This window comes from Hymenobacter sp. FMD4 (assembly GCF_058932745.1).
The window spans coordinates 1-57,671 of sequence record NZ_JBZYWH010000022.1 but is presented as its reverse complement, the minus strand read 5'-3'; the positions used below and the strand labels follow the sequence as shown (position 1 = coordinate 57,671).

Here is a 57,671-nt window from a genome sequence, read left to right as displayed (position 1 = left end):
CACGTTCACCTGCCGCAGCAGGTCGACATCCTGTGGGGCATACGACACCAAACCAGCACAGTGAAAAACGTGCGTCACCCCAGCAAGTGCCTCACGCAACACGCCTGAATCGCGCACGTCGCCTTCTATCCATTCCACTTGGCCCGCCCCCGGCACAAACCCTGGCACCTGTTTGCGGTAGAGTGCCCGTACTGCTAATCCACGCGCCAGCAACGCGGGAATTAAGTAAGACCCTATCAGTCCGCTGCTGCCCGTTACGAAAATCATGCGCCGAGAAGTGGAAAGGTGGTCTGCTGCATTACTACCTAATAACTACTATCGAGTCGAAGCCATGGCTGCCGACTTACAATCCTTGGTTAAGCAAGGGCAGGCGTAGCAATTTCGGCAAGTATTGACTTTGGAGCACTCGCTGTAATGAAGCCGTGTGCCGGCCATTGTGTGCGTCTGAACCCGCAAAATCAACCAGCTCTGCGTCGATCAGCTTCTCCGCCACGCGCTTTGCCCCCGATGAGTAATAGCCCACCAAAGAATTCAGGTTGACTTGCAGCAGCACTCCGTTTGCACGAATCTTCTCCAGCTCCGAAAAACGCCCGTACAGGTACGTGTATCGCTCTGGGTGGGCCATCACCGGTTGATACCCGTGCGACAACAACTCAAATACTACTTCCTGTAGATTGAAAGGCTCGTTGATGTACGACGTCTCGAATAGCAGGTAGCGCTTATCTCCTCCAAAGCTGAGCAATTGTTGTCCCTGCTCCAGTTTACGCGTCAACGACTCGTCCAGGTAGTATTCAGCGGCGCACTCCAGTTCCACGGCAATACCGGCTTCAGTAGCCGCTGATCGAAGTTGTGCCAAGGCAGCGTGTACTCCCTCGGGCGTATTACGGTAGAAGTCGCCCATGATGTGGGGCGTCATTACTAGTTTTCGGTAGCCGAGGTCCTGCATCTCCCGCAACAACTGCAGCGACTGCTCAACGGATTCTGAACCGTCATCGAGCCCGGGCAATACATGCGAGTGCATATCTACTACCAGCTCGGCCAGTGAAGAATCCGCCTCACTAGCGCGTCGACCAAAAAGTTTTTGAAGGAAAGATGCCATACGAAGACGCGCAACTTACGAAAAGCGGCGGCGCAATCTTGCTAGCAGGCCGGTAGGGGCTTTAGTCTCCTCGTAGTAGCCGTAACCGGTGCCGTAGCCATACCCGTAGCCATAGCCGTAGCCGTAGCCGTAGCCGTACATCCCGCCAGCTCGGGCATCGTTAAGAATGGTGGTGAGCTTATTAAAACCACTACCCCGAACCAACTTATTGATATTCTTGAGGAAGGCTTTCTTCGAATACCCGGCACGTACAATGTAGATCGGAATATCCACTTTACGCATGATCAATACTCCGTCGGTTACAAGACCTACCGGCGGCGTATCGATGATGATGACGTCATAAGTCTGCTTCAACTCCTCCAACATCCTATCGAACTGCGCGTGCAGAATCAATTCCGATGGGTTAGGCGGAGTAGGTCCGGCCGAGATGAAGTCCAGCGTTGGGATACTGGTATGCTGAATGCACTCACTAACGGTGTGTCGCTCGATCAGAATTGTGCTTACACCACGCGTGTTTTCCGCATCGAAAGCCAAATTTACCTTAGGCTTGCGCATATCCAAGTCGATGATAACTACCCGCTGATCGGACAAGGCAATGATACCGCCAAGGTTTACCGCTACGAAAGTCTTACCCTCGCCGGAAATAGTCGACGTAACAGAAATTAAGCGTTTTTGCTTCGACGAGGCGACAAACTCAAGGTTAGTACGAATGGAGCGGATGGCCTCAGAAATTGCCGATTTTGGATTCTTATCCACAATCAGCTTTGATACCGCCAGCTTCTCCTTGTCGTACGACGGCACTACTCCAAGCACAGGCGCTACAGTATTGCGTTCTAACTCGCGAATATTGGTAACTGTGTTGTGCAGCAAGTAACGTCCAGCCACCAGGCCCAGGCCCAACACAATACCAGCAGCCAGCCCAATGGCAAAGACCATCAGGCGCACTGGAGCAATGGGCGTGCTGGGTAGGCTCGCTGGCGACAGTATCTGAAAGTCGGCGGTAGTGCCAGCTTTTTGGATTCCGAAATCCACCTTTTTCTGCATCAGCATCATGTAGGTGTTCACGTACAGCTCCAAGGGCCGGCGCAGGCGAGCCAATTCAGTTTCCTTTTCGGGCAAGGACTGCAATTCTGTCACAAAACGGCTCTGCTGACGCCCCAAAGCACTTAGCTCGTCATTAACGAGTTTGAGGCTTTGCTCCAGCAAGCGACGAATGCTGCGACGCGTAAAGTCAAGCTGATTTTCGCGGATGCGTACCGCCGTAGTTGTGGGTTGGTATGATTGCAACACTTGGCGCAACTCCTGCTGCTGCTCGTTGAGTAACGTGAGTTGTTGGGTGATTTGCGGGTCCTGCAAAACAGCCAAGCCAGGAATACTTTCTTCCACGGTCAACTGGTCGCTGTTTACCACGCGCTCCTGCTCAATCAAACGCGCCAAATCCCGTAGTATCGCCTGCCGACGCTGCAACTCCTCGCGTTCCTTAGCTAGGGTCTGCAACTGGGCGGTGATGTTGCCCAGGTCCGACTTGGCATCGTACGTACGGTTGCGCTTTACCGAGGCTTGAAAAGCATCTTCGGCACGCTGCAGCGAATCACTATTTCCTCTCAGTTGGCTATCCAGAAAGGCCATTGACTGTTGCGTGCTCTGGGAGTTACGCGCCAGCTTCACCTGCAGGTATACCGAGTCTATTTTGTTGACTATATCTCGGGCCTTTACGGGATTGAAGTCAGTGAATGATACGCCGATGGTATTCGCATCCGGATTAATAATACTAACCGTCAGGTTTTGAGCCAGGTAGCCATTGATGGCTCCAACATCATTTATGACGAAGAAGTACTTTGTTTCCGGGGTTTGCTCGTTGAAATAGTTCGTACGCGTCAACTGAAGCGTGAACCCAGGAGTAATTACAGGCTGACCAAAACGGTACTCGGCACTTTGCTCCTGCTCACCCTTGCCGTAGGCCAGCCGAAAGCGCTGAGCATCCAAAAATTCAACGTTGAATTTTTGTCCGTACTGAATTGGCTCACGCACCGTGTAAGTCACCAAAAAAGGTGAAGTACGATAGAGCTCTGTTTCCAGCACTGTGCCTTCGGCGTAGTAGTTTACGTCGAGTGCTAAAGAGTCGCGCAAACGGGTGTAAATCAGATCTGACTTAATCAGTTCTACCTCGCCGGAGAGCTTGCTTGTACTCTGCATCTGCTCACCCTGCCCACCCATAGGCGACAGACCCAACTGCCCAGCTTGCGTACGCTCGTCGATTTTTATAGTTGATGAAGACTGATATACAGGCTTTGTATAACGCAAATACGTCCAGCTGGCGGCTAGTCCTAGCAGGATCAACAGCAGCATCCATGGCAAACTCCGCCGAGTGACAGAGAGCAGCAAAGGCAGATCTATCCCGCCACCGACGGAGTCATCTTCTGGTTCGGCAACCGGAGCCGGAGTGGCGCCACTGTTAGTAGCATTTCGGATGAGTTCTTCCAGTTCGGCGTTTTCGTTTCGGGCCATCTACTATTGGAAATGACAATCGGCCTCTGAAGCACGGTCTGATAATGCCAGACCATGCGTGGGGCAATTAATTGTTGCGAATGGTGAGGATGATCGAAAACACGATGGTTACAGCATTCAGGGCAATACCAGCTAACCCGATTGCCGGACCAGCATCTACCAACGCATCGAGGAAGGGACGTCGTACGGGCTCGATGTAGATAATGTCGTTTGGCTCAACCTGCAGATTAGCCCGACGCATTCCTTCAATGGTGGTAAGATCAACCATTTCGACCTTTGGGCTGCGCAAATTCCCCCGGATGATTCGAATATTGGAGGCCTTTCCCCCAGAACGGTACAAGGAACCCGCGCCCGCGCCTGCGCCGTCAATTCCACCAGCAGCGGCTAGAACTTCAAGTAAGTTCATGTTGTCGTTGACCAGCGGGATTATTTTGCCTCCTGGCGACCCCAGCACGACAACGCGGTTGTTGGTCACACGTGTCGTTACGAACACTTCTTTATAAAACTCTGTGTAACGACGCTGCAGCAGGCTGTCCGTTTGCAATAGCGTCAGGCCTTGCACCCGTACCCGCCCGATCAGCGGCAGCTTCACATTACCGTCCGTTTGCACCAGAAACTCCGAGTCACCAGCTTGGTTACTGTTTGTAGCTCCCGCCGTAGTAGCAAGCGTACGGCTTCCATTAGCTCCTGTTGACAACTGCCCAGCTGGATTGCCAAACCGCAGCTCCCCGTTAGGGTCGATAATTCGCTCACCGCTATTGGTATACACCCTCACGGCTAGTAAATCATTGACTTGTATCGTATAGTTCCGCTTAATCCGGTTTACTGCGCGCTGAACTAGCGTGGTATCCATCATCTCCTTCTCGTTCATGCGAAACATGACGCGCTGCTTGTAAACGCGATGAGAGCAGGAACTAAAAACCAGCGCAACTAGCGTACACAGCAACAAAAGGCCATTTAGGCGTCGGAATACGGGGGGATGCATGCAGGCTTGGAGAGCCAAAAAAGTGATAGAACGGGCTCTGGCGAAGCCACGCTCAATGGTATCAAAGTCCTTGAAAAACCGTCAAAGTAACTCAATCTGTGCGCCCTTTCAAAATCCCCCCTCTTGCGCCATTGGCTCGGGGCAGGTAATTTGCGTACCTTCGTTCGACCCGAACGAGCGTTTGTTCTTCCTGATCCACATCCCATCATTCCCACCTTTTCTTTTTATCCATGGAACTGGTAGCTACCGAAAACCAGACAATGATTGCCCAGATGGTGCGCGACTTTGGCGCCACCCACATCAAGCCGTTTATGCGGCAGTGGGATGACACCCAGGAGTTCCCCGTTGATGTATTCCACAAGCTCGGTGAACTGGGCCTGATGGGCGTATTGGTGCCTCAGGAATACGGTGGCGCAGGCTTTGGCTACACCGAATATGTAACGGCTATTGCCGAGCTGTCGAAAATTGACCCGAGCATCGGTCTGTCAATGGCGGCGCACAACTCACTGTGTACGGGCCATATTCTGCAGCACGCTTCGGAAGAGCAAAAGCACAAGTACCTGCCGAAGCTGGCCACCGGTGAATGGATTGGGGCTTGGGGCCTGACGGAGCCAAACACGGGTTCTGACGCCGGCAACATGCGCACCACAGCTGTACTCGACGGCGACCATTACGTGCTTAATGGCGCAAAAAACTTTATCACCCACGGCAAAAGCGGTAACGTAGCCGTAGTAATTGCCCGCACCGGGGAAGTAGGCGACTCACACGGCATGACGGCTTTCATCGTGGAGCGCGGCACGCCGGGCTTTGAAGCCGGCCGTAAGGAAGATAAGCTGGGCATGCGCGCCTCCGAGACTACGGAGCTGATTTTTACTGACTGCCGCGTACCAGTGGAAAATGTAATCGGCAAAGTAGGTGACGGTTTCGTGCAGTCGCTGAAGGTGCTGGACGGTGGCCGCATTAGCATTGCGGCGCTGAGCTTGGGCATTGCACAGGGTGCTTTCGAAGCAGCTCTGCAATACTCGAAGGAGCGTCATCAGTTCAATCAGCCAATCAGCAACTTCCAGGGTATCAGCTTTAAGCTGGCCGATATGGCGACCGAAATCGAAGCCGCTTCGCTGCTGACGTATCGCGCCGCTGATATGAAAGATCAGGGCCTGAACGTGAACCGCGAATCGGCCATGGCCAAGCTCTATGCTTCGGAAGTGTGCGTACGCACCTCTAACGAGGCCGTACAGATCTTCGGGGGCTACGGCTACACCAAAGATTACCCCGCTGAGAAGTTCTACCGCGACTCCAAGCTGTGCACCATTGGTGAAGGAACCTCTGAGATTCAGAAGCTCGTCATTGCCCGTACCATCCTCAAATAGTCCCGGATTGGGCTGTTTGCAGCAGTAAACGTTGATTTAAGGCTAACTAACTTTTTGCTCTGCTTTACCTCGTTAGGGGCTTCAAAGCAGTCCGTCAAGCTTTTGCGGCAAAAAATCAGCGACATCAGTATAATCATCTGAAATCAGTGATTATCTTTGCAGCCCTCAAACTCTGAAACTCACGCTTTCTTTTTTTATGCTCATCGTCCAGATCAAGGAAAACGAGTCGGTTGACCGCGCGCTGAAGCGTTTCAAGAAAAAATTCGAACGCACTGGTGTGCTGAAAGAGCTCCGTCGCCGGACGTTTTTCCAAAAGCCGTCGGTGACCAAGCGTAAGCAGCGCGAGAAGGCTGCCTACAAGCAGCAGATGTACGGTACGCAAGACTAACTTGCCTGTACCGCCTCGCTTTCGGCTTGGCATCTGACTACAGCTTCACAGCCGGCTGGCTCCGCACTGCGCGGAGCCAGCCGGCTGTTTTTTTATGTTTTGATTTTCGGTCGGGTTTCCTACATTGGCTATCCGCCTGCTGCCGCCCCCGCGGCTTCCCGTATGTATGGAAGCATTTTTCGATTACTTACGCTTTGAACGTCGTTACTCCCCGCATACGGTGCTATCGTACCAAACCGATTTACGACAGTTCCACGACTTCCTGCAGCACACCTACGACCTTTCCGACGCCAGCGCAGCCGACCACACCCTGATTCGTTCGTGGATCGTGACCTTGATGGAGCAGAAGCGCGACCCGCGCACGGTGAACCGGAAGATTGCCTGCCTCCGCTCCTACTACAAGTTTCTGCTGCGCGCGGGCCATATTGTCCGCAATCCGATGCTGCGCATTACGCCGCCCAAGACAAGCAAGAAGCTACCGGATTTCGTACCGGAGGAGCCTCTGAATGTGATGCTCAACTCCTTTCAGTTCGAAGACAGCTTTGCCGGGGTGCGCGACCAGCTGATGCTGGAAATGCTTTATGGTACCGGTATTCGCTTATCCGAGCTGATTGGCATCGGCCATCACGATGTGAGCATATCGGCCCGAACGGTACGCGTAACGGGCAAGGGCAACAAGCAGCGGATCGTGCCGCTGAACCCTTCGCTGATTGCAGTAGTGGAAAACTATATAGTGCGCAAGAACAGCGAATTCGAGGCGGCCAACAACGCCGACGGGCCGCTCATCGTTACTGACAAAGGCAAGCCACTCTACCCGCAGCTAGTGTATCGTACTGTTAAGCACTACTTAAGCCAAATCACCTCGGCGCCCGGGCAGCAACACCCACACGTGTTACGCCATTCCTTTGCCACGCACCTGCTGGGCAAAGGCGCCGATCTGAATGCCATTAAGGAACTGCTTGGGCACGCGAACCTGGCGGCTACGCAGGTGTACACGCACCTGAACATCGACAAACTGAAGGCAGTATTTGAAAAGGCCCACCCAAAGGCCTGAGGTTCATTTTCTCAATCAAAACCCCATACCAGATGAAAGTACAGATGCAATCGGTGCACTTCACCGCCGATCAAAAGTTGCTCGACTTCATCCAGAAGCGCCTCGATAAACTTGAAACGTTTTACGACCGCGTTACCGAAGGCGAAGTGATTATGCGCCTTAATAACAACGACGGCGTTAACAACAAGACAGTTGAAATCAAGCTATTCGTCCCGGGCACTACTCTGTTCAGCCAAGAAAACGCGGCCAGCTTTGAAGCAGCAGCCGACTCAGCAGCCGAACAGCTTAAAAAACAGCTTATTCGTCACAAGGAAAAACAAGTAGCTCACTGAGTTACTACTGCTTACAAAGGAAACGCCCGGCCTGCAAATGCAGGCCGGGCGTTTCCTTTGTAAGCAGGCTGAGTAACAGACTAGAGGCTGAAGGCCTGCTTGATCTGATCTACGTAATCGAGCTTCTCCCAGGTGAAAGTTTCCACCGTGCGGGTTTCGCCGTTGGTCAGCGTCACTTGCTTGGTTTGTGGCTCGCGGCCCATGTGGCCATAAGCAGCCGTTTCACCGAAGATGGGGTTCTGCAGGCCGAAGCGCTGAACAATGGCGTACGGACGCATGTCGAACAGCTGGTCAACTTTCTCGGAGATCTGACCGTCGGTGAGCTTTTGCCCGCTGGCATCGGTAGCTTTGGTGGTGCCGTAGGTGGTCACGTACAGGCCTACCGGCTTGGCTACGCCGATGGCGTAAGCTACTTGCACCAACACCTGATCGGCTACACCAGCAGCCACGAGGTTTTTGGCGATGTGACGGGCGGCGTAGGCAGCCGAGCGGTCAACCTTCGACGAGTCCTTGCCTGAGAAAGCGCCGCCGCCGTGGGCACCTTTGCCGCCATAAGTATCCACGATGATCTTGCGGCCGGTGAGGCCGGAGTCACCGTGCGGGCCGCCGATTACGAACTTGCCCGTGGGGTTGATGTGGTAGGTGATTTCGTCGGTGAAGAGGGCCTGTACCTCGGCGCTCAGCTGAGCTTTCACGCGCGGAATCAGGATGCCTTTTACATCGTCCGAAATGCGACGCAGCATGGTTTCTTCGGAAGCATCGAAGTCGTCGTGCTGGGTAGACACCACGATGGTATCGATGGCCTCGGGCGTGTTGTCGTCAGAGTAGCGGATGGTTACCTGCGACTTTGCGTCGGGGCGCAGGTAGGTCATCTGCCGGCCTTCTTTGCGGATAGCCGACAGCTCGCGCAGCAGGCGGTGCGACAAATCGAGGGCCAGCGGCATGTAGTTGTCGGTTTCGCGGGTAGCGTAGCCGAACATCATGCCTTGGTCGCCAGCGCCCTGATCTTCGGGGTTCTGACGCTCCACGCCTTGGTTGATATCGGGCGACTGCTCGTGCAGGGCCGACAGGATACCGCAGGACTCAGCTTCGAATTTGTATTCGGCCTTGGTGTAGCCAATGCGCTTGATGACCTCGCGGGCCACGCCCTGCACGTCAACGTAGGCTTTGGATTTTACTTCCCCCGCTACGACTACGAGGCCCGTGGTGACGAGCGTTTCGCAAGCTACTTTGGAAGCGGGGTCCTGCCGCAGAAATTCGTCAAGAATGGCGTCAGAGATTTGGTCGGCTACTTTGTCGGGATGGCCTTCCGAGACTGATTCAGAGGTAAACAGATAAGGCATTGCGCTGGTATGGTGCCGGCTTCGGTGAAACCTGAAACTCCTTGAGCGCCCCGGCAGAGCGGCAGGGAGTGGGTCGCAAAGCTACCGAAATTCAGGTAAGTCCGATGGGGGCTCAACAATTCTCTTGCGCCCGCTACAGCCGTTGACCAGACTCGCCGACCTCTCTCTGGTGTATCATGCCGAAGCACTTGCGGCTAAAAAAGCTTACCGGAACACTCCTACCAAGTATCAACCGGCACTGTCGGGCTAACCTTGCGCTTACGGAAGGCGTTTGAGCCAACATCTCCCCTTCTTTCGACCTTCTCATGAAAACGCTTTTCAATTGGCTGCTGCTCGCAACGGCCGCTTTCACTGCCCTCCCTGCCCAGAGCCAAGTACGCTCCCCCTACCAAACCAGCCTTGCCGTGGACGGCCCCGTTACAGGTGGCCTGATGCTGGTTACAGGCATAGCTTTCAATCAAAGCCGCAAAGACAAAGGCCTGACCGAAGCGGAAGTAGCAGCGCTGCGCAAGGAAGATGTCAACGGCTTCGACCGATTTTCGGCAGGCTATTACAACGACAACATCAAGCGCATCAGCGACTACCCCTTCTACGGTTCCTTCGCGGCTCCTTTGGCGCTTATCGCCGCCGATCCAGCCGTGCGCTCCAAGGCTGGCCAGGTAGGCGTGCTTTACCTGCAGTCAATTTCGCTGACGGGCGCCTTGTTTACGGTAGCCATTTCCTCAGTGGAGCGCAGCCGCCCGCTGGCCTACAGCACCGACCCCAACGTAAGCCTTCGCGACCGAAGCAACAACAATTCGAACAACTCGTTTTTTGCGGGCCACACGGCCGCTACAGCGACCAACACCTTTTTCGTGGCTAAGATCTTCCACGATTTCCATCCCGATTCGCCGGCCCGGCCTTACGTGTGGGCTGCAGCAGCGGCCGTGCCAGCGGCGGTAGGTTACATGCGCCTGAAGGCTGGCAAGCACTTCCTATCCGATAACATTATTGGGTACACCGTGGGCGCCGCTTCGGGCATTCTGATTCCGCAACTGCACAAAAAATCTGGCAGCTACTCCATGACGCCGGTACAAGGCTTCAACGCCAACGGCTACGCTTACGGCGGCCTGATGCTGACGAAGCGACTGTAGAAACCAAAACTCTGATTTAACTAACAACAAGCCCCTAATGCGCTGCAGTAGGGGCTTGTTGTTGGTGTAGCTTGGCGTGAGTCGGCAGGCCTTGATTAAGCACCGGCCATTACGGCTGCAGGCTCGGGCAAGGGGCTGGTGAACTGGTCGCGTAGCTTCTCGTAGGCCGTCGGGCTTAAGGCTAAGTACTCCAGCAAATCAGTGGTTTTTTCAGAAGTTTTGCCTTTATCATCGGTTTCGATGATGACCTGCTCCAGAGAAGCATAGCAGCAGGTAGAGTCGCTAGGGGCAGCATAGAGCTTCAGCCGACAAAACACAGGGTCCGCGTTGTCGGCTAGCGGAGCCAGCTCGCCGGCTTGAAGCGCCGTTTGAGCTTCGGCCGCGCTGGTAAACAGTTGTGCCCGTCGGGTCATGGTTTCTTCTTGTGCCCACTCACCGGCCAATTCCGAATAGGGAGCCTTGGCAGCGGCACGGGCCGTAAGCACGGGCAGCAGCACGATTATCCCGGCTTCGATCAGCCATACCAGCCACAGAATTATACCGCTTATTTGGATTCCGAAGATAGACCAGGTTCCATTCTGCGCCACTTGGCTCATGAACTCCGCCATGTTGGCGGGCTGAGTCAGGATAGCCACAAACAATTCGGGATTGAAGGAGGTGCTGGCAATCGACATTTTGCGAATACCGCTACCAAAGGTGTCCACATCGGTGGTATTGACCAGCAGGGTGATATAGACGCCCCACTGCAAGTATTCGGCAGCCAGTCCTACCAGCAGCCCCAAGCCGCTGGCCAGATTAGGATTGCGCAGCTTTCCGAGCCGCACCAGGCGCATCAGGGCCATGCCCAGCACCAAGCCGAACCCCGCAGTGGCTACTGCATTGACATATATCAGCGGGATATACCAGATGGCGTATACATACACCAGCGCCAATACGGCAGCAGCGGACACACCGCCTAGCACGTAAAGCAAGGTACCGCCGATAGAGAATCGATTGGATGGTTGGTAGAAGTCGGTCATAGAAACTAGGTTATTTGCACCCTAAATAGCCTAATTGCATTCTGCTATGCAAGGCCTAATGAGTGGTTTTTAGCGTTATGAGTTTAAAGAGGCTCGGCCAATTCGAGGTATTAGCCCTCTGACAGCCATAGCACAAACCAGCAAAGGCTAACAGGCCGCTTCTCCCGGGGAGAAGCGGCCTGTTAGCCTTTGCTGAGCGTATAAAGTCGCAGTTATCGACTCCCCGTGGCGCCTCCGGTAGCTGGAGTGCCGTTGGCACCCTGCCCGCGCAGGGTGGTTTCGAACAGCTTCAGGATGCGCTTGTACTCATCGGTCCAGGATGAGGGCTCTACGAAGCCGTGGTCTTCCACAGGGTAGACGGCCAGCTCCCAGTTATCTTTTTGCAGCTCGATGAGGCGCTGGGTGAGGCGTACGATATCCTGGAAATGCACATTGGTATCTACCATGCCATGGCACATCAGCAAGTGCCCTTTCAGGCCTTCGGCGTAGTTGATGGGCGACGAGCGGGCATAGGCGATGGAGTCGTTGTAGGGCTCGTTGAGGATATTGTCGGTGTAGCCGTGGTTATAATGGGCCCAGTCGGTGACGGAGCGCAGGGCGGCGCCAGACTTAAACGCATCGGGCTGGGTAAACATGGCCATCAGGGTGATGAAGCCGCCGTACGAGCCGCCATAGATGCCAATGCGCTGCGGATCGACGTTGTACTTGTCGACCAGCAGCTTAGCGCCGTCGATCTGATCTGACAAGTCCTTGCCGCCCATGTAACGGTAGATGCCGGTACGCCAGTCGCGGCCGTAGCCGGCGGAGCCGCGGTAATCCACATCGAGCACGGTGTAGCCGCGGTCGGCCAGCAGGTTGTGGAACATATATTCGCGGAAGTAGGTGCTCCACCATTTGTGCGCGTTCTGCAGGTAGCCGGCGCCGTGCACAAATACCACGGCCGGCCGCGTGGGGTCTTGCTGGGCCGGGCGGTACAGGCGGGCGTACACCGTGGCGCCGTCCTGGGCCTTGAAGGTCACGATTTCGGGTTCGCGCCACTTGTAGCTTTCAAACTCGGCGGTGGTGGAGTGCGTGAGCGGCCGCATTTTGGCGCCGGGCTTGTTGTCCATCACGTACAGCTCCCAAGGCTTGTTGGCGTAGCTGTAGCGCACGGCCAAGGTCTTCTCATCGGGCGACAAGGAAACTTCGTGGGCGCCGGGTTGGGTAGTGATTTGCGTGAGGGCACCACCCTCCACGGGCATGCGGTAGAAGTGCTGCTCGCCGGGGTGGGACTTATTGGCTGTGAGGTACCAGGTTTTCTTATCTCGGCTGAGGCGGGCCTGTTGCACCTCAAAGTTGCCGCTGGTCAGGGCTTTCTTCTGCGCCGAGGTTACGTCCACCGTGTAGAGGTGCGAGTAGCCGGTTTCCTCGCTCTGAAACCACACGCGCTTGCCGTCGGGCATCCAGCCCACGTTCCCGGCTTCGTAGCCGATGCCCGGGCCGTTGATCCAGGCTTCGTCGCGCTGGCGTTCGAGCAGGCTGATTTTCTGCGTGGTGGGGTCGAGGGCTACAATCCACCGATCCTTGTTGTCGGTGGAGCGCACCACCAGGAAAGCGCGTTGGCCGTTCTCGTTCCAGTACGGGCCGTAGGGCGCTACGCGGCGCACTTCGGTGGCCGGTTTGTCTTTGGCCGTTTTGTCGCTTTCGGCGGGCATGGGCGCCTTTGCTTTAAGCTGATACTCTTTCCGGTAAGCGGGCAGCTCGTCGAGGCCTTTCAGCTCTTTGTAGCCCAATACGAAGGTGGTGTCGCGGCCGACGTCGTACAGGCCCAGCTCCTGCGCCGTTTGAGGGGCACCTACCTTATTGCGGGTGTTAATGTCCTCGGTGAAGCCGGAGGCCGTGACGAAGTTGGGCACGATGGCCACCTTGTCGTTGGTCGGGGCTTGCACCAGCGTGTAGGTGACGTAGCGGCCATCGGGCGACAGGCGCAGGTTTTCTACGGTCTGATTGCCGAGGTAGATGGCCTTAGGCCGCAGCTTGGCCAAGGCTTTTTGCACCCGCTCCCGCGCCAGGCGGTCCTGGTCGCGCAGACGAATTACTTCAAACAGCGCCAGCTGCTGGGCGCGCAGGTACTTTTCGGATTTGTCGTTGCTGGGGCCGGCCGGGCGCGGACCGCGGCGGAAGTCGGTTCGCTGCACGGTTTCGCCGGTGGCGGGGTCCCAAGTGAAGAGGTTGCCGCCGCGGGTGTAGCTCACCACGCGGTCCAGCAAAGCAAATGCGGCGTCTGTTTCGCGCTCGGCGGTATTGGTTACGCGCCGCGCTTTGCCCGATTTGAGGTCGAGCAAGTAGATGTCGCCGTCTTTCTCATACACCTTACGGGTGAAGGCGGCATTGTAGTCGCCGCGGGCGGCGGGCAGTTGGCGCTGCTCCGCGAGGCTTACTTTGCGCGGCGCCTTGCCGTCGGGCGTAGTGACGTAGAGCGAGTCACGACGGGCTTTTTCAGGGTTCCACTGGAAATAGATGCGCTTGCCGTCTTCGCTCCAGTAGGCGTTGGAAGGCAAACCGCCCAGCCACTGCGCCGGCTCGCGCATGATCTTTTCTACCGACAGCGGGGCCAGCGCCGTAGTCGAGGTGGGGGAATTTTGAGCCACGGCGACCAGCGGCGACAAAGCCAGCAGCCGCAGCGCAGATGAAAAACGCATAGCGAAAGGGTATTCTGGGAAAAGGCGCAAACCACGCCTGCCAAAGACAAAGCGCCAAGGTAGGCGTTGCAAGGTGCCGAAGCGAAGATTCGGCTGTCCGGCAGAAATGGCCACGCTAACCGATATAGTTCGTGGCGCGGGATTGGCGTAGCGGCCAACGGCAAGCCGATTAGCCGACTGTCAGCTCTTTCAGCTTCGCCCCACTCTCCCACACCTGCAGCTCGGCCTGCAGGTTACGCCGGGCAGCAACTTCCCTCTGCTCACGAGCGTAAGGCGTGCGGTACAAAGGCGAATCAAGCAGCTGACGCAGAACTTTGGCCCGGCCGGGGCGGTAAAGCAGCTCGGGCACCATCCGGTACTCCTGGCGCACTTGGTGGGCGTATTCGGCATACGCGGCGGGTTCAGCACCGAGAATCCAGAGGTCGGCATCAAGCAGTAGGGCCGTGTCTTGGGCGTCTTCGGACTCGGTGGCAGCGTGGTGCTGCGTACGGCGGATGAGGTAGTCGACGCGGGCCAGCTGCTCGGCCGTCAGCTGGCTGCCCTGCAGGTGCCGACGCGCGGCTTCGGCGCTGCGCGCCTCGTTGTCGTGGCGGAGTGGATTGTACACTATATCGTGAAACCAGATGGCCAGCTCGACTACCGCCGAATCGGGCGCATGCTCAGGATGGGTATCGAGCACGCCAAACATGGTGGCGAGGTGCGGCAGCGCGTGGTAATGTCGATCGGAGCCGGAGTAGGCTTTTCGGAGGTAGTCGAACGCAGCTGCGCTGGCAGCCCCCGGCAGCAATGGCGCTACCTTGCGCTGCCAGCGGGCCGCCAACGCTTCCGAAACGGATGCGGTTTGGTCACGCACAGGTTAGAAATTTAGCGGCGGGTGCTTTTCGTCATGCTCCGTAGCGTCCTGGAAAGCTTTGGCCAAAGCCAACAGCTTGCCTTCCTGGTACAGCTGGCCGGTAAAGGTGATGGTGCTCGGCAGCCCATTGGGACGGAAGCCGTTGGGAACCACCACGGCTGGGTGGCCAGTCAGGTTGGTGATGACCAAGTTGCTGCTGAACGACGGCGCGATGTAGGCGTCCAGGTTTTTGATGCGTGCATCGAGGTCTTCGATAAGTAGGCGGCGGGCCCGCTGGGCTTGGATGTATTCCACCGCCGGTACAAAGCGCGAGGCGCGGAACAGGCTGGGCCAAGCGTTGCGGTCCTGCTTCACCATCTGCGCATCGCGGCCCGAGCGCGTCAGGTCGTCGAAGGCAGCGGCGCCCTCGGCGGTCAGCAAGAAGGTCATGTCGCCCGCAGGCAGCTTGGGCAACCCCAGCTCTACCAGTTGCACCCCAAGCTTGCGCAGGGCATCCAGCACCGCCTGATCGTTGGCTTTGGTGGGGTAATTGCGGTCGAAGTCGGCCTTGACGTAGCCTACGCGGAGCTGCTTCAGGTCGGTATCGAAAGCGTAACGGAAGGCAGGCACGGAGCCCGGTACTGTGAGCGTCGCGGCGTCGCGGGGGTCGAGGCCTTCCAAAGCGGCGAATACCACCGCGCAATCCTCGGCCGAGCGGGTGATGGGACCGGCTTTGTCCATGCTCCAGCTCAGGGCCATGGCGCCGGCCCGGCTTATGCGCCCGTAGGTCGGGCGCAGGCCGGTGGTGCCGCAGGCGGTGCTGGGGCTCACGATGGAGCCCAGCGTCTCGGTACCGATGGCGTAAGGCACCAGGCCCGCCGCTACCGCCGATGCCGAACCGGCCGAGGAGCCGCTGCTGCCCTGCTTAAGGTCCCATGGGCTGCGCGTCATGCCGCCGTACCACACGTCGCCCATGGCTAGCTCGCCCAAGGTAAACTTGGCCACCAGCACGCCGCCCGCGTTGCGCAGGCGCTCCACCACGGCGGCGTCTTCGTCCAAGACCTGATCCTTATAAGGCACCGAGCCCCAGGTCGTTTTGTAACCCTTGGTGCTGAACAAGTCTTTTACCCCGAACGGCACGCCGTGCAGCGGCCCGCGGTAGCGCCCGGCCTTGATTTCGGCGTCGGCTTCGCGGGCCTGCTTGAGGGCCAGCTCCTCGGTAAGCGAGGTTACGCACAGCAGCTTGGGGTCGTATTTTTTAAGGCGAGCCAGAAAGAACTGAGTCAGCTCTTCGGAGCTAATCTGCTTGGTGCGCAGCAGTTCGCCTAGCTGCCGCACGGAGTAAAAGGCCAGGTCGTCGCGGTTGGCGGGCACCGTCACTTTGGCCATTTTGGGCAGTTTACCCCGGTCCACGCGCGCCTTCTGTGCGTCGACGGTCCGCAAGCGCAGCGGCACTGGGTCAAAGACCATCGTAGGTGCAACACTGTTGGGCATATTCAGCTTGCGCAATGCCTCGTAGCTGGCGCGCGATTCGCTTACCTCGCGGCGGGCCGAGTCGAGTTGGGCATCGGAGAAGCGCAGGCCCAGCAGTTCCTGCGCGGCGCGCAGCATGGGCACGGTAACGGGGGCAGGAGTTTCGGCGGTGTGCGTGGTGAGGGCGCCCGCGCCGAAGCACGCTAGGCCACCCACCAAGTAAAGAGCGTATCGTTTCATGAACGTAACAACAAGAGAATCGGCAGCTAGTGCCAGGGGAAAGATCGGAAATAACGTCAATCCAAGTAGCTCACAAAACCGTTATGCAATAGAAGCTTTGGATTATCTGATCATCAACCCGTTAAAGCTTGGTCTATGAAACGTTTTGCCGCACTCGTTTTACTTATTTGTACTGCGCTGGCTTTAAGCCCGACCCACCTCAGTGCCCAACCAAGCACTTATCAGGTCGGTAACACGACGTTGTCGATTTCTACGCTGACTACCGGGCTCGACACTCCCTGGGAAGTGCTGTGGGGGCCCGACAACCGGCTGTACGTGACCGAACGAGGCGGACGCATCAGTCGCATTGATCCGAATACCGGACAAGCCACGGTGCTGGCGACGATTTCGGACGTGACGGAAACCGGTGAAAGCGGCCTGCTGGGCATGGTGCTAGCGCCTGCCGGGGCGAGCAATCAGTACAATGTGTTTGTGGTGTACAACTACACCGCCAACGGGCAGCTTAGGGAAAAGCTGGTGCGGTACCAGTACGCACTCGGCGGAAACACGCTGACGAACCCACAGGTCATTCTGGGCGACATTCCGGCCCAGACCACGCACAGCGGCTCGCGCCTGCTGCTGCTACCCGACAACACCTTGCTCATGACCACCGGCGACGCACAAAATCTCTCGTCGGCTCAGAATCCGCAGAGCCTTACGGGCAAAATCCTGCGGCTCAACCAAGATGGCAGTGCTCCCGCTAATAATCCTACGCCCGGCTCACTGGTATACTCGCTGGGCCACCGCAATCCGCAGGGCTTGGTACGGGCACCCTCAGGCCGCATTTACAGCTCGGAGCATGGCCCCGGCAACGACGACGAGTTGAACCTCATCGAAGCTGGCCGCAACTACGGCTGGCCCACGGTGGAAGGCTTCTGCAACCTGCCGGCCGAACAAACCTTCTGCCAAGCTAACAACGTGCGTGAGCCGCTGGCGGCCTGGACGCCCACGCTGGCCGTGGCAGGCCTCACCTACTACGACCACCCGGCCATTCCGGAATGGCGCAATGCGCTGTTGATGGTAACCTTGCGCACGGGCTTGCTTAAGTCTCTCATGCTTTCTACTGATGGCCTGCAAGTACAGCAGCAAGCCGACTTGTGGAGCGGTACTTACGGACGCCTGCGGGCCATTTGCGTCTCGCCGCAGGGCCGCGTGTACGTGGCCACTTCCAACCGCGACGGCCGCGGTAATCCAGCTGCCAACGACGACCGCATTCTGGTGCTTGAAAACCGCGCCTTCTCCCCCACTGCCGCTCGCAACCGCAGCAGCGCCAGCCTGGCCTTGTACCCCAACCCCGTAGCCGCCGGCGCCCCCGCCACGGTACAACTGCCAGCCCTAACTACCACAGCCGCCGTCACGCTTACCGATCTGCAGGGCCGCGAGGTGTGGCAGGGCCAACTGGCGGCGGGGCAGCGCGCAATAACGGTGCCCGCTACCGCCGCGGGCTTGTACCTATTGCGCGTACGTCAGCCCGATGGCCAGGAACTGCTGGGCCGGCTCCTACGGCAGTAAACCCAGGACCTCATCCGCAATAAAAAAGCGGCGTCTCAGTTGAGACGCCGCTTTTTTATTGCGGATGAGGCAACCTGATTAGTTGACCATCACTTTGCGCGTCAAGGCATTGCCCTCGATCACCACCCGCAGGGTGTAGAGGCCGTGGCTAAGACCTTGCGTGGCAAGCTGCTGCTCGGCAGCACCGTTGCGCACGTTTACCTGCTTTTCAAGCACTACCTGACCCAGCGCGTTGAGCAGCTGTACCTGGGCAGCCGAGGCACTTCCGACACCGGTAAGACGCACCGTCAGCTCGCTACCGTGCACGGGATTCGGGAACACGCCCAGCTCACCGGCAGCCAGCGCGTTGCGGCTGGAAGTGATGGTGCCCAGCGTGAAGGCACCTTGGGTATCTCCCGAGTTGTAGCCCGAAACGGCCATGTAGTAGGTGGTACCAGCCGTCAGACCCGCGAACTGCTGGCGTCCTACGCTCACGTTGGAACCAGTAGAAGCGCGGCAAGCCACCATGGCAAAGCCCGTGGTGCAGTTGCTGGCCGTGAACAGGCGGAGCATACCAGCCGCCGAGCCGGTGATGTTTACGTCAAGCGACGTAACGCCGGTGGGCAGCGTCACGCGGTACCATACGTCTTTAGGCGCCAGCGCGGGCGTGCAAGCCGGCAACATACCGCTTAAACCGCCTACGGTGCTAGTGGTAGCGCCTGAGTTAGTACCGGATACGGCCGTTACCTGGCCGGTGCTGTTAGCCGCTAGTGCCACAGCGCCGCAGGGCTCGTCGTTATTCGGAATAGCAATGGCCGTACGGAAGCAGGCTTCTACCGAAGTGTTGCTGACGCCAACTTGCGAGCCGCAATTTTTAGTCACGTAGAAGCAGTACTCCGTGTTCGGCTGCAGGGTGGTCAGGGTCGTTGTGGGCGTAGTGAGGTTGTTTATGGTCGTACCCTGGCTCGGGGTGAAACCACGCGGGCCGTACGTTACGCTGTAGGTTTCGCCCGCGGCCAGCGTGCCAGCCCAAGTCAATACAGCGCCATTGGCCGTTACGCTGCCAGCTGCTGGTACAGTGGGCGTAGCGCAGGCGCCGGGAGGCGTAAAGGAACGCACGCAGATGTTGGCGACACCGGTGGGGGTGGCATTGCCATACACCCACACGCGAATGTACACCGTGCTGCCGGGCGTCAGGCCCGTGCGGCTGATCGAGGAGTAGTTGAGGTTGCCGTCGTCGTCGTCGCACTCAATGGCCGTGAGATTGGCACAGGTTCCCGAGTAGATTTCCATTCCCGTGTCGATGGTGGGAGCTCCACCCACAGAGTCAGTTTCAAATACCAAAGAGCCGTTGGCGGGCACCGTTATTTGGAACCATACATCACCACCCGAGTAGCTGGCGCAGCTGGGAGTAGGGGCCCCAGTCGACGAAGATGCGCCGGTCAGGTTAAAGCGGGTGCGGGTGGTACAGGCATTGCCAGTGGCTACCTGCAGCGTCTGGGCGGAGGCGCAGTCGTTGTTGGTAGGAGGCGGCAGATTGGTAGTGAAGCTGGCGGGGCCCGTGCGGGGGCTATTGCCGGTCGTACCGCCGCAGTTCTGCGTCACGTAGAACTGGTAGCCAGTGTTAGGCGTAAGGCCCGTCAGCACCACATTGGTAGCCGTAAGGCCCGTGCGTACTGTGCCCGAACCAGGCGTAAAGCCCGTGGGTCCATATTCTACGGTAAATGTTCCACCGCCGCTAGCGGCCCAGGAGAGCGTAGCACCCGTGCTGCTAAGGGCAGTAACCGCCAGCGTACGCGGCGCCGGGCAACCCGTAACGGGTGCGGGCGTGAAACCATAAACCTGACCCGTGGCAGGCTTGGTGCTGATATTGTTGGTTTCAGTGGTTGAGCTGGTGGTGGGAGTTGCTGTAGCGCTGCTCAACGACAGGAACGAGCCCGAGCCGGTGCCCACACCCGCCAAGCCAATGGAAGCTGAAGGCGTATCCAACGCTCCAGTCTCCTGCTGGTAAACGAACTCAACGCGGTTGGTACCCTCGTAGAGCTTCACCTGAAAGGAAATGTTTGGACTGGCAGCCGTATAGCGCCAGCGCCAGTTCCGCCATTCCATTGTAAACACCCGGTTTGGGGCTGTGCCTGTGGTTGCATAGCTAGCCGTGCCCGCACCGCCGTGCAGATCGTCCCACAGCGGAGCCACCAAAGGCCGAATACTAGCGGCACCGGTACTAAGATTGTTGCTTAGGTCGCTCGAGCTTGCAGTAGCATTAAACGTAAGCCAGCCGTTTGAAGAGGCCTTCACCTGGGTAAACGATACCCCGTCGTAGGTAAATGTGAAGCCGATGGGCAGGCTAGCCGACAAGGCGTCGTCCACCTGAATGGAGGCGACAGCAGTACCGCCGGTTACGGGTGTGTACGTACCCTGCGTCGCTGCAAACGTGTAGGTGTCTACTTGAGCTTGTGCTGTACTAAGGCCAAGCGCCATTGCCACTCCCAGCAGAGCGGCTCGGCGCCAAGCTTTCCATGACTGCCAAACGCGTAAAGATTTTACCATAGGATAATGGGTGAAGGTGAGGAGAGAAAAATGGATGGTTTCAAATCCCAAGAAGCAAAAAAAAAGACAGCAACGCTGCTGCGTTGCTGTCTTTATTGATGAGCCTGGAATCTTTACTCCACTACCACCTTGCGCACCACCGTTTCGTTGCCGATGGTGAGACGCACTTGATAGAGGCCGGTAGCCAGCCCATTGGTTTTCAGCGTTTCGCTCAGCACGCCGTTGCGTAGGTGGGCGGTCTGCTTCAGCACCACCTGGCCCAGAGCGTTCAGCACTTCGCACTGTACGCTGCCAGCAGCTTTGGCGCCGCTTACGCGCACGTTCAGCAACGAGCCGTCGTTCACCGGGTTCGGGAACACTGTTACTTGACCGCCGGCTAGCTCGCCACGTACCGAAGTCACATCACCGATGGTGAAGGCTCCCTGCGGGTCGTTCGAGTTGTAGCCCGAAACGGCCATGTAGTAGGTGGTGCCAGCCGTGAGGCTGCCGAACGACACGCGGCCCATTGCCTGACCGGTACCTGTAGCGGCTTGGCAAGCTACCATGGCAAAGCCTGTGGTGCAGTTGCTAGCTGTGTACAGGCGTACCATGCCGGCCGTCGTGCCATTCACGTTGAAGGCCAAGGTGGTTTGCCCTGCGGGCAGCGTCACCCGGAACCATACATCCTTCGGCGCCAGTGCAGGTGAGCAGGCCGGCAAGAGCCCGGCAATACCCCCTACGGTAGTGGTAGTAGCGCCCAGGGTCGTGCCCGAGGTTACCACCATACTGCCTGCGCTGTTGAAGGTCAACGGCGTAGCCGTGCAAGGTTCGTCGTTGGTAGCAGCTGCGAGGCCGGTCCGGAAGCAGAATGGGCCTGCCCAAGCGCTTTGACCGTTGGTAGCGCCGCAGTCCTGCCGCACGTAGAAGCAGTACTCCCGATCGGGCGTCAGCGCGCTGAGCGTGGTGCTTTGGCTGGTGATACCCGATACCGTGGTGCCCTGGCCTTGGGTAAAGCCTTGCGGCCCGTACTCTACTATATAAGTGGAGCCCGCGGACTGAGTACCGCCCCACGACAAGGAAGCCGTGGTGCTGGTGACTACCGGAGCTGCCGGTGTCAGCGGTGCCGGGCAATTCGGGAGCAGCGAAGCGCAGATGGTGAACGGTCCCTGCGCATCGGTAGCACTGTAGCCTGATACCCGTACGTAGTAGGTCGTAGAGGGCGTCAGGTTCTGCAGGTCGAGGTTCGGAGCTGCTACTGAGCTGCTGGTGGCAGCGCAGCCAATCTGCGTAAACGGTCCGCTGGCGCCGCTTGCCGACGAGAAGGCGCGCAGCTGGCTAGCTGGCACCCCGGTTACGCTCACGCGCACGGCCGTGCTGGTGGGACCAGTAGCGGCAGTGGTGAATCGGAACCATACGTCCTTTGGCGTGGTGCCGGTACCGCAGTTATTCGGTGACGTACCGGGGTTAGCGTAGCCGTTGGCGGTGGTCGTAGTGGCCCCTACGTTTGTAGCAGCTAGCGGCGAGCAGGTCGTACCTACCGTGAGCATAATGGCACCAGCCGGGTCATCGTTGGTAATCTGCGTATTGAACACTACCGGGCCACCTGCCGCGGAATTGGCAGTGCCGCAGTTTTGCGTTACGTAGAACTGGTAAGGCGTACCTGGCGTCAGGCCGGTTACGGAGTAGGTAGTGCCCGTGATATTCGGTACCGACGTGCCTTGACCCTGGGTAAAGCCGATGGGACCGTACTCCACCGTGTAAGTGCCCGTGCCGCCAGCTACCCAGTTCAGCACAGCCGAAGTAGAGGTAATGTTGGTGACCGTGAGGCCAGCTGGCGAGAGGCAGCCCGTAGCCGACTCCACGCGCACGTTGTCCAAACCGATGTCAGTAGAACCGAAGTCCGAACGACCCCGGAAACGGATAACAGCCGTGGCCGATGTTGAGGTCAGCGGCAGCGCCTGGTTAGTCCAGCTAGCAGCTTGATTAAAGCGTAGCAGGGCCGGGCCGAAGGTTTGGCCACCGTCCGTCGACAGGTGCACCGTCAGCGAATCGGTGCCCGAAGTATTGAGGAAGTCAAAGGTCAGACGCTTATTGCCGGCCTGGCTCAAGTTCACGTACAGATCTAACGTGCCTACGGTACCCGAGGTGCCATACGAGCTGTGGAAGCGAGCGGAGTTGGTGCCTTGGCTGCTGGCGGGCGTATAAGCGCCGAACGTCGGGCTGGTCCAGAAGCCAGCACCGTCATCGTTGCGACGCCACGAAGCGTCTGCATCGGTCGATGCGGGCGTGCTGCGCCAGCTGTTCGAAGGTACGTCGCGCGTGGTGCAGGCGTCTACCCAAGTGTTGTCGAAGCCTTCGATTACGGGCAGCGTAGCGTAGGCCGGAGCGTTCAGCGTTACCTGCACCGGCGTGGAGTTAGCTGACTGGCCCGAGCACGTCAGCACCGCGCGGAAGGAAGTCGTAGCCGTCACCGGAGCCGTGGTGTACGTAGAGTTCGTAGCGCCGGTGATGTCGGTGTAAGTGGTGCCGTTGGTTGAGCTCTGCCACTGATAGGTCATGCCCGTACCGAACGAAGCGCCTTGCAAACCCAGCGTAACGGCTGTGGGCGCGCAGATGCTGGTGGTGCTAGCAGTAGCGGCCCCGGCCGTGGGCGGTGCTGTGCACGGAGCAGCAGGCGCAATGCTCACAATATAGTCCTCTGTTTCGCCGGTAGCCATGTTGGCGCAGGCGTCACTAGCTGCGTTGGGATTGCCACTCAGGCGGCTGCGCACGCGCATACCAGTCTGCCCCACGGCCGCGCCGGTTGGGATGGTGATTGATACCGTCGAAGGCTGGTTGGCCGTTGAAGCAGTGGCTACTTGCGTCCACTCTGAAGCCTCAAAGGTGCCGTTCTGATTGAAGTCAAACCACACCGAGATAATGGCGGCTTCCGGGGTAGTTACGCTCACCTGGTAAGTCACACCTGGGTTCAGCACGGCGGTGGTGCTGCCGCTAGCGGGCCAAGCGGTGTAAGCACCGCCGTTTACCACGTTGCAGCTTGTATTGGGGTTATTCAGCGCAGTGTTGGCAATGGCTACGCCCGAAATGTTGGCATTGCCGGAACCGCAGGACGAACCCAGGTTAGTGTTGCAGTACGTAAAGGTGTTGCTGGTCGTGAATTTGTTCACGGCGCAGCCGGTGGCCGGACCGTTCGCGTTGCGCGGTACTACTTGATAGTAGTAGTCCGTATTACCTGCCAGGCTCATCGTGGGCACGTAGCTTGTGCCCGTTTGGTTGCTGCTTACCAAGGTCATGGTAGTCGCACTCGTACCAAAGTACACGTCGTAGCCCGTGGCGACACCGCCGCCGCTGCTCCAGTTAATGGTTACGGGGCGCAATACGCCGGTTGCGTTATTGGCAGGCGATAGGTTGGTGGCGCAGTTCGGCACACCACTCAGCACATCCAGCGCTACGTTATCGAGGCCGATATCGGTAGTACCGAAATCGGAGCGCGCCCGAAAGCGAATAACAGCCGTCGACGAGGTCGAAGTCAACGAAACGTTCCGTGGCGTCCAGGCAGCAGCTTGGTTGAGGCGCAGCAAGGCCGGACCGAAGGTCTGGCCACCGTCCGTCGAAAGGTGTATTGTCAACGAGTCGGTGCCGGTGGTGTTGATGTAGTCAAATGACAGCACTTTGTTGCCGGTCTGGCTCAGGTTCACGTAAAGATCCAGCGTTCCTACCGTCCCGGAGGAGCTATTATAGGTGTGGAAGCGGGCCGAGTTGGTGCCTTGGCTGAAGGCCGGCGTGTATGCACCCGAAGTCGAGGTCCAGCCAGCAGCCGTACCGTCGTCGTTGCGGCGCCACGAGTTGTTGCCCGACGAAGGCGTGGTGCGCCAGCTGTTGCTAGGGGCGTCGCGGGTGTTGCAAACGTCAATCCAGGCCGCATCGAAGGTCTGGGTTACGGGCAGAGTTGCGTAGGTAGGCGCATTCACCGTCACCTGCACCGGCGTGGAGTTAGCCGATTGGCCCGAGCAGGTCAGTACGGCCCGGAAGTAAGTCGAAGCCGTTAGCACCGGCGTCGTGTAGTTGGCGTTGGTAGCGCCGGTGATGTTGGTGTAAGTGGTGCCGTTGGTCGAGCTCTGCCACTGATAGGTCATGCCCGTGCCGAACGAAGCACCCTGCAATGACAACCCAACTGTGGAGCCGCCGCATACACTAGTAGTAGTAGCAACGGTAGTGCCCGCTGTGGGAGGCGCGGTGCAAGCTGAGCCAGGCGTATAAGAAATCCGCACCGTCGGCCGACGGTTACCGTACGAAGCAGCCGTCAGGTTGGTCGTGTTGGTGAGAGCCGAGCTATTGGCGTACCCTAGGCCCAGATCCGTGGCGGGGTTGGTCACAAAGTTGATGACACCCGTAGCGGTACCCTGCTTCTCATGGTCGGCCAGAATCAGCAGGCTGCCTCCGGTGTACGTAAACGGCTGCTGCAGCGCCACCGAAAAATAGGTACCAGCTGCTCCGGTTACCTGCTGCGTAGTGGAGGTGTAGACCTGCGTAGTGCCGGTGTTCAGCGTGCCCCAAGGTTGGGTGGTGCCTAGCGAGGTCTGCGCGGTATTGTTCAACCACACCGTGAAAGTGTTGTTGCCGGTCAGTTCACCAGCATCCGATTTCAGCCACTCCAGTTGGGTGATAACTGCACCCGTCGGTATGTTCAGCTCTGCCGCCGTGTAAAGGTGTGCGTAGCGCGAGTAGTTGAAGGTGGAAGTAGCCGAGGAGCGGTAGATTGGGCCATACAGGTAGGAACTGGTAGCCGGCGCTACTACGGGCACCGTGGTGGAGCCGATAGTTACCGTTTGAGCCCATGCGCTGGCAGCAGCTAACCATAAGGCCATGGTTAGCCACCACGAACGCAGACTATGCCGGGGTGACGGCGTAGGCCACATACGTAAAGGTTTGTGCATGTAAGAGGGTTTAGGAAGGGTGGAAAACAACTGTAGCCTGCTTGAATCCAACGACTACTGACTGCTAAAACTAAGCTCATCTGCTGGATATAAAAATATTATTGTGTGGAATTGAAACTTTTTTTCAACCAGATTAAAGTATAAATAAAGCCGGCAAAATATTTGCTAAGTACAATCCAATGAATTGCTCAGCTTGCTTGCGTTGTAAGGGATAAATCTCATTATCTTACCGCAGCAAAATCGGTCACCCACCCAGGTCCCTTGTTTTCCATCCAAAACCATCGTTCATGAAGCAACTCTTACGCGCTTCTCTCTTGCTGTTATCCACCTTCTGTCTGTACCTAACAGGCATGCAGCACGCGTTTGCCTCGCACGCCCAAGGCGGACAGTTGACCTACGAAGCCCTTGGTAACAACCGTTACCGCGTAACGGCGCGTTACTTCCGCGACTGCGGCGGTATTGCGGCCGAGACTTCCCTGACGCTGAATTGCCGTGTGGGTTCACCCTCCACCTCGTGCAATAGCAACGACTCCCGCAACTTCACCGCTACGCTCAACCGTGGTACGCTCACGCCCGGCAGCCCGTACTGTGCCAACGTACCCGGCGGCCCCAGCCAATGCTCTTCCAGCGGCCGTACCAATTACGAAACTGCCCTTTACACGGCGGAGGTAACGCTGCCGCCGGCGCCGGAGTGGACGCTGAGCGTACAGATCAATGCTCGTCCCTCGCTGTCGAACATCCCCGGCAACACGGACCTGCGCTTTGAAGCTACGCTCAACAACCAGTTGGCACTCAACGGAGGCTCTACTCAGGTGGTACAAAACACCTCGCCCCAGTACCAGCTGCAGGATATTCCGATTCCGTTTGTTTGCGTGGGCCAGCGCACTACCCTCACCTTCTCGACCTTTGAGCCCGATGGTGACTCGCTGGTATACTCGCTGGACCGTCCGCTCGATGGCTGCAACCAGCCTTCCGCTTATAGCTCCCTGACTACTACGGGTGGCGTAATTCTGGACCCCAGCAACTCTCCTACCAATCCCTGCGTGGTTACGCTGCCCGGTGGTACCCAGACTTACTCGCCCATCTTCCCGATTTCGTCCTTCAACTTCACCGGCAACTGCCCGGTAAAGACGGCCACGCCTTACTTCAACTTCAACGCCCAACTCGGCAGCTTCACGTTCACGCCCGGGTTCTACGACGGAGCCAACCTGGCCAAAAACAAGTATGCTGTAGTTGGTAAAGTAACCGAGTACCGCCTCATCAACGGCCGTTACTACAAAATCGGCTCGGTGCGCCGCGACATGCTGGTGGTAATCATTGACTGCGGCGGCAACATTGTACCAACCGCTCCGGTAGCTCAGCCAGTGGTAGTTGGCAACAACACGGTAGTTACCAACACCGACTCTACGCTCATCACGGCCCAGGCCTGTGAATACACCGAGGTAAACGTAAACTTCCGCGACCCAAACCCCGGCGACAACCTGACGGTAACCTTCAGCGAGCCTTCCAACCCGGATTACCTCGACCTGTACACCGACCTGGCTAACCAGACAGTTCGGCCCTTCATGATGCAGTCCAACGGCAGCAATGCACCTATCGGCCGCGTGCGTCTGCGCCCCGACCCCAGCCAGGTAGGCCACGTGTACCGCATCCCGGTTCGGATTGAAGACGATGCCTGCCCGATCAAAGCTGTACAGAACCGCATCATTGTTATTCGGGTAGTACGCCGCAGTGTAGCCGACGTGGCCATCACGGGCACGAACCCCACACGTGGCACGGCTTTCCGTCGCGACTCCCTGATCACCAAAGGCGATGCTATTTCGCTGACGGCTCGCCCGAACCGCCCGGCTGTTATCGGCAACTCGCCGGTGACTTACCGTTACAGCTGGCGCGCCAGCACGCCCGCTGACGTTAGTGGCCTGAGTGCTGCCCAGTCGACAACAGAGGCCATCACAGTTTCGCCCACAAAGACCACTCGTTACTCCGTAGAAATTGCTCCGAGCGGTTTCCGCCAGGGCGTCTGCACCGATACGGCTTCGTTTGTTATCCGTGTGGTGCCCCAGGTTCCAAACGTGTTTACGCCCAACGGCGACGGCCGCAACGACTTCTTTGTCATCAAGGACCTCAATCAAGCTGCTCGTCGCTTGGAGATTTACAACCGCTGGGGCCGCAAGGTGGCTGAATGGGCCGACTACCAAAACAACTGGGACGGCAAAGGCCAGCCCGACGGCGTGTACTACTACCAGATTACGCTGACGGATGGCAGCAAGCGCAAAGGCTGGGTAGAAATTGTCCGCTAAGCTTGCTTACCGCTTCATGAAAAAGGCGCTGCTCTCCGCAGCGCCTTTTTTGTTGCCCTTGCTCTTGCCCATAAGCTAGTAGACTGACCGGGATGAAGAAGTTGGTCTCATCCAACCGCCTCTGCGGCTAGCGTCTCTAATGCTCAAGCTGGTGCCGCTCGTTTTTGACCACGTTATCCATGGTCCACGGCACTAGCCGGGCGAAGGCGTGCTGACGCACCGGGCAGTCGGGCATGGAGCAGTGCGGGCAGGCGCTGAACGTGCATGGATCGGCATGGACAAACATTTCCACCTCCACTTCAAAACGGCTGGCAATGAGGGCCTCCATCCGGTTTACCTCGGTATGTGCCTCTTCTAGGCTGAAGTAATAGGGAATGGTCACGTGGCAGTCGATGTGCAGGTTCGCCCCGTACCGCACGATGCGGAGGTTGTGCACATCAATCCACGCCGGCTGCCGGTGCTGCTGCAGTTCCTCTATGACGCGCTTTACCGTTTCTACATCCGACTCATCCATCAGCCCCGACACCGAGCGGCGTACCATGCGGTAACCGTTCACCACGATGACCACGCCCAATAGCAGCGCAGCCGCGGTATCGAAAATAACCAACCCGGTAAAGTACACCAGGCCCAGCGCCGCGCACGACACAAGCGTACTTACGGCATCCAGATACAGATGCTGACCGTCGCCCACGAGAGCAGGCGAGTGCAGCTTGTGCCCTTGCCGCACTAGCACAAAACCCACCAACAGATTTACGACAGCAGTACCGCCGAGCAGTAGTACGCCCCAGTCCAATTGCTGCACCGTGTGCGGGTGAAGCAAAGCCTGAATGGCACTCGAAAACACGTATACGCCGGCCCCAAGGATCAGCGCCCCTTCAAAGCCAACCGACAAGTATTCAATCTTGCCGTGGCCGTACGGGTGGTTCTGGTCTTTGGGTAAGCCGGAGAGGTAAATGCTATACAGCGCAAACCCGCTGGTAAATACATTGATGATGGATTCGAGCGCGTCGGTCAGGGCCGCTTGGGAATGCGTCAGCCCCCAGGCGTAAAATTTCGTAAGCACCAACACGACGCTTACAACTAAAGAAAGCAGGCCGTACCGGTTGCGCTTGAGGGCAAGCATCATGGGTTTGGAGATGAGAGGGGCACAAACTTCCACCTCAAACGCGGGCTAGCCGCACGAAGTCGCAACTTTTTCACGGGTTAACAGTATTTAAGTCAGCTTAAAAAAACTTTTAGGCTCGTCTAAAAATTGTTTTCCTTTGTTAAAAGATTCCCAGCCTATATAAATGCTTACTGTAAATACTCCGCCCGAAACGCCGCCCGTGGTAAACGCTACTCCGGCAGCTGATCCGGGCTGGCGCAAGCCTCGCCACGCGCCGTCGCTCAGCGAGGTATATGCTTCTATCCGGGTACCGCACCGCAGCGCTTCCTTCTGGCGTAAGATGCTGGCTTTTTGGGGCCCTGGTCTCATGGTAGCAGTGGGTTATATGGACCCTGGAAACTGGGCCACCGACATTGCTGGCGGGGCCCGTTATGGCTACACACTGCTTTCCGTTATTTTGATATCCAACTTGTTTGCCATGCTACTGCAGCACCTGGCGGCCAAGCTTGGCATAGTAACCGGCCGCGACCTAGCGCAGGCCTGTCGTGACCACTACTCCCGACCGGTGGGCATGGCGCTGTGGGTGCTCTGCGAAATAGCTATTGCGGCCTGTGACCTAGCCGAAGTTATCGGCTCGGCCATTGCGTTGAATTTGCTGTTCGGCCTGCCGCTGGCTTGGGGCGTAGTGCTTACCATTTTGGATGTGCTAGTGGTACTGGCTTTTCAAAGCCGGGGCTTCCGGGTTATCGAGTCAATCGTGGCGGGGTTGATTGTGGTCATTTTCGGCTGCTTCCTTTACGAAATCATCGTTTCCAACCCAGATTACTTTGGAATCCTAGCCGGGCTGGTTCCACAGAAAGAAGTGGTGACGAACCCGCAAATGCTCTACATAGCCATTGGCATCCTGGGAGCTACCGTGATGCCCCACAACCTTTACCTGCATTCCAGCATCGTACAGACGCGCGCTTTTGAGCAGGATGAAGAGGGCAAGCGCATGGCTATCAAGTTCTCGACCATCGACTCGACGGTGGCCTTGTTCCTCGCCTTTTTCGTGAATGCCGCCATTTTGGTAACGGCTGCTGCGGCCTTCCACCCCAATCCTGCCTACCGGAGCGTAGCCGACATCAACGACGCCCACCGCCTGCTTACACCGGTGCTGGGTGCCGGCGCAGCCAGTGTGCTGTTTGCGGTGGCGCTGCTAGCCGCGGGCCAAAACTCCACCCTCACGGGCACGTTGGCCGGCCAGATAGTAATGGAAGGCTTCCTGAACATCAAGCTCAAACCTTGGCTGCGGCGCATTATTACGCGCAGCATTGCCGTGGTTCCAGCCCTGATCGTGACTTTGCTTTACGGAGAGAAAGGAACCGGCGAGCTGCTGGTGCTGAGTCAAGTGATTTTGTCACTGCAGCTCAGCTTCGCGGTGGTGCCGTTGGTGCTGTTCACGAGCAGCAAAGCCAAGATGGGCGTATTTGTAAACCGTCCGCTGATAAAGACCGTGGCGTGGATTGTGTCGGGCATCATTATGGTGCTCAACCTGTATCTGCTTTTTCAGACCTTCTTCGGATAATCATGTGGGTGAGGCTGCGGAATGCGCGGACTCACCTTTTTTACGGTCGAGCTTTTAGACTCATCTAAATATTTTTCGTAGCCGACCCAAACTCCGCTCGCACCTACCAATGAAAACCAGCCTATACTTCTTGCTTATTACGCTCCTATCATTCGCTGCTCAGGCGCAGACTGCCACCCTGCGTGGTACAGTTCGTGACCATGACGGCCGGGGTGTTCCGTTTGCCAGCGTGGCTATAAAGGGTACTACGTTAGGCAATACGGCTGGTGAAGCCGGCGAGTTTGTACTGCGCGAAGTACCTGCCGGGTCGGTAGTGTTGGTGGCTTCGGCAGTGGGATACCAGCCCACCGAACGCGCCCTAACGACCATTGCAGACCAAACTACCACGGTCACGCTCACGCTTAAAACCGGGCAAGAGTTAGGCGAGGTGGTGGTATCGGGTACTATGCAGCCGGTAACGCGGCTGGAATCGGCGGTGCCAGTGGAGGTGTACAATCCGACCTACTTTAAGAAGAATCCTACTCCCTCAGTATTTGAGGCCCTACAGACGGTAAATGGCGTGCGGCCGCAGCTGAACTGCAACGTGTGCAACACCGGCGACATCCACATCAACGGGCTGGAAGGCCCTTACACCATGGTGCTGCTCGATGGCATGCCCATCGTGAGCGGCCTATCCACCGTGTACGGCCTCACAGGCATTCCCAACAGCCTCGTGGAGCGGATTGAAATCGTGAAGGGGCCGGCCTCCACGCTTTACGGTTCCGAAGCGGTGGGCGGCCTCATCAACATCATTACCCGCAACCCCGCCAAGGCCACCGATGTAACGGCTGATGCCTTTACCACCAGCTGGGGCGAAGTCAACGTAGACCTCAGCGCCAAAGCCCGAACCGGCAAGCTTACCTCGTTGCTGGGCGTCAACGGCTTCTTGTACGACTCGCCACGCGATAACAACGGCGACGGATTCACCGACATGACCCTGGCCAAGCGCATTTCAGTGTTTGACAAGCTGACGCTGGAACGGCCCGAAAGCCGCGTAGCCTCTTTGGCAGCCCGCTACCTGTATGAGGACCGCTGGGGCGGGCAGGTAAACTGGCGCCCCGAGTTCCGCGGCGGCGACAGCATCTACGGGGAGTCAATCTATACTAACCGGGCCGAGTTGATCGGGGCGTATCAGCTGCCCATCCGTGGTCAGCAGGTGATGGTGAGTACCTCCTTGAACACGCACCAGCAGAACTCGGTGTACGGCACCACAGTGTACAAAGCGCAGCAGCACATCGGCTTCGGTCAGCTGACTACCACCCGCACGCTGGGCCGGCACCAGCTGCTGCTGGGCAGCGCCTTGCGCTATACTTACTATGACGACAACACGCCCGCTACGGCTTCAGGGGATACGCTGCGCCCGCGCAATGCGCCTTCACGCATCGTGCTGCCGGGCGCGTTTGTGCAAGACGAGCTGCGCTTCAACGACCGGCATACGTTGCTGCTGGGCCTGCGCTACGATTATAATTCCTACCACGGCAGCATCCTGACGCCGCGCCTCAATTACAAGTACGCGCCCGATGCCAGCCAGACCTTCCGGCTAAGCGCCGGCAATGGCTACCGCGTGGTGAACGTGTTTACGGAAGACCACGCCGCCCTCACTGGCGCCCGCACCGTCATTATTCGGCAGGCGCTGCGCCCCGAGCAGAGCTACAACGTGAACCTGAACTACCAGCGTGTGCTGCCCATCGGCCAAGGCCTGCTCGGCTTCGATGCTAGTGCCTTCTACACCTATTTCACCAACAAAATCACGCCGGATTACGAGTCCGACCCCAACCTGCTTATCTACGACAACCTGAGCGGCCACGCCGTGTCGCGGGGCCTGACGGTGAATACCGACCTCACCTTCAGCTTTCCGCTGAAGGCCATTCTGGGCCTGACGCTGCTGGATGTGTACCAAGTCCAGGACAACGCCGAAAACCAGCCCGAACGGCGGCGCCAGCTGCTCACCGAGCGGGTCTCCGGCACGTTTGCGCTTAGCTACACTTTCCGCCAAGCCGGCCTAACCCTGGATTACACCGGCAACGTGTACGGCCCCATGAAGCTGCCGCTGCTGGGTCCGCTCGATCCGCGGCCAGCCTACTCGCCCACGTTCAGCATCCAGAACATCCAAGCCACCAAGCGCCTCGGCGACAAGCTGGAACTGTACGGCGGCGTGAAAAACCTGCTAAACTTCCGCCCCGACCGCGCTTCCATCGCCCGCGCCTTCGACCCGTTCGACAAGCAGGTACAGTTTGATGCTGCCGGCCAGGCCGTGCCCACGGCCAACAACCCCCATGCCCTCACCTTCGACCCTACCTACGTGTACGCCTCTAACCAAGGCATTCGGGGGTTTCTGGGCCTGCGCTATATCCTGAACCGCAAGCCTTAATCAGCTTAGCCGATGCTACCCGTGCGACTTCTACTCCTGCTGCCTTCGCTTCTGCTTGTGCTGAGCAGTGCCCAGCCGCCGCGACGCTCGGCCGCTGTGCGCTGGCTCGCGCCACAGGCCCTAGCCGATAGTTTGCGCGTGCGGCCCCGGCCCGTTCTGGTAAAAGTATACACGCCCGCCTGCCGCTACTGCCAGTTGCAGGACCTGACCACCTTCCGCGACGCGGCCGTAGCCGACCGCCTGAACCGCCGCTTTTACGCCGTGGCGCTGAACGCCGAAAGCCGCGAGTCGGTGCGGTTGGGTGGCCGCACATACGGCTTCCTCGCTACCGGCCCCGGTACCGGCGTGCACGAGTTGGCCTTGCTGCTGGCCCGCGACGAACGGGGCCAAGTAGCCTACCCCACCACTGTGCTGCTGGACGAGCAGTTGCAGATACGTGCCCGGTGGCCCGGGCTGCTCAAGGCTCCCGAGTTGCTGATAGGCCTGAATGCACTGGCTGCTACGTCGGCAGTACATTAAGCAGGTTAGCGTGTTCCCAACATCGCAGCCAGTAAAAAGCCGCTTTTCACCTGTTGAATAAACCTCAATTTTCGGTTTCGCTATCAGCTCAACTACTGCCGCCAACGCAGGAAACACAAAATTAAGCTGGCTGCATGCTTGGCCGGAGCCCAACGCCGTATAGGGTGACAACTCCTCTCGCCTTCGGCCATGAACCTTCCCTACTGGCTTCTTTGCTTACTCGGTGCCCCGGTGCTAGCCCAGGCCCAGGCCGGTGGTGGTTCTCCCTACGATTCTGCGCGCTACACCTTGTTCCGACCAGTGCCGCGCGACCAACTGCGCGAGCTACGCGCCGACCGCCCGGGTGTCACAGAAAGTCCATTTACCGTTGATGCAGGCCACTTCCAGCTGGAAGTCGATGCCTTACGCCTGATCAACCAGCGCAAGGAAGGCGAGCAGGAACGCGGCTGGCACGCGGCCTTCCTGATGGCCAAAATGGGCGTGAGCCGCCGCACCGATGTTCAGGTGGAAATGCCACTGTATGCCGTCCGGAAGCGACGCGCCATCGGTGAACCGGACTGGGAACGCACCCGTGGCGTAGGCGATGTGACCCTGCGCGTAAAGCGCAACTTTGTGGGCAACGATACGGAACAGAAGATAGCCACGGCCGTTGTCGGCTACGTGCGCCTGCCCACTGGTGGCATGGTTGGCGAAGGCGGTGTGGAAGGCGGCCTCATCTTACCCGTCGACTATAACCTGTCCAAACGCTGGAACTTGGAGGCGCAAGTGGAATCGGCCGTCAACTACGACCGGGAAAGTCAGGCCCATTTTCTACGCCTGATACCCTCGGTAGCAGTGGATTATGAGATAACCGAGGACCTGGGGGTGCTGCTGGAGGCTTACACCAGTTGGAGCACACTGCAGCCAGGCCGCCGCAGCTCCGTCAACGGCGCTTTTATCTACCGCATCACGAAGAATTTTCTTGTGGATGCGGGCCTACGCTACGGCCTGGAGCGCGAAACAGGCCAGCATTTCTACACGGGCTTTACAGTAAGGCGCTAAACTTTATGGCAACAAAAAAGGCCGGGTGCTGCTAGCACCCGGCCTTTTTACCGAATCAATTCGTGATTAGTGGCGACGCTCGCCTGCATCCGTCAGCATGCTGCGGGTGTGGCCTTGCCAGTCGGTAATCAACCAGGCACCCAAGTTGAGCACACCGGCGATGATGAAGAAGTTACGGGCGTTCGGAGCAGAATCATTGAACCCGAACACGAACGGCAGCGCCAAAAAGGCAATACCAGCCACCAATTCCATCGCTCCGTGCATCTTAAAGGGAATTACACGAAACAGTCCCAGGGGCGTATCGGTCATTAAGGTGATAAGCAGATAACCACCAGCCATTACCCACGCGGCCGTGGAGTACGGGTGCTGCAAATCAAAGAGCATGGGCGCTAGGCCAAAGAAGATGACGGTGATGTAGTCTAAAACGCTGTGCGCAGAAGGCGATAATACTTTCATGTTGGTAAGTGCTTAGTGAAACACTGAACTTGCCCCTTATTACGCCCTGATAATCAAATGGATACTGCCGAGCTTGTATTTTAAGTATTTATAACAGTCCTTCTAAGGGCTTTACGCTAGTAGCCACAACATCTTGGTTGCCAACTTGTAACCAGTCCTGCAAGATGCTTGCGTAGACGCTTCGGAAGTCGATTTGGTGGCGCAAATCTCCGTTGTCCAAATCTGCCAGATCGGGGGCTGCATTGGCTACACCGGGTTGGCGCAGCGAACCGCCCAGGAGCATCACGTTATTGGCCGTGCCATGGTCGGTGCCGTTGCTGGCATTTTGGGCCACGCGTCGGCCAAACTCCGAGAATACCAAGATCAGCGTGGTATCGAGGTTGTGGTGCCGCTGCAGATCATCCATGAAAGCCCCCAGCCCCTCCGACAGCTCCCCTAACAGCCGGTTTTGCTGCGCTACCTGCCGCGCATGCGTATCAAAACCGGTAAGAGAAGTATAGTAAACGCGCGTTTCGAGCCCAGAATTGATTAGCTCGGCGGTGGTCTTCAAGCTTTTGGCGAATTCCGAATTCGGATACGTCACCTTTGATTGGTAGACCTTGGTCTTCTCCGCCAGGTAGTCAGCCGAGGAAGCGGTTTCGGCCAGCGTCTTGTACAGGTAATCCAGCTCCTGCAGGCCGGTGGTGACTCGCTCCTTCCCCAAACTGGCCAGCAAAGGATTGCGGGTGGCCTGCAGCAGCTTCTGCGGATTTTTGAGTGCCAACCCTTTCCTTCGTTGCCCTTTCATCGCCAAGCTGAGTGTATCGTCGACTTCGATGCCCATGTGCGCAGCCAATTGCCCCTGGCAAGTAGCATCAAGATAGCGCCCCAGCCAGCCGCTGCTCAAGTACTCATCGGCGGCCGAAGCGGTGTGCCAGATGTCCATGGAGCGGAAGTGGGAGCGGTCGGGGTTGGGGTAGCCCACACTGTTGAGCACAGCAAGGCGGCCTTGGTCGTAGTGGCCTTTGAGCGACGTCATGACCGGATTCAGGGCCATATCTTTTTCCAGCATCAGCAACCCGCTTTGCTCGCGTAAGGCCAGCGTAGGCCGCGCTTGGTAGTACAGATCATTGCGGAAAGGCACTACGGTATTCAGGCCATCATTTCCGCCCCCCAACTGCACCACCACCAAACGGCGACCGTTACCATTGCGCAGACTTGGCAGCCCTTGGGCGTCGAGCTTGTGCAGAAAGCGCGGCACAAAGAGCAAGGTGCTGGCCAGCGCGGAGGTCTGGAGAAAACGGCGGCGAGTGGTCATGGGCTGGTTTGGCAACAGTGCGCTTGGCAGTGACGGCATTACATCAGCTGGTATTCGGGCAGAGAAAGCAGCACCCCGAGCTGGCGCGGCACTTGTTGCCCCGGGGCAGCACCGGCAGCGGCCTGCTGCACAAGTGCAAGGTTTTCGAGACGAAGGGGCGTTTGGAGCAGAAAGCCAGCCAACGTCTGCGGTTGCTGGCCAAGCGGCATTTTCGCTATTAAGCGGGTTATTACTCCCAGGTTTGCTGGCGCCTCCTGCATTCCGCGGCTACGCAGCACGCGCTCCGTCTGCGGTGCCTGCGGATTCAGGTCATTGTCATCGTCTTTCAAAGCAACGCTCACTTCGGCCTGCTTCAGCAGCACCTGGGGCAGCTGCAACCGCAGCAATAAAGAGGAAGAGTCAATCCAGTTGCGGCCGCCCGGCCAACCGGCCACGTTGGGCGGCTGAAACAAGGTCTGGCCCAACGCTTTCTGCCAGAAAACTAACCGCTGTCCATCGGTCGGCCACAAGCCGGTTTGACGGCGCAGACCCACCAGCAGTTCAATGGGTGACTTAACGCGGGTTCCGATAACGGCGGCCGCGTAAAACCACTCGGCCGAAAACAGGCGTTCCAGCAGGTCCTGCACGTCGTAGCCGGAGCGGTAAAAGGCCTCGGCCAGCGGCTGAATGTGACTTGGCTCGGGCTGCTCGTGCACGAAGAAGCGGTACAGCTTGGTAGTGAGAAAGGTGGCCGTCTCGCGACGCTCCAGCAGGAGGCGCAGAATATCCTCGCCGCCGAAGTTGCCCGTTTTCCCCATGAAGGTCTTGGGCCCCTCATCATGCTGCCGCTCACGGAATACAAACTGCCCCTGCGCATCGTAGCCCCAGCCGGTAAAAGCCCGCGCAGCTTCCTTTACATCCTGTTCTGAGTACTGCCCGAGACCGATGGTAAACAGCTCCATCACTTCGCGGGCGAAGTTTTCGTTGGGTCGCTGCTTGCGGTTTTGTTGGTTGTTGAGAAACTGCAGCATGGCGGGCTCTTTAGCCACGGCCAGCAGCAGATCGGAAAATTTGCCCAGCGCGAGGCGCCGGATGGTGTTGTGCAGGCTAAGGGCGGCGGCAGGCTGGCGCACCCGGCAGGCAAAGTGGCCATGCCAGAAGAAGGTCAGCTTTTCGCGAAGCTGCGCCGACGAAGTGGCCATGCGCTCAAGCCACCCCGTGTTCAGGGCATAGAAAGCCTCGCGGATCTGCCGATTTTGCTCCTTGCGCTGCTCGGCGGTCAGCTGCCCCGGCTTGGCCCTGGCTGCCATCTGCTCTGGGGTTTGTTGCGGTGCGGAGGCAGGCGGCAATTCCCCCGCTCCGCTGCTTGGCAGCGCGGGCACTTGTAGCGGCTCAAAATGCTCCGAATTCAGCAGAAGCTGTTTTAGCACTTTGCGGGGTGCAGCGGCCACGGCATCCTGCGGCCGTGGCCCAAAGCCTGCTCGCCAGAGCAGGTACTGCACGTGTAACTGATTGGGGGCGAGGAGCACAGCGAGAGCATTTGGTATGGCTGCTTGGATGCTCCCTGCGCCCCAGAGTTTAATGCGGTTGCTTATCTAAATTCTAGGCTTCAAAGCACTGAGACCCTCGCCTTAACATCACTACCAGGCTTATAACCGGGCGCCTAGCACCACTGTCTTTTTGTACTCACGCTTGGCCCCGCCGTTGGGCTTGTACAGCTCGATGAGCATCACGTAATATCCCACCCCAGCTTTCCGGCCGGCATCAGTCAGGCCGTCCCAGCGGAAGAAGCCGGTGGTAGCCAAGGTTTCGTTGCGCACCAGGCGGCGCACCAAGCGCCCTTGCGCGTCGTAAATAATTACGCTGCCCGCGTAGCCGGCCTCGTCGAGACGGTAGCTAAGCGTGGTGAAATCGTTCTGTCCATCGTCGTCGGGTGAGAATACCTCCGGATCGACGGTAAACTGCTTGTCCCCGCCAGGCTCAGCGCGGTGCTGTGAGTTGCGCTGGCCGGGCGTGGCATAGCCCACACTGCCGGCGGCCGAGTGGAAATTGGTCGCCGTAGCCGGGCCCTCGGGCCGAATACGTTCCAAGGATACCCCATCACGCGTCTCGAGCAGGGCCAAGTGCATCTTCTCGTCGTAAGCAAATCGGTCAATCAGCACGTTTTGCTCGTTGTGCACCACCACAATGCCCGCATCATCGGGGTACGTGGGCAAGCGCACACTTGGCAAGAAGGCGGCTGCGTCGTGGCTGGTGGGGTACTGGCTCTGCACCACGTCGGGGCGCTCGGTGAGTACTGCCAGCTGGCCCGGCGCCAGCACGTAAGGCTCGGCGCTGATGTCGTAAGCTTCGGTGGTGCCGTCCGCTTTTTCCCGCCCGATCTTCCAGCCTTGTAGGCTGATGTATTTGCTGGAGCGGTTCAGCAACTCCACGAAATCGTAGGCATTGGTGCGCGGGTTGAAAAGCACTTCGTTGATGACCACATCGCCTTCGGCCGCCGGTACCGGCAGGGCCAGCGTGGCGGAAGTCATGGGCCCGACGGCATTGCCGGCGCAGTCAGTAGCGCGCTGCACGGTCACGGTGTAGGGCTGATTGGCCACGATGGGTGCTGCTAGGGTCAGCTCCACGGTGCGAAAATCAAAGGGCACCGCCGCCACCCGCTGCACCGCCACGGCGGGCTGCAGGCTGTACAGGGTAGCGTTGGATGTCAGCACGCTGTCGAGTTTCTCCGAAAACGTCAAGCGAATAATCGAGGGCGTAAGAGCCACGGCGCGCAGCAACTGCGGCGGCGTGCGGTCGGCATTGGCGGCCTGCACCGAGTTTGACCGGCCGGGGGTGCCGCCGCTGGCGTCGGTGCTAGCGGTCCAGTTTTCCATGCCGCCACAAGGATTGGCGGTGTCCACCATTTCCAGCGTCCAGCCGCCTTCTTTCTTGCGGTTGTCGCGGTACCAGCTGTCGGTGTAGCGCACTTCAAAAACGGTGCGGCCGTCGCGGGCGCGCAGCAGCAGTTGGTCGCCGCCGTTGGTCAGGGCCGGGAAGTTGCTCAGCCCGAACACTTTGGGGTAAGCTGCAAACTGCGTCACGCGCGTAGCGGCGCAGACCACGGCGTACTCACCGGGCAGCAGCACCGTGCCAGCGCCAAATACCGCCGACGAGCTGCTACCGGGCTTGAGCAGACGCACGCCGCCCAGGTCAATGGCGGTAGTAGCCGAAGGATTATGAATCTCGATAAACTCGGAGGCCGGCAGTCCAACCTGCGGCGTTTCATCGGCGAATATTTCGGTAATAAGCAGCTGATTGAATCCGGGCATTACGGCCGTGCCGCTGTAATTGAACGTTGCGCTCAGTGGTCCGGCCGCCACATTGCCGTATAGATCGGCCACGCTGCGGGCTTCTACGGTACCTGTACCCATGGCCAGGTTGCTGGCAAAGGTCAGGTGCACGAGACTGGCATCGGTGGCGTCGCGTAGCGCGTTGATCGGCACGGCACCACTGCCGAGCCGGAACGAACTGGCTGCCACGGTAGCGGCTACCGGCTCGTTGAACTGCACGTCCAGAATGTTGGCCGCTGCGGGCGTGGCGCGCGTGAGCTGCGGGGGCGTGGTGTCGGTTACCCGGAAATCATCGAAGAGAAAATTGCGACCGTTGGCCGACGAGTACAGCAGCAACACACCCATAAACTGGCTGCGCTGGTACGTGTCGTCGGTGCCAGTGCCTTCGCTGACGAAGGTGGTGCCGCCGATCAGGTCGCGCTCCAGGGTCCAGACGTTGGCGAGGCTGCGTGTCACGCGCACGCGTACGGGGTTGTTGGAGGAGGAACCGATGGTGCCATCCTGGCCGTTCACCACGTACACCGGGCTGCCGGTGGCGTCTTTGCGGAACAGGCTCACCTCATCGGGCGTGCCGCCGATGCGCACGAAGTAGCCGCGGTTGCCGGTAGCCTTCAGATCGGCCTGCTCCGACATCAGCCACACGTCGGCGAGGTTGCTGCTTGATGTAGCCAAGCGCACATTGGCCCAAAACTCCCAAGTGGTGCCCGTACTGGCCTGCATGGGCGTCACAAGCTGAATCTGGGTACCCGTCACGGCTGGTCCATTGCTCTGCAGCTGCTGGCTGGTGACCTGAAACGAAGCCACGTCGCCGGACCAGGCGGGGTTTTGGGTGAAGTCGCCATCGGCGAAGGTTTCGTTCAGCTGGGCCGCGACCGGTAAGGTCGTCAGCATCAGCGCAAACACGCAGAGTAGCCGTTGCAGCATCGGGCTCAGAAATGGATATTCCCCGAAAATTAGCTGCCTTTTCCCGACTTTTGCGCACCGCTTTATTTAAAGCGTCATTTTGTTGATTCTGAAGATGAAAGTAGCCGTCGTAGGCGCCACCGGTTTGGTAGGTGGCGAGATGCTTAAAGTGCTCGAAGAGCGCAACTTCCCCGTCACCGAGTTACTGCCCGTAGCCTCCGAGAAATCGGTAGGCCAGATTATCCATTTCAAAGGCCAGCCCTTCCAAGTGGTGAGCATGGACGATGCCATTGCGGCACGGCCGGCAGTGGCCATTTTCTCGGCCGGCGGCTCGGTATCGAAAGAATTGGCGCCGCGTTTCGCCGAAGTAGGCACCGTCGTTATCGATAACTCCTCGGCTTGGCGCATGGACCCTACCAAGAAGCTGGTAGTGCCCGAGGTAAATGCCCACGTGCTTACGCCGGAAGATAAAATCATTGCCAATCCCAACTGCTCCACTATTCAAATGGTGGTAGCGCTGAGCAAGCTGCACGAAGCGTACAAAGTTGAGCGCGTGGTGGTAAGCACCTACCAGAGCGTGACCGGCACTGGTAAAAAAGCTGTGGACCAACTCATGCAGGAACGCGCCGGCGGCGAGGTAACCTCGCAGGCGTATCCGCACCGCATCGACCTGAACGTGCTGCCGCACATCGACGTGTTCGAGGACAACGGCTACACCAAGGAGGAGATGAAGATGGTGAAGGAGACCAAGAAAATCATGGGCGACGACACCATCCGCGTCACGGCCACCACGGTGCGCATCCCGGTAATGGGCGGCCACTCCGAGTCGATCAACGTGGAATTTGCCAAGGACTTTGACTTGGCTGAAGTACGCCGCCTGCTGGAGCAGACGGAAGGCGTGGAGGTAGTCGACGACCCGGCCAACAACCGCTACCCCATGCCCAAAGACGCCCACGGCAAAGACGCCGTACTTGTGGGCCGTTTGCGCCGCGACGAATCGCAGCCGAACACGCTGAATATGTGGGTAGTGGCCGACAACCTGCGCAAGGGCGCCGCGACCAATGCGGTGCAAATTGCGGAGTACATGCTGAAGGCTGGATTGCTGAAATAGACCTCCGCAGCCGCTTCTCGGCTGTAGGCGCGGTCTGCTCCTGCTCCATCAGCTAAAGCCGCATAGCTACGCACGGGTACTATCCAGTAAGCTATACTCGGCTTTTGATATCTACCTAAGCAGTAATGCCCCGGCTCATCACGAGCCGGGGCATTACTGCTTGTATACCAATTCAGCGAAGCCTTCCACAGCCCGACGGGTAGCGTCGGGGCGCTCCACAAAACCGAGGTGCCCGACGTTGGCTAGCCAGAGCACCATGCTATGATCGGGCAGCAGGCTTTCCTCGTGCGTTTTCTCGGGAGGCACGGCGCGGTCATCTTTGCCGGCGATGAACAGCACCGGGAATGTGGCTTTTTCCAGTACGTCGCGGCGGTCGGGGCGCTGAGCCATGGCCTCGAGGCTTCCCAACGCCGTTGCCCGTGATACGCCAGCGGCAATGGTTTTGAGCAATTCTACGTGGTGCTCCATCGACTCGCGGTGCTCTGCTGCCAGCTGCGGCTTCAGAAACTCATCGGCGAAAGCCTTGACGCCGTGTTCCTCGATGAAAGCTCGGTTTCGTTCGCGCCGCGCCCGGTCGTCGTCGGTATCGGGCAAGGAGGAGGAGTGAAACAAGCACAAACCCGCCACCAGTGCGGGATACTTTTCGGCGAAAGCCAACGCTACGTAGCCGCCCATGCTATGACCCACGAGCAGGACTTGGCCTATGCCAGCGTCGGTAAGCTGCTGGCGCAGAAAGTCAGCGGCCGCTTCCAAGGAATAGTCTTCGACGGGGACAGCCTCGGGGCCATAGCCAGGCAGATTAGGACACAGCACTTGGTAGCTAGCCGACAATGGCTGCACGAATTCGGTCCAGATTTCGCAGCTTTCCAGGTAGCCGTGCACGAAGAGCAGAGCGGGACGGGGTCGATCCATAACCAGCTCATACGCACGAATGCCCCGCGCCGCCGTGCTAATCCTGCTCCCGTTCAAACACCCGCCCGGCGAAATCCAGCACGGCCCTGCGCGTAATATCGGGCTGCTCGAAATAGCCGACGTGCCCTACCTCATCCAGAATGAGCACGTGGCTTTCGGTGGGCAAACTAATCTGAGGCAACAGGCTTTCCACCGTCACGGCCACGTCAGCCTTGCCGATGATGAACTGCACCGGGTAGCGCGCCTCGCGCAGCACGTGGGTACGGTCGGGGCGGTTTTTCATGGCCTGCAAGGAGCCGATGATGCTGGCTTCGGGCGTGGCCTTACCGATATCTTCCAGAAAGCACCGCTCGTCGATCAGCGTTTCGCGGTTGGAGGGTGCAAACAGCGGCCGGACGAAGGAATCCATAAACCTTTCCACCCCGTGGCGGCGGATGAAGTCGATGTTCTTGTCGCGGTTGGCTTTCTTTTCTTCCGCATCGGGCAGAGCCGTGGAGTGGAACAGGCACAGCCCGGCCACCATGTTGGGGTAGCGCTCCGCAAAGGCCAGGGCCGCATAGCCCCCCATGCTGTGGCACACCAGCAAGGCCCGTTCCACGTTGCGCTGGCGCAGGTACTCCGCCAGGTATCGGGCCTGAGCTTCCATAGAGAAGTCGCGCACGTCGTGGATATTAGTACCGAAACCGAGCAGATTGGGCGTGATGAGGCGGTATTCGTCGGGAAAGTCACGGGTGAAGCTGGTCCAGATTTCACGGCTTTCGGCGAAGCCGTGCAGCAGCACGATGGTAGGTTGGGCGCTCATGGCAGGGGCAGGTTGCGGAAAACAAATCTAGGAACTGCCCGCGGGTTAGCCTTGCCCCGTACGATTTCCATGCGGAGTTGTAGCTTCGCCGGAGCGGCGTGCGTATGCTAGCGGCCTACCTCAACGATATGAATCAACGCTTCTTTTGGCTCTGGCTGGCGCTATTGCCGGCTGTCCCCACCTTTGCTCAGCAAGTGCCTGACTCCGTTCGGACGCCTGCCCCGCTGCCGCCCGTGGCACAGCCGGGGACTGTAGAAACCACGCCCCCTGTTGCGCCGGCCGCCTCTCGCATCGATGTAACGGAGCAGGAAACGCCGCTGCAGGCCCCCGTATACGTACCCCTCGATCAGGACGTGTACCGCATCATCGACCGCTACACCATTAAGTACGGCATCGATACGCTAGGCGACGTGCATACGTCCACCCGGCCGTTCAACCGCGCCGCCGTGGCGCGCCTGGCTGAGCGGGCGGCCCAGGACACTGCCGCCCTGCCGCAGCCCCTCTCTCGGGCCGACCGCTTCAACCTACGCTACCTTCAGCGCGACAACTGGCCCTACATCACCGACCCGGCCCTGCAAGCGCAGAACGTAGGCCAGCGGCCGCTGCTGAAGCGCTTTTACCGCAATCCGGCCGACCTCTTCACCGTGCAAACACCGGACTTCACGCTCCGCGTGAATCCGGTCATTCACTTTCAAGTTGGTCGCGACACCGACAGCGAAGGGTTGCGCTTCGTGAATACCCGCGGCGTGCAGGTAGAGGGCAGCATCGACAAGCGCCTGGGGTTCTACACCTCCATCGCCGAAACCCAAACAGCCGTCCCGGAATATGTGCAGGTGCGCACCCAGCGTGACAACGCGGTGCCGCACGAGGGCTATTGGAAGTTCTTCAAAAACAAGCAGGATCAGTACGACTTCATTACGGCCCGGGGCTATATCACCTACGCTGCTACCAAGCACATCAACGTGCAGCTGGGCCACGACCGTAACTTCATCGGCAACGGCTACCGCTCGCTGATTCTCTCAGATTTCTCGGCGCCGTACTTTTTCCTGAAGCTGAACACGCGTATCTGGAAGCTGAATTACCAGAACGTCTTTGCGGAGATGACCACGCAGCGGGAAAACCGCGACACCATCTTCCAAAAGAAGTACATGGCGTTGCACCACCTGAGCGTGGACATCACGCCTTCGTTGAATGTGGGCGTGTTCGAGTCGGTAATGTTTGGCCGGGGCAAGGGACGGTTTGAGCTGCAATACCTGAATCCGTTGATTTTCTACCGTGCCGTGGAACAGGCCGTCGGCTCCAACGACAACGCGCTACTTGGTGCTGATTTCAAGTGGAATATCCTGCGCCGCGGTCAGGTGTACGGCCAGCTGGTGCTCGATGAATTCCTGCTCAGCCGCGTGCGCGAAGGCAACGGCTGGTGGGCCAATAAACAAGCTATCCAGCTTGGCGGCAAGTACATTGACGTAGCCGGCCTACGCAATCTGGACCTGCAGGTAGAATTCAATTACATCCGTCCGTTTACGTACCAGCACGTCGATCAGTACCGCAATTACCAGCACTACGGTCAGCCCTTGGCGCACCCGATGGGCGCCAACGTGCGCGAAATCTTTGGCCAGCTGGCGTATCAGCCTTTACCCCGCCTCACCTTAGTCGGCAAGGCTTTTTACGCGGTACAGGGTCTCGACCTTGTTGATCCGCTTAGCAATCCGCCGCGCGTAATCAACTACGGTGGCAATGTGCTGCAGTCCTACAACACCCGCCCGCAGGACTTCGGCTTCAGCGTGGGCAGCGGCCTACGCCACGAGCTGCTCCACGGCGACTTCACCGCCACCTGGCAGGCCCGCCACAACCTGTGGTTCGACGCCAAGCTTATCGTCCGCGACTCCAACCTGTACGGTCGCGCGGCCATCCCATCGGTATCGTTGCGTTGGAACGCAGCTCAGCGTCTACACGAGTTTTAATCGACGTTGTCATGCTTTAGTAGCGATTGAATGGCGTGGAGCCACGACTCCCAAGTCGTGGCTCCATTCTTTTTGGCACAAGACCAATGTTGTTCTGGCATGTGCAGCTCGCCGCTAGCAGTGCCACGGCGCCGGAAAGCCCACTGCATTCTTCGTGTTCCTCGGGTTAGACACATTTAAGGTAAAATGCTGGCCTTTTGCGTCCGCTGCTTAAGCCGACTCGGTTGCTCGCAGCCTCCGGGCTGCCTGCGCACCCGGTAAATGCCGGTTACCTTTGTGGTTCCGATGAAGACTTACCTCCGCATTCTGCGTTTTGCTCGGCCGTACGCCGATTTCCTACCCCAGTACATCCTCTTCACTGTGCTGGGCATCTTTTTCGGTATTGCCAACTTCGGCATGCTGATTCCGCTGCTCAATATCCTGTTCGACACCACCGGCAAGATGCTGGTCGAGGTGCCGGCCACGCCCCCGGCCTTTACGCCCTCTTTGTCATTCGTCACCGACACATTCAAGTACCACTTCCGCGAAGTAGTCGAAACGCAAGGCAAGCTCGGCGCCCTGGCGTGGGTGTGTATGCTGCTGATTGCGTCGGTATTTCTAAGCAATGTCTTCCGCTACCTCGGCTTGCGCCTGCTGGCCAAAGTGCGCGCCCGCGTGATTCGCAACCTGCGCGCCGCTCTCTACCAGCGCGTGACGCAGTTGCAGCTGGGCTACTTTACCTCCTCGCAGAAAGGTGACCTGATGTCGCGCTTTACCAACGACGTGCAGGAAGTAGAAACTTCAGTCGTCAACTCACTCACGGCCGTTATCCGGGAGCCGCTGGCCATCATCAGCTTCTTCGCGGTGCTGTTCTTCATGTCGGTGAAGCTGACCTTGTTTACGCTCATTCTGCTGCCGATTTCGGGCGGGCTGATTGCCGGGATTTCCAAGCGACTGCGCCGGCAGGCCCAGCAAAGTCAAAAGACACTGGGCTCCATGCTGTCGGTGATTGATGAAACGCTGGGCGGCGTGCGCGTTATCAAAGCGTTCAACGCCGAGCCGTACATCCTCGGCAAGTTTCACGACCAGAACGAGCAGTACGCCCGCACCCAGCGCAGCATCGACAATACCCGCGACCTGGCTTCGCCTTTCTCGGAGTTTTCGGGTGTGTCGGTGGTGGCGGCACTGCTCTACTTCGGCGGCACGCTGGTGCTCGGCGGCGAATCCGATCTGACGGCCGCCAACTTTATTACCTACATCGTGCTCTTTTCGCAGGTGCTGGTGCCAGCCAAGGCGCTGTCCTCGGCTTTCAGCAACATTCAGCGCGGCCTGGTAGCCGGGGAGCGGGTACTGTCAATTATCGATACCGAGCCTACCATCCAGGACAAGCCTGGCGCCCGGGTACTACCCCCGTTTGCAGGTGAGGTGGAGTTCCGTGATGTATCCTTTGGCTACGGCGAACGAACGGTATTGCAAGACATCAACTTGCGTATTCGCAAGGGCAAAACCATTGCCTTGGTGGGTCCCTCCGGTGGCGGCAAAAGCACCCTGGCTGACCTCGTGCCGCGCTTTTACGACCCCACCGCTGGCCAGATCCTCATCGATGGCGTGGACCTGCGCGACTGTACGCTGCATTCCGTACGCGACCAGATGGGCATTGTCACGCAGGAAAGCATTCTGTTCAACGACACCATTTTCAACAACATCCGCTTCAACAAGCAGGACGCCACGGAGCAGGAGGTAATCGAGGCCGCCAAAATTGCCAATGCCCACGAGTTCATCGTAGCGTCGCCCGAGGGCTACAATACCGTCATTGGGGACCGGGGCACGCGCCTTTCAGGCGGGCAGCGCCAGCGCCTGAGCATCGCCCGTGCCATCCTGCGCAACCCGCCCATCCTCATCCTCGACGAAGCCACCTCTGCCCTCGATACCGAAAGCGAAAAGCTGGTCCAGGAAGCGCTGACGCGCCTGATGGAGAACCGGACCTCCATCGTCATTGCCCACCGTCTCAGCACCGTGCAGCACGCCGATGAAATTGTGGTGCTGCAGCAGGGCCGCATTGTGGAGCGCGGCACCCACGATGAGCTGCTGAACCAGCCAAATGGCCTCTACGCCCGCCTAAGTCGCATGCAAGGCAACCCGGCACTAGCGTAGTTAGTGCGCATCCCGGCAGTCGTGCGAAGCCCAATGGTACTGCACGGGCTCCGTCAAGCCATCATTTTGGACTGTTCCGCCAAGTGACACCGGCAGCTCCGCAGGCGGCCACCAGCCTTGCAGCGCTACACCAAGCCCTACTAGGCGCCACTTCTTCGGGCCACCATGCGTAAAGGGATATATTTCCGCGGCGTAACCATTCGGGCGACGCCTCTCCCCTAACCCTCCTTCGCCATGTTAGCCCTCCGTCGAATAGTCACTGTGCTGGTGATGATTTACTTGCTGCTCACCATACTCTTTGTGGTGACCGGCGGCGCCCGCGACGCCATGATGAGCATGTTTAACAGCAGCCCCGCTGATTTCTGGTTTACGTGGTCGTTGATCGGCGCCGGCTTGCTCCTGCTTCAGCTGCTTACCGAAAACGCTTATACCGTGGCCCTACGTCGCGACGCCTCCCGTTACGAAGGCAAAATCAATGAGCTGAAAGCCAAGCTCTACGACTACCAAATGGATCAGCGCGACCGGGATGCCCGCATCGGCGGTACCACCGTGCCACGCCCCGAACCCATGGTGGCTACCACCGCCCCTGTGGTGCCCCAACCCGCTCCCAATACCATTGCCCGCACTACCGCTACGCGCCCGCCCGTGGTAGCCGATGCCGACCCGGCTTACTCCACCGCTCCTCCCCGACCCATGGCCGATGAAGATGCGCCGCGCACGGCCGTGCCGCCACCCTCCGCGGCCGACTTGCCGCCCAGCGCCATTCCGCCCACGGTAGTACACCCCAACACGCCCCAGCAGTACCCGAACGACCGGCCGGCCGTGTAACTTTGCCGCGTGGCAGATACCCTCACCGACCTCATCCGGGCCGAACTCACGGAAGCCCGCACCGTTCTCGACCGTTTTCTGGCCGAGCCCCAAAACCTTGCCCGCATCGAGCAGGCCGCCCGCCTCATGGCTGATAGCCTCCGGGGCGGCGGCAAGCTCCTGAGCTGCGGCAACGGCGGCTCTTTGTGCGACGCCCAGCACTTCGCCGAAGAACTCTCGGGCCGCTACCGCCAGGACCGCCCAGCCCTGGCTGCCATTGCCCTCACCGAAGCCTCGCACATGAGCTGCGTAGCCAATGACTACGGCTACGAGTACGTGTTCAGCCGCTACGTGCAGGCCCTCGGCCGTCCCGGCGACGTGCTGCTGGCCATAAGCACCAGCGGCCACTCGCCCAACGTATTACGCGCCGCCGAAGCTGCCAAAGCCGCCGGCATGACCGTAGTAGCCCTCACCGGCAAAGACGGCGGCCCGCTAGCTGGCCTGGCCGATGTGGAAATTCGCGCCCCGCATTCCGGCTACGCCGACCGCATTCAGGAAATTCACATAAAGGTGATTCACACGTTGATCCTGCTGATTGAGCAGCTGACGAAGTAGTCATGCACAAGCTTGATTTTCTTTATCAACAAGCTGTTGACGAACAGGCTCAAGCTTTGCTAGCTACAGGAAGCGCTGCTATCAGGCAGCTTCCTGACTATGGCAACTTCAGTGTGCTCATTGCAGGGCAAGAGGTTCGTGGTGGCTGGTGGCGTAATATTTTTCATGAAGAGCGGCACATAGTCTTTGAATTGACTCGCAGTCTGCGGTTTTTCTTCTACCGCAAATACCTGAGTGGAGTGGGACTGCATGCTGATAGTTCACCCTTCTTATTATCGGATGAAGAGTTAGGCGAATACGACTAATACCACGCATAATCCCTACAACTGCGCGGCCCCAAAGCGTTATCTTCGCCGACGAATTCCGCAGTTTATTATCCTGATGGTTACCAAAACCTACGGCTCCGCCGTGCAGGGCGTCAACGCCTACACTATTACGATTGAAGTAGTTGTATCTCAGGGCATGAACTTTTACGTTGTCGGGCTGCCCGACAATGCCATTAAGGAAAGTCAGCAGCGCATTGAGGCTGCCATGCGCATGCGGGGTTACAATATGCCGCGCACCAAGGTGGTGGTAAACATGGCCCCAGCCGACATCCGCAAGGAGGGCTCGGCCTACGATCTGCCCATCGCGCTGGGCATTCTGCACGCCTCGCAGCAGATGAATGGCGACAAGCTCAGCGACTACATCATCATGGGCGAGTTGGCGCTGGATGGCGAGCTGCGGCCCATCAAAGGCGTCCTGCCAATCGCCATTCAGGCCCGCAAGGAAGGTTTCAAGGGCATTGTGCTACCGAAGCAGAACGCCACCGAAGCTGCCATCGTCAACAACCTTGACGTGATTCCCGTCGGGACCATGCAGGAGGCCATCGACTTTTTCGAGGGCCGTACCGTCATCGAGCCGCTGAAGGTGGATACGCGCGACGTCTTTCAGCACTCCGCCAACCAGTACGCCGCCGACTTTGCCGACGTGCAGGGCCAGGAAAATATCAAACGCGCCTTGGAAATAGCTGCGGCCGGTGGGCACAATGTCATCATGATCGGACCGCCCGGCGCCGGCAAAACCATGTTGGCCAAGCGCCTGCCCAGCATCCTGCCGCCGCTGAGCATGCACGAGGCGCTGGAAACCACCAAAATCCACTCGGTAGCTGGCAAGCTCGGCGTCAACTCCTCCCTGCTGAACACCCGGCCTTTCCGCTCCCCGCACCACACCATTTCGGACGTGGCGCTGGTGGGTGGTGGTGGCAACCCGCAGCCCGGCGAAATCTCGCTGGCCCACAATGGTGTGCTATTTCTCGACGAGCTGCCCGAGTTTAAGCGTACTGTGCTGGAAGTCATGCGCCAGCCACTGGAGGAGCGCCGCGTGACTATTTCGCGGGCCAAAGTCAGCATTGATTTTCCGGCCAACTTTATGCTCATAGCTAGTATGAACCCGTGCCCGTGCGGCTACTATAATCACCCCGAAAAGGACTGCGTGTGCGGCCCCGGCATCGTGCAGCGCTACCTGAACAAGGTCAGCGGGCCTTTGCTCGACCGCATTGATCTGCATGTGGAAGTGACGCCGGTTACCTTCGATCAGATGACCGAAACGCGCCGCGCCGAAAGCAGTGCTAATATTCAGGAGCGCGTGGACAAGGCCCGGCAAGTGCAAGCCGAGCGCTTTAAAGACTTCCCCGACATCCACTCCAACGCCATGATGCCCTCGCAGATGGTGAAGGACATCTGCCAAATTAACCCGGCCGGGCGCACCTTGCTCAAAACGGCGATGGAGCGCCTTGGTCTTTCGGCACGCGCCTACGACCGCATTCTGAAAGTGTCGCGCACCATCGCTGATCTGGCGGGCACCGAGGAAATTCGCATCGAACACCTGGCCGAGGCCATTCAGTACCGCAGCCTCGACCGCGAAGGCTGGGCGGGGTAATTTAGAGGTTGTCAGTTGTTGGCTGGCAGCTGTCGGCTAACCACCGACGACTGGTAGTCAAGCACTGATAACACCCACTATGTACCAACATCTTCTGCGTCCGCTGCTGTTTCAGCTTACGCCCGAACAGGCCCACCACTTCACCTTTGGGGCGCTGGGCGTAGCGGGTAAAGTACCATTGGTCAAGGACCTGCTGAACATCCGTTTCAGCTACGAGCATCCCAATCTGGAGCGGGAGGTGTTTGGCTTGAAATTCAAGAACCCTATCGGGCTGGCGGCGGGGTTTGATAAAGATGCTTTGCGGGTAGATGAACTAGCCGCCCTGGGGTTTGGGCACGTGGAAATAGGCACCGTTACGCCACTGCCGCAGCCTGGCAACGCCGCGCCGCGCCTGTTTCGCTTGCCCACCGATCAGGCCCTGATCAACCGCATGGGCTTCAACAACGGCGGTGCCGCCGCGGCCGCGGCGCGCCTGCGCAAGCGCCAGACGGATATTATCATCGGCGGCAACATCGGCAAGAACAAAGACACGCCCAACGAGCAAGCGGCCGCCGATTACGTGGCCTGCGTGCAGGCCCTGCACGACACGGTGGACTACTTCGTGGTGAACGTATCGTCGCCGAATACGCCGGGGCTGCGGCAGCTGCAGGAGCGTGAGCCATTGCTGGCCCTGTTGCGGGCCGTGCAACGCGCTAATCACGCCCAGCGCACGGCCCGGCCGCTGTTGCTCAAAATAGCGCCCGACCTGACGGACGAGCAGTTGGATGACATCATCGTCATTGTCAAAGAAGCAGGCTTGAGCGGCGTGGTGGCCACCAATACGACTATCGCACGCGGCGGGCTCCGTACACCAGCTCCGGAAGTGGAGCACATGGGTGCGGGCGGGCTGAGCGGGACTCCGCTGCGGGCGCGGGCTACGGAGGTTATCCGCTACCTGCATCGGCACTCAGCCGGCGCATTTCCCATCGTCGGGGTGGGCGGCATATTTACGCCCGAAGATGCGCAGGAGAAGCTGGCGGCCGGCGCCTCGCTGGTGCAGCTCTACACAGGCTTCATTTACGAGGGCCCGGCCGTGGTGGAACGCATGTGCCGCCAACTAGCCCAGACGGTACGCGTACAGTAGGTTGAATTGAATGCTCGAAGCGACTAATTTGGTCGTCGGCACTTTTCATTCATCCCTAAACGATTACTTCACTATGGGTAAAGGAGACAAGAAGTCCCGCAAAGGCAAATTATCGGCTGGTACTTTCGGCAAGAAACGGCCGCACAAGCAGAAGAAAGCAACTGGCGCTACTGCCCAGACCGCTACTGCTCCAAAACCAGCGGCCGCACCAACCGAATAGCAGCCCGACTTATTCCGGTAGCGTGACTACCAACGGCAACGCCGCCCCAAATTGGGGCGGCGTTGCCGTTGGTAGATCATCCGAAGAATTACAGCTTCACCCCTACCCGCCACTCGATTACGTCGGCCGAACCGCGGTGCACTTTCAGATCGAGCGAGCCGAACAGGCGCTCGGTGAAGTGGTATTTCAGAGCCAGTCGCTCGTAATAGAAGTTGTTGGACTTGTACGGATTGTAGAGGTAGAAGCCCAGGTGCGCCCCGAAAGCCAGTCGACCAAACAGCAGTTCGTGCCCGAAAAAGATACCGGCTTTCTTCACATCCGGTAGGTTGTCGGTATTGCGGGCCGTGTCGCGCTGCTCGGCCAGTAGCGACCGATCGTAGAAGCCCTCCAGCCCCACCACCAGGTTGCTTTTGCGGTTGACGCGTCGGCCGCCCATCACCGTTACTGAGTTCACCCAGTACCGCTGCCGGTCCGATTCGTTGCGCTCCTTGAAGCCGACACTGGTGCTCAGGTTAAGGAAGTTCTTGCCGATGTCCGTGGGCTCGTCGTCAGGGTTCGGTAGCAACGGTTTTAGCTGGCGCTGCTGGTGGTAATTTAGCCCGAGCACCAGCGTAGGGATATTCACCCCCAGGTTGGGCTTGGCCGTGGCCCCGTTGGAATAGTGATTCAGCGCTACAGCCATTAGCAGGCCGAGCTTGGGCGTAATGGCCACATCGTACTCAGCACGCATTTGCAGCGTGGCGTTCAGGCGCGAGCTAACGAAAGTGTTCTTGTGGTTTGTGTCGTAGTCAAAAGGCTTCGGAAAGTAGCCCAAGCCGGTACCCAATCGAAAGTTCAGCTCCTGTCGCTCGGTGCGCCAAATGGCTTTATTCATGTACAGCGAGGCAGCGTAAGACTGCGCCAGCTGCGGGTTGTGGTAATCATAATACACCAAGGCCAGGCCCACTTTGGGGTAGCGGTACCAAGCATGCCACGGCGCGCGGCCAGTCAGCTGGCGCTGTACATTTAGCTCAAAGCCTGTGGGGTGGGCCGTGACCAGGTGTTTTACCCGCGGCGAGTGCGCGATGATAAAGCCTCCTTGCCCATATGCCCCGAATACCAACGGCCCCCGATCGGCTGCCGGCAACTGCGCCTGCACCACAGCCGCGTTCCCGAGCATGATCAGGCACACAAGAAAGGCTCGAAAAGTTATGACCATAAGCAGGGCGGCACGTACCAACACAAAAGTAGGCCTCCTAGCTATACAAGGCACTAAACAGGCACAAACCAGTCTTTCTTATCCAGTTACAGCAAAATTATATATGGAAATAATATTAATAAATGATTTAACCGCAACATTCATGAAGGCTTCAGACGTAATAGGCCCTGAACTTGCACGTGTAGCTACCACAAATGCCGAGCTAACGGAATAGTGCCACCCAACATCCAGACAATATCCTGACCATGAAAAAGTTTGCAGCCCTCGCTATTACTACTCTTGCTACCGTTTCGCTGGCCCACGCTCAAGACCCCGGCGGTTTCCGCATCGGCTTGAAGGCCGGCGCAACTTACTCAAACATTTCCGGCGACAATGTTCAGCAAATTACGGGAGCCAACTACGAAACTAGCCTCGGCAAATACAAGTTCGGCTATAATGCTGGCTTAGCCTTCCAAATTCCGATAAGCGACGATGGATTCTTCTCTATCCAGCCCGAACTGCTGTACAACCGCAAAGGCTACCAGATCGAAACGGACCAGAAGACCGGCCTGCCCGCTGGCGTATCGAAATACGAGCAGGAGCAGTCACGCGTACTGCACTACCTCGACGTACCGCTGCTAGCCAAAATCAACGCTGGTGGTCTGTTCTTCGAACTCGGTCCGCAGGTGAGCTACTTGTTCGGCTCGAAGAATAAGTCGCAAACGACCACCAAATACACTAATGGTGATAAAGACAAGGTGGAAGACAACAGCGGCTTCCTCGACTATACTGGCGTAACCCGCGACGATGCATACAAGTCGGACCTTGCACAGTTTGACATCAGTGGCGTGGCTGGTCTGGGCTTCCAGGCAGAAAGCGGCTTGAGCTTGGGCCTGCGCTACGCCCGTGGTTTCAACTCGCTGATCGACACCAAGAACACTGACAACGAACCAAAGGCCTTTAATAACGCTTTCACGCTGCAAGTAGGCTACATGCTGCCCGTAGGGCGCTAGTCAATCTTTGGCCGACCCACTTTGATGGGCCGCTCCTACCGGGAGCGGCCCATTTTTTTCCTCAGAGGCTCTGGCATTTACAGACCTAACGGCATAGTGCTGGAAACCTCAAAACCCAATTGGCACGTTTATGGCCCCCAACTGATCATCGCAGTTGCTTTTTCCACCTTAGAAGCTGCCTTTTTACCATGAAAAAAGTTGTTTTCGCCCTTTCGGCACTTGCTCTTACTGCCGCTGCTGCTCCCGCCGCCCAAGCGCAGGTACGCCTAGGTCTTCGGGCCGGTGCCAACTACTCCAACCTCGCTGGTAACATCCAGAACGAGAATACTTACAACAACAAGATCGGCTTTATGGGCGGCGTAGTCCTGAACGCTGACCTAAGCGGCGACGGATTCCTATCCATTCAGCCTGAAGTACTTTACTCACAAAAGGGTTTCGAAAACAAACCCACGGAGTATTCCCGCACGCTGCCCGTAATCGGCACTACTACTGAGCGCCGCGAGGGCAAGGTCAACTACAACTACTTGGATGTGCCCCTGTTGCTAAAAATCAATGCTGATGGGCTGATTTTTGAGGCCGGGCCCCAGTTCTCGTATTTGCTCAGCTCCAGCAACGAAACCAAGTACACGCGCATCAACCCCAACGGCAGCACCTCCACCAGCGAAGCCGATAACAAGAACGACGTGAGCGGCCTGAAACGGAGCGAGTTGGGCTACGTGGCCGGCGTGGGCTACCAAACCGATAGTGGCTTGGGCATTGGCCTGCGCTACCTCGGGGCCTTCAGCGACTTTGTGAAGCCAGAAAATCAAAACTACTTCAATGGCGACCTGAAAAACGCTCGTCACTCAGCCTTTCAGCTCTCATTGAGCTACCTGATTGCCGGCAAATAACCGCCTCTTATTTCTGAGCTATGAAACGCGCCCGGTTCCTGAAAAGGAGCCGGGTGTTTTTGTTAACACATTTTTAATGTCATGATTTTCAATGATATAACAGCAAAACATAAAATTTCACGTATGCTTTCATTGGCTACTGAACTGCAGCCCTGATCGTCGGACACCAAATCCTTACTGCTATGAAACAACTCTTCTTTGCCTTGGCGCTACTGCTTACCGTGCTAGCTGCGCCTGCTGCCCACGCCCAGGGTATCCGTATCGGTGTGAAAGCCGGCGCCAACTACTCCAACCTGGCCGGCGATGTGATCAACGAAGATCAGTACGAGAGCAAGTTAGGCCTGCACGCAGGCCTGATGCTGAACGTAAGCCTCATCAGCGACGGGTTTCTGTCCCTGCAGCCCGAAATTCTGTTTTCCCAGAAAGGCTTTAAGTACGCCGACCGCGAAATCACCATCGGCACCGACCGGTTCCGCTACACCGGTAAGGTTACTTACAATTACCTCGATATTCCGGTGCTGGCCAAAATCAAAGCGGGCGGCCTGTTCTTTGAATTGGGCCCGCAGTTCGGCTACCTGCTCAGCGCCAGCGACGATATCAGCGTAACGCGTAACGGCCAGCCCGACGCTTCGTCACAGAATTACTCCAACCTCGATAATGTGAAGCGCAGCGAGATAGGCTATGCGGCCGGAGTTGGCTTTCAGGCCAAGAGCGGCCCCATGATAGGGCTACGCTACAACGGCGCCTTCACGGACTATGCCAAGAGCGGCTACCAGGGCGACCAGTTCCGCAACGCCCGCAACTCGGTATTTATGCTCTCGGCCGGCTTTATGCTGGGTGGCCGCTAATTTCTAGCAATTCATCGGACCAATAAGGCGCCGTAATCGGGGTGGCCGCCTACCGGCGCCCCGATTACGGCGCCGGTATTACCTTCGCCCGGTACCTTCACCAGTCGCTATGAAGAAACTGATGTATGCCGCGCTATTGGGCTTGGGCGCCACGGCCGCCCACGGCCAAAGCCTGCGCGTAGGATTGAAAGCGGGCGTAAACCTGGCCAACTTCGCAGGCAAGGACGTGGATGAATCGAAGCTGCGCGTAGGCCCCAATGCCGGTTTGGCTTTGGAATTAGGCCTGTCCGATATGTTTGCCCTGCAGCCCGAGCTGTTGTACTCCTTGAAAGGCTCGCGCGTGGAAGTCCAGCAGCTAAATACTACCTACACGACTACGCTTCACTACCTGGACATTCCGATTCTACTGAAGCTCAAGGCCGATGGGCCTTTTTTCGAGATAGGCCCACAGGTTGGGGTGCTGCTTGGTGCCAAGCAGGAGGTAGTAACAGGCCCCACAACTGTTACCACCAAAGGCAAGGACCGCTACAATTCGTCTGACCTAGGTGCTGTGGTGGGAGTGGGCTACCAGTTTGGCGCCGGCAGCATAGGAGTTCGTTACAACCCCGGCTTCCGCAGCTTGCGCAACCCTGATTACAACGGTGCACTCCCACTGCGGGAACGGACCTACAACTCCACTTTCATGTTCCAGCTCGGCTTTTTCCTCAACGATTAAGCATTTATCAATTTAGTAGAGTTTAAGTCCGGCACACGCTACGTGGCCGGGCTTTTCATTTTTAGTACCATGGTTAAGCTCGTCTGTTTCTCAACCGGTAATTACTTCTTATCATCTACTATTTGCCGCACTGCTGATCCAGGCAAATCCATTCGATAGCTTAAATGGCCACTTGCTCTCTGCTTGTTAGGAATCTTCTGATGTGGCGGAGCAAGTATACCTGCGCATCAGCGTAGTGCAGTTTTCGCTCGGCTACCGTATCTATAGCTTCGCAGGCTTGAGCAACCTAAATCCGTTTTCGCCGCAAGACCAAGATTCCCATAATTACACTAACCTTCTGGAGCGAACATAGAAGGCCTATCACCCATCTATGAGGGTCCGCTTATCAGCCTCTTAACATGGGTTTGTTACTGGCCTTCTGCGCTTGAGTCCTGGCTTCATCTGACGTTAGGCCTCAGCCAGGGTATTTCTTCCCCACCTTTGACACTTTTATGAAAAAACACTTACTCCTGCTGGGCCTCGCCATGTTCGTAGGGGTAGCAGCACAAGCTCAAGTACAGTTAGGCGTGAAGGCCGGAGTTGGACTCGCCACTTACGCTGGCACCCACCTAGCCGGAACCAAGAGTATCGTGACGCCCCACGGCGGCCTCACGCTCAACGCGGCCATTACTTCGGATGGGTTCTTCTCGGTGCAGCCTGAGCTGCTGTACTCGCAGAAGGGCGTGCGAGTAGTAGACGACTACACCACACGCCTGCACTACGTTGATTTGCCCGTGCTGGCGCGCATCAATGCCGACGGGTTCGTCTTTGAAGCAGGTCCGCAGTTGGGGTACCTGGCTGGGGCTCACGGCACGCGAAACAGTTCGTTGTACGGCAAGGATTCCTTTTCTGGCACAGCAGGCTTTCGCAGGCTAGAAGTCGGGTACGTGGCCGGCTTAGGCTACCAGGCAAGCAGTGGCCCCAGCATAGGGCTGCGCTACAATGGCTCCATTACAGGTGTTCCCGATGGCTATTCCAACCCACGAAATTCTGTATTCCAGCTGTTTATAGGCTACTTAT

The 57,671-nt window shown here is 58.2% G+C and carries 44 protein-coding genes (1 of these 44 running past the window's edge); 25 read left to right on the top strand and 19 right to left on the bottom strand.

The window, feature by feature from the left end; genetic code table 11:
* The 4 genes from AC5FXY_RS17520 to AC5FXY_RS17505 all read right to left on the bottom strand — a co-directional run.
* A protein-coding gene (locus AC5FXY_RS17520) for an NAD-dependent epimerase/dehydratase family protein (protein WP_493558007.1) crosses the window boundary here: on the bottom strand, window positions 1-267 show its start. 747 nt of this gene lie to the left of the window's left edge; 267 of the gene's 1,014 nt are visible here — the first part of the coding sequence; the start codon lies at window positions 265-267; the stop codon falls past the left edge of the window.
* Between the two features lie 76 nt (window positions 268-343).
* Window positions 344-1,021, bottom strand: a complete 678-nt coding sequence (locus tag AC5FXY_RS17515; RefSeq protein WP_493558006.1) for a tyrosine-protein phosphatase — start codon at window positions 1,019-1,021, stop codon at window positions 344-346.
* 93 nt (window positions 1,022-1,114) lie between these two features.
* Window positions 1,115-3,607, bottom strand: a complete 2,493-nt coding sequence (locus tag AC5FXY_RS17510) for a polysaccharide biosynthesis tyrosine autokinase (RefSeq protein ID WP_493558005.1) — start codon at window positions 3,605-3,607, stop codon at window positions 1,115-1,117.
* A 67-nt stretch (window positions 3,608-3,674) separates the two neighbouring features.
* Complete coding sequence (locus AC5FXY_RS17505) at window positions 3,675-4,478, bottom strand: polysaccharide biosynthesis/export family protein (RefSeq protein WP_493558004.1); 804 nt, start codon at window positions 4,476-4,478, stop codon at window positions 3,675-3,677.
* Between the two features lie 344 nt (window positions 4,479-4,822).
* On the opposite strand from AC5FXY_RS17505, the gene AC5FXY_RS17500 reads away from it, so the two are divergent.
* The 4 genes from AC5FXY_RS17500 (at window position 4,823) to hpf (ending at window position 7,736) form a co-directional block, all read left to right on the top strand.
* Window positions 4,823-5,962, top strand: coding sequence for an acyl-CoA dehydrogenase (locus AC5FXY_RS17500; protein ID WP_493558003.1), 1,140 nt, complete (start codon window positions 4,823-4,825; stop codon window positions 5,960-5,962).
* Between the two features lie 196 nt (window positions 5,963-6,158).
* Window positions 6,159-6,350 carry a 30S ribosomal protein S21 gene (gene rpsU / locus AC5FXY_RS17495; protein ID WP_493558002.1) on the top strand — a complete coding sequence of 64 codons (192 nt, stop codon included), beginning with the start codon at window positions 6,159-6,161 and terminating at the stop codon, window positions 6,348-6,350.
* A gap of 166 nt (window positions 6,351-6,516) precedes the next feature.
* Window positions 6,517-7,404: a tyrosine-type recombinase/integrase gene (locus AC5FXY_RS17490; protein WP_493558001.1), complete on the top strand. Its 888-nt coding sequence runs from the start codon at window positions 6,517-6,519 to the stop codon at window positions 7,402-7,404.
* Between the two features lie 32 nt (window positions 7,405-7,436).
* Entirely contained in the window at window positions 7,437-7,736 is a 300-nt protein-coding gene (gene hpf / locus AC5FXY_RS17485) for a ribosome hibernation-promoting factor, HPF/YfiA family (protein WP_493558000.1), read from the top strand.
* A gap of 80 nt (window positions 7,737-7,816) precedes the next feature.
* On the opposite strand, the gene metK is transcribed toward hpf, so the two are convergent.
* Window positions 7,817-9,079: a methionine adenosyltransferase gene (metK, locus tag AC5FXY_RS17480; protein WP_493557999.1), complete on the bottom strand. Its 1,263-nt coding sequence runs from the start codon at window positions 9,077-9,079 to the stop codon at window positions 7,817-7,819.
* Between the two features lie 305 nt (window positions 9,080-9,384).
* On the opposite strand from metK, the gene AC5FXY_RS17475 reads away from it, so the two are divergent.
* Window positions 9,385-10,212 carry a phosphatase PAP2 family protein gene (locus tag AC5FXY_RS17475; RefSeq protein WP_493557998.1) on the top strand — a complete coding sequence of 276 codons (828 nt, stop codon included), beginning with the start codon at window positions 9,385-9,387 and terminating at the stop codon, window positions 10,210-10,212.
* A 95-nt stretch (window positions 10,213-10,307) separates the two neighbouring features.
* On the opposite strand, the gene AC5FXY_RS17470 is transcribed toward AC5FXY_RS17475, so the two are convergent.
* The 4 genes from AC5FXY_RS17470 to AC5FXY_RS17455 form a co-directional block, all read right to left on the bottom strand.
* A complete protein-coding gene (locus AC5FXY_RS17470) occupies window positions 10,308-11,231 on the bottom strand; it encodes a hypothetical protein (protein ID WP_493557997.1) in 924 nt (307 codons plus the stop codon).
* Between the two features lie 212 nt (window positions 11,232-11,443).
* Entirely contained in the window at window positions 11,444-13,912 is a 2,469-nt protein-coding gene (locus AC5FXY_RS17465) for a prolyl oligopeptidase family serine peptidase (protein ID WP_493557996.1), read from the bottom strand.
* Between the two features lie 169 nt (window positions 13,913-14,081).
* Window positions 14,082-14,765, bottom strand: a complete 684-nt coding sequence (locus AC5FXY_RS17460; RefSeq protein ID WP_493557995.1) for an HD domain-containing protein — start codon at window positions 14,763-14,765, stop codon at window positions 14,082-14,084.
* 3 nt (window positions 14,766-14,768) lie between these two features.
* Entirely contained in the window at window positions 14,769-16,457 is a 1,689-nt protein-coding gene (locus AC5FXY_RS17455) for an amidase (protein WP_493557994.1), read from the bottom strand.
* Between the two features lie 135 nt (window positions 16,458-16,592).
* On the opposite strand from AC5FXY_RS17455, the gene AC5FXY_RS17450 reads away from it, so the two are divergent.
* Window positions 16,593-18,008, top strand: a complete 1,416-nt coding sequence (locus AC5FXY_RS17450) for a PQQ-dependent sugar dehydrogenase (RefSeq protein WP_493557993.1) — start codon at window positions 16,593-16,595, stop codon at window positions 18,006-18,008.
* A 78-nt stretch (window positions 18,009-18,086) separates the two neighbouring features.
* Here AC5FXY_RS17450 and AC5FXY_RS17445 read toward each other — a convergent pair whose 3' ends face one another.
* Entirely contained in the window at window positions 18,087-20,537 is a 2,451-nt protein-coding gene (locus AC5FXY_RS17445; protein WP_493557992.1) for a T9SS type A sorting domain-containing protein, read from the bottom strand.
* Window positions 20,538-20,650: 113 nt separating this feature from the next.
* Window positions 20,651-25,453 (bottom strand): T9SS type A sorting domain-containing protein, encoded by a 4,803-nt coding sequence (locus AC5FXY_RS17440; protein ID WP_493557991.1) that lies wholly within the window; start codon window positions 25,451-25,453, stop codon window positions 20,651-20,653.
* A gap of 287 nt (window positions 25,454-25,740) precedes the next feature.
* Between AC5FXY_RS17440 and AC5FXY_RS17435 the strand changes: the two genes are divergently transcribed.
* Entirely contained in the window at window positions 25,741-27,753 is a 2,013-nt protein-coding gene (locus AC5FXY_RS17435; protein WP_493557990.1) for a T9SS type B sorting domain-containing protein, read from the top strand.
* Between the two features lie 136 nt (window positions 27,754-27,889).
* Here the strand turns inward: AC5FXY_RS17435 and AC5FXY_RS17430 are convergent, their stop codons facing one another.
* Window positions 27,890-28,879: a cation diffusion facilitator family transporter gene (locus tag AC5FXY_RS17430; RefSeq protein WP_493557989.1), complete on the bottom strand. Its 990-nt coding sequence runs from the start codon at window positions 28,877-28,879 to the stop codon at window positions 27,890-27,892.
* 163 nt (window positions 28,880-29,042) lie between these two features.
* Between AC5FXY_RS17430 and AC5FXY_RS17425 the strand changes: the two genes are divergently transcribed.
* The 4 genes from AC5FXY_RS17425 (at window position 29,043) to AC5FXY_RS17410 (ending at window position 34,395) form a co-directional block, all read left to right on the top strand.
* Complete coding sequence (locus tag AC5FXY_RS17425) at window positions 29,043-30,425, top strand: Nramp family divalent metal transporter (protein WP_493557988.1); 1,383 nt, start codon at window positions 29,043-29,045, stop codon at window positions 30,423-30,425.
* A gap of 109 nt (window positions 30,426-30,534) precedes the next feature.
* A complete protein-coding gene (locus tag AC5FXY_RS17420) occupies window positions 30,535-32,835 on the top strand; it encodes a TonB-dependent receptor (RefSeq protein WP_493557987.1) in 2,301 nt (766 codons plus the stop codon).
* A gap of 21 nt (window positions 32,836-32,856) precedes the next feature.
* The gene (locus AC5FXY_RS17415) at window positions 32,857-33,354 is read left to right on the top strand and encodes a thioredoxin family protein (protein ID WP_493557986.1); all 498 of its coding nucleotides are present in this window, start codon (window positions 32,857-32,859) and stop codon (window positions 33,352-33,354) included.
* 189 nt (window positions 33,355-33,543) lie between these two features.
* Entirely contained in the window at window positions 33,544-34,395 is an 852-nt protein-coding gene (locus tag AC5FXY_RS17410; RefSeq protein WP_493557985.1) for a transporter, read from the top strand.
* A gap of 66 nt (window positions 34,396-34,461) precedes the next feature.
* On the opposite strand, the gene AC5FXY_RS17405 is transcribed toward AC5FXY_RS17410, so the two are convergent.
* The 4 genes from AC5FXY_RS17405 to AC5FXY_RS17390 form a co-directional block, all read right to left on the bottom strand.
* Window positions 34,462-34,851, bottom strand: coding sequence for a hypothetical protein (locus tag AC5FXY_RS17405; RefSeq protein ID WP_493557984.1), 390 nt, complete (start codon window positions 34,849-34,851; stop codon window positions 34,462-34,464).
* An 88-nt stretch (window positions 34,852-34,939) separates the two neighbouring features.
* Complete coding sequence (locus tag AC5FXY_RS17400; RefSeq protein WP_493557983.1) at window positions 34,940-36,148, bottom strand: DUF1501 domain-containing protein; 1,209 nt, start codon at window positions 36,146-36,148, stop codon at window positions 34,940-34,942.
* A 38-nt stretch (window positions 36,149-36,186) separates the two neighbouring features.
* Window positions 36,187-37,656, bottom strand: coding sequence for a DUF1800 domain-containing protein (locus AC5FXY_RS17395; RefSeq protein WP_493557982.1), 1,470 nt, complete (start codon window positions 37,654-37,656; stop codon window positions 36,187-36,189).
* A 120-nt stretch (window positions 37,657-37,776) separates the two neighbouring features.
* On the bottom strand, window positions 37,777-40,383 hold the full coding sequence (locus tag AC5FXY_RS17390) for a lamin tail domain-containing protein (protein WP_493557981.1): 2,607 nt from the start codon (window positions 40,381-40,383) through the stop codon (window positions 37,777-37,779).
* A 94-nt stretch (window positions 40,384-40,477) separates the two neighbouring features.
* Here AC5FXY_RS17390 and AC5FXY_RS17385 point away from each other — a divergent pair, with 94 nt between their 5' ends.
* Window positions 40,478-41,473, top strand: a complete 996-nt coding sequence (locus AC5FXY_RS17385) for an aspartate-semialdehyde dehydrogenase (RefSeq protein WP_493557980.1) — start codon at window positions 40,478-40,480, stop codon at window positions 41,471-41,473.
* A gap of 153 nt (window positions 41,474-41,626) precedes the next feature.
* Here the strand turns inward: AC5FXY_RS17385 and AC5FXY_RS17380 are convergent, their stop codons facing one another.
* Together AC5FXY_RS17380 and AC5FXY_RS17375 are read right to left on the bottom strand one after the other, a co-directional pair.
* Entirely contained in the window at window positions 41,627-42,385 is a 759-nt protein-coding gene (locus AC5FXY_RS17380) for an alpha/beta fold hydrolase (RefSeq protein WP_493557979.1), read from the bottom strand.
* Window positions 42,386-42,422: 37 nt separating this feature from the next.
* The gene (locus AC5FXY_RS17375) at window positions 42,423-43,187 is read right to left on the bottom strand and encodes an alpha/beta fold hydrolase (RefSeq protein ID WP_493557978.1); all 765 of its coding nucleotides are present in this window, start codon (window positions 43,185-43,187) and stop codon (window positions 42,423-42,425) included.
* Between the two features lie 128 nt (window positions 43,188-43,315).
* Here AC5FXY_RS17375 and AC5FXY_RS17370 point away from each other — a divergent pair, with 128 nt between their 5' ends.
* The 8 genes from AC5FXY_RS17370 to AC5FXY_RS17335 all read left to right on the top strand — a co-directional run bounded on the left by AC5FXY_RS17370 (window position 43,316) and on the right by AC5FXY_RS17335 (window position 51,969).
* Complete coding sequence (locus tag AC5FXY_RS17370) at window positions 43,316-45,151, top strand: capsule assembly Wzi family protein (RefSeq protein WP_493557977.1); 1,836 nt, start codon at window positions 43,316-43,318, stop codon at window positions 45,149-45,151.
* 285 nt (window positions 45,152-45,436) lie between these two features.
* Window positions 45,437-47,284: an ABC transporter ATP-binding protein gene (locus tag AC5FXY_RS17365; RefSeq protein ID WP_493557976.1), complete on the top strand. Its 1,848-nt coding sequence runs from the start codon at window positions 45,437-45,439 to the stop codon at window positions 47,282-47,284.
* Between the two features lie 234 nt (window positions 47,285-47,518).
* Window positions 47,519-48,112, top strand: coding sequence for a hypothetical protein (locus AC5FXY_RS17360; protein ID WP_493557975.1), 594 nt, complete (start codon window positions 47,519-47,521; stop codon window positions 48,110-48,112).
* 9 nt (window positions 48,113-48,121) lie between these two features.
* Window positions 48,122-48,706, top strand: coding sequence for a D-sedoheptulose 7-phosphate isomerase (gene lpcA / locus AC5FXY_RS17355; RefSeq protein WP_493557974.1), 585 nt, complete (start codon window positions 48,122-48,124; stop codon window positions 48,704-48,706).
* Window positions 48,707-48,708: 2 nt separating this feature from the next.
* Window positions 48,709-49,011, top strand: coding sequence for a hypothetical protein (locus tag AC5FXY_RS17350; RefSeq protein ID WP_493557973.1), 303 nt, complete (start codon window positions 48,709-48,711; stop codon window positions 49,009-49,011).
* 76 nt (window positions 49,012-49,087) lie between these two features.
* Window positions 49,088-50,626, top strand: coding sequence for a YifB family Mg chelatase-like AAA ATPase (locus tag AC5FXY_RS17345; protein ID WP_493557972.1), 1,539 nt, complete (start codon window positions 49,088-49,090; stop codon window positions 50,624-50,626).
* Between the two features lie 79 nt (window positions 50,627-50,705).
* Window positions 50,706-51,749 (top strand): quinone-dependent dihydroorotate dehydrogenase, encoded by a 1,044-nt coding sequence (locus AC5FXY_RS17340; RefSeq protein WP_493557971.1) that lies wholly within the window; start codon window positions 50,706-50,708, stop codon window positions 51,747-51,749.
* Between the two features lie 10 nt (window positions 51,750-51,759).
* On the top strand, window positions 51,760-51,969 hold the full coding sequence (locus AC5FXY_RS17335; RefSeq protein WP_493557970.1) for a 30S ribosomal protein THX: 210 nt from the start codon (window positions 51,760-51,762) through the stop codon (window positions 51,967-51,969).
* An 88-nt stretch (window positions 51,970-52,057) separates the two neighbouring features.
* Here AC5FXY_RS17335 and AC5FXY_RS17330 read toward each other — a convergent pair whose 3' ends face one another.
* A complete protein-coding gene (locus AC5FXY_RS17330; protein ID WP_493557969.1) occupies window positions 52,058-53,167 on the bottom strand; it encodes an acyloxyacyl hydrolase in 1,110 nt (369 codons plus the stop codon).
* Window positions 53,168-53,412: 245 nt separating this feature from the next.
* Here AC5FXY_RS17330 and AC5FXY_RS17325 point away from each other — a divergent pair, with 245 nt between their 5' ends.
* The 5 genes from AC5FXY_RS17325 to AC5FXY_RS17305 all read left to right on the top strand — a co-directional run.
* Complete coding sequence (locus AC5FXY_RS17325) at window positions 53,413-54,159, top strand: porin family protein (RefSeq protein WP_493557968.1); 747 nt, start codon at window positions 53,413-53,415, stop codon at window positions 54,157-54,159.
* Between the two features lie 188 nt (window positions 54,160-54,347).
* Window positions 54,348-55,049: a porin family protein gene (locus AC5FXY_RS17320; protein WP_493557967.1), complete on the top strand. Its 702-nt coding sequence runs from the start codon at window positions 54,348-54,350 to the stop codon at window positions 55,047-55,049.
* Between the two features lie 182 nt (window positions 55,050-55,231).
* Window positions 55,232-55,897 (top strand): porin family protein, encoded by a 666-nt coding sequence (locus tag AC5FXY_RS17315; RefSeq protein WP_493557966.1) that lies wholly within the window; start codon window positions 55,232-55,234, stop codon window positions 55,895-55,897.
* Between the two features lie 109 nt (window positions 55,898-56,006).
* A complete protein-coding gene (locus AC5FXY_RS17310; protein ID WP_493557965.1) occupies window positions 56,007-56,612 on the top strand; it encodes a porin family protein in 606 nt (201 codons plus the stop codon).
* Window positions 56,613-57,103: 491 nt separating this feature from the next.
* Window positions 57,104-57,671, top strand: a 568-nt coding sequence (locus AC5FXY_RS17305; RefSeq protein WP_493557964.1) for a porin family protein, incomplete at its 3' end; no start/stop codon positions are given.

What these genes read in the sequence shown, in the direction of transcription:
- AC5FXY_RS17515 (WP_493558006.1), bottom strand. Translation starts at nt 1,021, where the DNA reads ATGCACTCGCATGTATTGCCCGGGCTCGATGACGGTTCAGAATCCGTT.
- AC5FXY_RS17510 (WP_493558005.1), bottom strand. Translation starts at nt 3,607, where the DNA reads ATGGCCCGAAACGAAAACGCCGAACTGGAAGAACTCATCCGAAATGCT.
- AC5FXY_RS17505 (WP_493558004.1), bottom strand. Translation starts at nt 4,478, where the DNA reads ATGAACGAGAAGGAGATGATGGATACCACGCTAGTTCAGCGCGCAGTA.
- AC5FXY_RS17500 (WP_493558003.1), top strand. Translation starts at nt 4,823, where the DNA reads ATGGAACTGGTAGCTACCGAAAACCAGACAATGATTGCCCAGATGGTG.
- rpsU (WP_493558002.1), top strand. Translation starts at nt 6,159, where the DNA reads ATGCTCATCGTCCAGATCAAGGAAAACGAGTCGGTTGACCGCGCGCTG.
- AC5FXY_RS17490 (WP_493558001.1), top strand. Translation starts at nt 6,517, where the DNA reads ATGGAAGCATTTTTCGATTACTTACGCTTTGAACGTCGTTACTCCCCG.
- hpf (WP_493558000.1), top strand. Translation starts at nt 7,437, where the DNA reads ATGAAAGTACAGATGCAATCGGTGCACTTCACCGCCGATCAAAAGTTG.
- metK (WP_493557999.1), bottom strand. Translation starts at nt 9,079, where the DNA reads ATGCCTTATCTGTTTACCTCTGAATCAGTCTCGGAAGGCCATCCCGAC.
- AC5FXY_RS17475 (WP_493557998.1), top strand. Translation starts at nt 9,385, where the DNA reads ATGAAAACGCTTTTCAATTGGCTGCTGCTCGCAACGGCCGCTTTCACT.
- AC5FXY_RS17470 (WP_493557997.1), bottom strand. Translation starts at nt 11,231, where the DNA reads ATGACCGACTTCTACCAACCATCCAATCGATTCTCTATCGGCGGTACC.
- AC5FXY_RS17465 (WP_493557996.1), bottom strand. Translation starts at nt 13,912, where the DNA reads ATGCGTTTTTCATCTGCGCTGCGGCTGCTGGCTTTGTCGCCGCTGGTC.
- AC5FXY_RS17455 (WP_493557994.1), bottom strand. Translation starts at nt 16,457, where the DNA reads ATGAAACGATACGCTCTTTACTTGGTGGGTGGCCTAGCGTGCTTCGGC.
- AC5FXY_RS17450 (WP_493557993.1), top strand. Translation starts at nt 16,593, where the DNA reads ATGAAACGTTTTGCCGCACTCGTTTTACTTATTTGTACTGCGCTGGCT.
- AC5FXY_RS17445 (WP_493557992.1), bottom strand. Translation starts at nt 20,537, where the DNA reads ATGGTAAAATCTTTACGCGTTTGGCAGTCATGGAAAGCTTGGCGCCGA.
- AC5FXY_RS17440 (WP_493557991.1), bottom strand. Translation starts at nt 25,453, where the DNA reads ATGCACAAACCTTTACGTATGTGGCCTACGCCGTCACCCCGGCATAGT.
- AC5FXY_RS17435 (WP_493557990.1), top strand. Translation starts at nt 25,741, where the DNA reads ATGAAGCAACTCTTACGCGCTTCTCTCTTGCTGTTATCCACCTTCTGT.
- AC5FXY_RS17430 (WP_493557989.1), bottom strand. Translation starts at nt 28,879, where the DNA reads ATGATGCTTGCCCTCAAGCGCAACCGGTACGGCCTGCTTTCTTTAGTT.
- AC5FXY_RS17425 (WP_493557988.1), top strand. Translation starts at nt 29,043, where the DNA reads ATGCTTACTGTAAATACTCCGCCCGAAACGCCGCCCGTGGTAAACGCT.
- AC5FXY_RS17420 (WP_493557987.1), top strand. Translation starts at nt 30,535, where the DNA reads ATGAAAACCAGCCTATACTTCTTGCTTATTACGCTCCTATCATTCGCT.
- AC5FXY_RS17410 (WP_493557985.1), top strand. Translation starts at nt 33,544, where the DNA reads ATGAACCTTCCCTACTGGCTTCTTTGCTTACTCGGTGCCCCGGTGCTA.
- AC5FXY_RS17405 (WP_493557984.1), bottom strand. Translation starts at nt 34,851, where the DNA reads ATGAAAGTATTATCGCCTTCTGCGCACAGCGTTTTAGACTACATCACC.
- AC5FXY_RS17400 (WP_493557983.1), bottom strand. Translation starts at nt 36,148, where the DNA reads ATGACCACTCGCCGCCGTTTTCTCCAGACCTCCGCGCTGGCCAGCACC.
- AC5FXY_RS17390 (WP_493557981.1), bottom strand. Translation starts at nt 40,383, where the DNA reads ATGCTGCAACGGCTACTCTGCGTGTTTGCGCTGATGCTGACGACCTTA.
- AC5FXY_RS17385 (WP_493557980.1), top strand. Translation starts at nt 40,478, where the DNA reads ATGAAAGTAGCCGTCGTAGGCGCCACCGGTTTGGTAGGTGGCGAGATG.
- AC5FXY_RS17380 (WP_493557979.1), bottom strand. Translation starts at nt 42,385, where the DNA reads ATGGATCGACCCCGTCCCGCTCTGCTCTTCGTGCACGGCTACCTGGAA.
- AC5FXY_RS17375 (WP_493557978.1), bottom strand. Translation starts at nt 43,187, where the DNA reads ATGAGCGCCCAACCTACCATCGTGCTGCTGCACGGCTTCGCCGAAAGC.
- AC5FXY_RS17370 (WP_493557977.1), top strand. Translation starts at nt 43,316, where the DNA reads ATGAATCAACGCTTCTTTTGGCTCTGGCTGGCGCTATTGCCGGCTGTC.
- AC5FXY_RS17365 (WP_493557976.1), top strand. Translation starts at nt 45,437, where the DNA reads ATGAAGACTTACCTCCGCATTCTGCGTTTTGCTCGGCCGTACGCCGAT.
- AC5FXY_RS17360 (WP_493557975.1), top strand. Translation starts at nt 47,519, where the DNA reads ATGTTAGCCCTCCGTCGAATAGTCACTGTGCTGGTGATGATTTACTTG.
- AC5FXY_RS17350 (WP_493557973.1), top strand. Translation starts at nt 48,709, where the DNA reads ATGCACAAGCTTGATTTTCTTTATCAACAAGCTGTTGACGAACAGGCT.
- AC5FXY_RS17345 (WP_493557972.1), top strand. Translation starts at nt 49,088, where the DNA reads ATGGTTACCAAAACCTACGGCTCCGCCGTGCAGGGCGTCAACGCCTAC.
- AC5FXY_RS17340 (WP_493557971.1), top strand. Translation starts at nt 50,706, where the DNA reads ATGTACCAACATCTTCTGCGTCCGCTGCTGTTTCAGCTTACGCCCGAA.
- AC5FXY_RS17335 (WP_493557970.1), top strand. Translation starts at nt 51,760, where the DNA reads ATGCTCGAAGCGACTAATTTGGTCGTCGGCACTTTTCATTCATCCCTA.
- AC5FXY_RS17330 (WP_493557969.1), bottom strand. Translation starts at nt 53,167, where the DNA reads ATGGTCATAACTTTTCGAGCCTTTCTTGTGTGCCTGATCATGCTCGGG.
- AC5FXY_RS17325 (WP_493557968.1), top strand. Translation starts at nt 53,413, where the DNA reads ATGAAAAAGTTTGCAGCCCTCGCTATTACTACTCTTGCTACCGTTTCG.
- AC5FXY_RS17320 (WP_493557967.1), top strand. Translation starts at nt 54,348, where the DNA reads ATGAAAAAAGTTGTTTTCGCCCTTTCGGCACTTGCTCTTACTGCCGCT.
- AC5FXY_RS17315 (WP_493557966.1), top strand. Translation starts at nt 55,232, where the DNA reads ATGAAACAACTCTTCTTTGCCTTGGCGCTACTGCTTACCGTGCTAGCT.
- AC5FXY_RS17310 (WP_493557965.1), top strand. Translation starts at nt 56,007, where the DNA reads ATGAAGAAACTGATGTATGCCGCGCTATTGGGCTTGGGCGCCACGGCC.